This is a genomic window from Streptomyces sp. NPDC056222 (genome assembly GCF_042264065.1).
Lineage (GTDB): Bacteria > Actinomycetota > Actinomycetes > Streptomycetales > Streptomycetaceae > Streptomyces.
This window is the reverse complement of record NZ_JBHJTL010000006.1, coordinates 1-55,582: the sequence shown is the minus strand read 5'-3', so window position 1 is coordinate 55,582 and position 55,582 is coordinate 1. Positions and strand designations below refer to the sequence as shown.

The 55,582-nt window shown below is 71.0% G+C and carries 56 protein-coding genes; 37 read left to right on the top strand and 19 right to left on the bottom strand.

Annotation, left to right across the window (positions count from 1 at the left end; genetic code table 11):
* Positions 1 to 231: 231 nt before the first annotated feature.
* On the bottom strand, positions 232 to 1,146 hold the full coding sequence (locus tag ACFC0D_RS05025) for an NAD-dependent epimerase/dehydratase family protein (RefSeq protein WP_376431110.1): 915 nt from the start codon (positions 1,144 to 1,146) through the stop codon (positions 232 to 234).
* Between the two features lie 293 nt (positions 1,147 to 1,439).
* On the opposite strand from ACFC0D_RS05025, the gene ACFC0D_RS05020 reads away from it, so the two are divergent.
* Positions 1,440 to 1,652: a DUF397 domain-containing protein gene (locus ACFC0D_RS05020; RefSeq protein WP_329125573.1), complete on the top strand. Its 213-nt coding sequence runs from the start codon at positions 1,440 to 1,442 to the stop codon at positions 1,650 to 1,652.
* Between the two features lie 79 nt (positions 1,653 to 1,731).
* On the opposite strand, the gene ACFC0D_RS05015 is transcribed toward ACFC0D_RS05020, so the two are convergent.
* Positions 1,732 to 2,235: an ATP-binding protein gene (locus ACFC0D_RS05015; RefSeq protein ID WP_376431108.1), complete on the bottom strand. Its 504-nt coding sequence runs from the start codon at positions 2,233 to 2,235 to the stop codon at positions 1,732 to 1,734.
* Between the two features lie 290 nt (positions 2,236 to 2,525).
* Between ACFC0D_RS05015 and ACFC0D_RS05010 the strand changes: the two genes are divergently transcribed.
* The 6 genes from ACFC0D_RS05010 (at position 2,526) to ACFC0D_RS04985 (ending at position 8,955) form a co-directional block, all read left to right on the top strand.
* Positions 2,526 to 3,398, top strand: coding sequence for a helix-turn-helix domain-containing protein (locus ACFC0D_RS05010; protein ID WP_376431106.1), 873 nt, complete (start codon positions 2,526 to 2,528; stop codon positions 3,396 to 3,398).
* A 71-nt stretch (positions 3,399 to 3,469) separates the two neighbouring features.
* Positions 3,470 to 4,927: an aldehyde dehydrogenase family protein gene (locus ACFC0D_RS05005; protein ID WP_376431104.1), complete on the top strand. Its 1,458-nt coding sequence runs from the start codon at positions 3,470 to 3,472 to the stop codon at positions 4,925 to 4,927.
* Positions 4,928 to 5,161: 234 nt separating this feature from the next.
* Positions 5,162 to 5,803 carry a PadR family transcriptional regulator gene (locus tag ACFC0D_RS05000; protein WP_376431102.1) on the top strand — a complete coding sequence of 214 codons (642 nt, stop codon included), beginning with the start codon at positions 5,162 to 5,164 and terminating at the stop codon, positions 5,801 to 5,803.
* Between the two features lie 89 nt (positions 5,804 to 5,892).
* Positions 5,893 to 6,852: an ATP-binding cassette domain-containing protein gene (locus tag ACFC0D_RS04995; protein ID WP_376431100.1), complete on the top strand. Its 960-nt coding sequence runs from the start codon at positions 5,893 to 5,895 to the stop codon at positions 6,850 to 6,852.
* The gene (locus tag ACFC0D_RS04990) at positions 6,849 to 7,613 is read left to right on the top strand and encodes an ABC transporter permease (protein WP_376431098.1); all 765 of its coding nucleotides are present in this window, start codon (positions 6,849 to 6,851) and stop codon (positions 7,611 to 7,613) included. Before ACFC0D_RS04995 ends, ACFC0D_RS04990 begins: the two co-directional genes overlap by 4 nt.
* A 364-nt stretch (positions 7,614 to 7,977) precedes the next feature.
* Entirely contained in the window at positions 7,978 to 8,955 is a 978-nt protein-coding gene (locus ACFC0D_RS04985; protein ID WP_376431096.1) for a WD40/YVTN/BNR-like repeat-containing protein, read from the top strand.
* 16 nt (positions 8,956 to 8,971) lie between these two features.
* Here the strand turns inward: ACFC0D_RS04985 and ACFC0D_RS04980 are convergent, their stop codons facing one another.
* The 3 genes from ACFC0D_RS04980 to ACFC0D_RS04970 all read right to left on the bottom strand — a co-directional run bounded on the left by ACFC0D_RS04980 (position 8,972) and on the right by ACFC0D_RS04970 (position 12,152).
* Entirely contained in the window at positions 8,972 to 10,384 is a 1,413-nt protein-coding gene (locus ACFC0D_RS04980) for a glutamate decarboxylase (protein WP_376431094.1), read from the bottom strand.
* Positions 10,385 to 10,427: 43 nt separating this feature from the next.
* Positions 10,428 to 11,720, bottom strand: coding sequence for an ion channel protein (locus ACFC0D_RS04975; protein WP_376431092.1), 1,293 nt, complete (start codon positions 11,718 to 11,720; stop codon positions 10,428 to 10,430).
* A 63-nt stretch (positions 11,721 to 11,783) separates the two neighbouring features.
* The gene (locus ACFC0D_RS04970) at positions 11,784 to 12,152 is read right to left on the bottom strand and encodes a YbjQ family protein (RefSeq protein WP_376431090.1); all 369 of its coding nucleotides are present in this window, start codon (positions 12,150 to 12,152) and stop codon (positions 11,784 to 11,786) included.
* 158 nt (positions 12,153 to 12,310) lie between these two features.
* Between ACFC0D_RS04970 and ACFC0D_RS04965 the strand changes: the two genes are divergently transcribed.
* Positions 12,311 to 13,003, top strand: coding sequence for a DedA family protein (locus tag ACFC0D_RS04965; RefSeq protein WP_376431088.1), 693 nt, complete (start codon positions 12,311 to 12,313; stop codon positions 13,001 to 13,003).
* A gap of 42 nt (positions 13,004 to 13,045) precedes the next feature.
* On the opposite strand, the gene ACFC0D_RS04960 is transcribed toward ACFC0D_RS04965, so the two are convergent.
* Both ACFC0D_RS04960 and ACFC0D_RS04955 read right to left on the bottom strand, forming a co-directional pair.
* Positions 13,046 to 14,692 carry a threonine/serine exporter ThrE family protein gene (locus ACFC0D_RS04960; protein ID WP_376431280.1) on the bottom strand — a complete coding sequence of 549 codons (1,647 nt, stop codon included), beginning with the start codon at positions 14,690 to 14,692 and terminating at the stop codon, positions 13,046 to 13,048.
* A 123-nt stretch (positions 14,693 to 14,815) separates the two neighbouring features.
* Complete coding sequence (locus ACFC0D_RS04955) at positions 14,816 to 15,310, bottom strand: inorganic diphosphatase (protein WP_003968257.1); 495 nt, start codon at positions 15,308 to 15,310, stop codon at positions 14,816 to 14,818.
* A 102-nt stretch (positions 15,311 to 15,412) separates the two neighbouring features.
* On the opposite strand from ACFC0D_RS04955, the gene dacB reads away from it, so the two are divergent.
* The 8 genes from dacB (at position 15,413) to ACFC0D_RS04915 (ending at position 24,321) form a co-directional block, all read left to right on the top strand.
* Positions 15,413 to 16,834, top strand: a complete 1,422-nt coding sequence (gene dacB / locus ACFC0D_RS04950; protein WP_376431086.1) for a D-alanyl-D-alanine carboxypeptidase/D-alanyl-D-alanine-endopeptidase — start codon at positions 15,413 to 15,415, stop codon at positions 16,832 to 16,834.
* Positions 16,835 to 16,883: 49 nt separating this feature from the next.
* Positions 16,884 to 18,014 carry a zinc-dependent metalloprotease gene (locus tag ACFC0D_RS04945; protein WP_376431084.1) on the top strand — a complete coding sequence of 377 codons (1,131 nt, stop codon included), beginning with the start codon at positions 16,884 to 16,886 and terminating at the stop codon, positions 18,012 to 18,014.
* 196 nt (positions 18,015 to 18,210) lie between these two features.
* Entirely contained in the window at positions 18,211 to 19,227 is a 1,017-nt protein-coding gene (tilS, locus tag ACFC0D_RS04940; protein ID WP_376431081.1) for a tRNA lysidine(34) synthetase TilS, read from the top strand.
* Positions 19,228 to 19,268: 41 nt separating this feature from the next.
* Entirely contained in the window at positions 19,269 to 19,808 is a 540-nt protein-coding gene (hpt, locus tag ACFC0D_RS04935; protein WP_132917781.1) for a hypoxanthine phosphoribosyltransferase, read from the top strand.
* Between the two features lie 162 nt (positions 19,809 to 19,970).
* Positions 19,971 to 21,992: an ATP-dependent zinc metalloprotease FtsH gene (ftsH, locus tag ACFC0D_RS04930; protein ID WP_376431079.1), complete on the top strand. Its 2,022-nt coding sequence runs from the start codon at positions 19,971 to 19,973 to the stop codon at positions 21,990 to 21,992.
* 96 nt (positions 21,993 to 22,088) lie between these two features.
* A complete protein-coding gene (gene folE / locus ACFC0D_RS04925; protein ID WP_376431077.1) occupies positions 22,089 to 22,694 on the top strand; it encodes a GTP cyclohydrolase I FolE in 606 nt (201 codons plus the stop codon).
* Positions 22,695 to 22,765: 71 nt separating this feature from the next.
* A complete protein-coding gene (locus ACFC0D_RS04920; protein WP_376431075.1) occupies positions 22,766 to 23,758 on the top strand; it encodes a hypothetical protein in 993 nt (330 codons plus the stop codon).
* A gap of 35 nt (positions 23,759 to 23,793) precedes the next feature.
* A complete protein-coding gene (locus ACFC0D_RS04915) occupies positions 23,794 to 24,321 on the top strand; it encodes an SMI1/KNR4 family protein (RefSeq protein ID WP_376431073.1) in 528 nt (175 codons plus the stop codon).
* Here ACFC0D_RS04915 and ACFC0D_RS04910 read toward each other — a convergent pair.
* The 6 genes from ACFC0D_RS04910 to ACFC0D_RS04885 all read right to left on the bottom strand — a co-directional run bounded on the left by ACFC0D_RS04910 (position 24,318) and on the right by ACFC0D_RS04885 (position 29,240).
* Positions 24,318 to 24,806, bottom strand: a complete 489-nt coding sequence (locus ACFC0D_RS04910; protein ID WP_376431071.1) for a DUF3180 domain-containing protein — start codon at positions 24,804 to 24,806, stop codon at positions 24,318 to 24,320. The genes ACFC0D_RS04915 and ACFC0D_RS04910 overlap by 4 nt on opposite strands.
* Before the next feature lie 49 nt (positions 24,807 to 24,855).
* Positions 24,856 to 25,455: a 2-amino-4-hydroxy-6-hydroxymethyldihydropteridine diphosphokinase gene (folK, locus tag ACFC0D_RS04905; RefSeq protein ID WP_376431069.1), complete on the bottom strand. Its 600-nt coding sequence runs from the start codon at positions 25,453 to 25,455 to the stop codon at positions 24,856 to 24,858.
* Complete coding sequence (gene folB / locus ACFC0D_RS04900; protein ID WP_158988273.1) at positions 25,452 to 25,811, bottom strand: dihydroneopterin aldolase; 360 nt, start codon at positions 25,809 to 25,811, stop codon at positions 25,452 to 25,454. The genes folK and folB overlap by 4 nt, the downstream gene beginning before the upstream one ends.
* A gap of 203 nt (positions 25,812 to 26,014) precedes the next feature.
* Entirely contained in the window at positions 26,015 to 26,473 is a 459-nt protein-coding gene (locus tag ACFC0D_RS04895; RefSeq protein ID WP_376431066.1) for a nuclear transport factor 2 family protein, read from the bottom strand.
* A complete protein-coding gene (gene folP, locus ACFC0D_RS04890) occupies positions 26,470 to 27,267 on the bottom strand; it encodes a dihydropteroate synthase (protein WP_376431277.1) in 798 nt (265 codons plus the stop codon). The genes ACFC0D_RS04895 and folP overlap by 4 nt, the downstream gene beginning before the upstream one ends.
* Before the next feature lie 140 nt (positions 27,268 to 27,407).
* A complete protein-coding gene (locus tag ACFC0D_RS04885) occupies positions 27,408 to 29,240 on the bottom strand; it encodes a phosphatidylglycerol lysyltransferase domain-containing protein (RefSeq protein WP_376431064.1) in 1,833 nt (610 codons plus the stop codon).
* Positions 29,241 to 29,415: 175 nt separating this feature from the next.
* Between ACFC0D_RS04885 and ACFC0D_RS04880 the strand changes: the two genes are divergently transcribed.
* The gene (locus ACFC0D_RS04880; RefSeq protein ID WP_376431275.1) at positions 29,416 to 30,528 is read left to right on the top strand and encodes an alpha/beta hydrolase; all 1,113 of its coding nucleotides are present in this window, start codon (positions 29,416 to 29,418) and stop codon (positions 30,526 to 30,528) included.
* On the opposite strand, the gene ACFC0D_RS04875 is transcribed toward ACFC0D_RS04880, so the two are convergent.
* On the bottom strand, positions 30,515 to 31,612 hold the full coding sequence (locus ACFC0D_RS04875) for an ABC transporter ATP-binding protein (protein WP_376431062.1): 1,098 nt from the start codon (positions 31,610 to 31,612) through the stop codon (positions 30,515 to 30,517). The genes ACFC0D_RS04880 and ACFC0D_RS04875 overlap by 14 nt on opposite strands.
* A 142-nt stretch (positions 31,613 to 31,754) precedes the next feature.
* Between ACFC0D_RS04875 and ACFC0D_RS04870 the strand changes: the two genes are divergently transcribed.
* From ACFC0D_RS04870 to ACFC0D_RS04850, 5 genes are all read left to right on the top strand, one after another.
* Positions 31,755 to 32,441, top strand: a complete 687-nt coding sequence (locus ACFC0D_RS04870; RefSeq protein WP_376431059.1) for an ABC transporter permease — start codon at positions 31,755 to 31,757, stop codon at positions 32,439 to 32,441.
* A gap of 1 nt (position 32,442) precedes the next feature.
* Positions 32,443 to 33,105 carry an ABC transporter permease gene (locus tag ACFC0D_RS04865; RefSeq protein WP_376431057.1) on the top strand — a complete coding sequence of 221 codons (663 nt, stop codon included), beginning with the start codon at positions 32,443 to 32,445 and terminating at the stop codon, positions 33,103 to 33,105.
* A 26-nt stretch (positions 33,106 to 33,131) separates the two neighbouring features.
* Positions 33,132 to 34,115, top strand: coding sequence for an ABC transporter substrate-binding protein (locus ACFC0D_RS04860; RefSeq protein WP_376431055.1), 984 nt, complete (start codon positions 33,132 to 33,134; stop codon positions 34,113 to 34,115).
* 131 nt (positions 34,116 to 34,246) lie between these two features.
* Complete coding sequence (locus ACFC0D_RS04855; protein WP_376431053.1) at positions 34,247 to 35,248, top strand: hypothetical protein; 1,002 nt, start codon at positions 34,247 to 34,249, stop codon at positions 35,246 to 35,248.
* A complete protein-coding gene (locus ACFC0D_RS04850) occupies positions 35,245 to 35,727 on the top strand; it encodes a GNAT family N-acetyltransferase (RefSeq protein ID WP_376431051.1) in 483 nt (160 codons plus the stop codon). The genes ACFC0D_RS04855 and ACFC0D_RS04850 overlap by 4 nt, the downstream gene beginning before the upstream one ends.
* Positions 35,728 to 35,766: 39 nt before the next feature.
* On the opposite strand, the gene ACFC0D_RS04845 is transcribed toward ACFC0D_RS04850, so the two are convergent.
* A complete protein-coding gene (locus tag ACFC0D_RS04845) occupies positions 35,767 to 36,909 on the bottom strand; it encodes an NADH-quinone oxidoreductase subunit D (protein ID WP_376431049.1) in 1,143 nt (380 codons plus the stop codon).
* Between the two features lie 166 nt (positions 36,910 to 37,075).
* Positions 37,076 to 38,056 carry an SAM-dependent methyltransferase gene (locus ACFC0D_RS04840; RefSeq protein WP_376431047.1) on the bottom strand — a complete coding sequence of 327 codons (981 nt, stop codon included), beginning with the start codon at positions 38,054 to 38,056 and terminating at the stop codon, positions 37,076 to 37,078.
* Positions 38,057 to 38,153: 97 nt separating this feature from the next.
* On the opposite strand from ACFC0D_RS04840, the gene ACFC0D_RS04835 reads away from it, so the two are divergent.
* From ACFC0D_RS04835 to ACFC0D_RS04825, 3 genes are read left to right on the top strand one after another with little or no spacing between them, the layout of a single operon-like run.
* On the top strand, positions 38,154 to 39,359 hold the full coding sequence (locus ACFC0D_RS04835) for a sensor histidine kinase (RefSeq protein WP_376431045.1): 1,206 nt from the start codon (positions 38,154 to 38,156) through the stop codon (positions 39,357 to 39,359).
* Between the two features lie 20 nt (positions 39,360 to 39,379).
* The gene (locus tag ACFC0D_RS04830) at positions 39,380 to 40,054 is read left to right on the top strand and encodes a response regulator (protein WP_376431042.1); all 675 of its coding nucleotides are present in this window, start codon (positions 39,380 to 39,382) and stop codon (positions 40,052 to 40,054) included.
* A 3-nt stretch (positions 40,055 to 40,057) separates the two neighbouring features.
* Positions 40,058 to 40,672, top strand: a complete 615-nt coding sequence (locus ACFC0D_RS04825) for an AAA family ATPase (RefSeq protein WP_376431040.1) — start codon at positions 40,058 to 40,060, stop codon at positions 40,670 to 40,672.
* Between the two features lie 19 nt (positions 40,673 to 40,691).
* Here ACFC0D_RS04825 and ACFC0D_RS04820 read toward each other — a convergent pair whose 3' ends face one another.
* Positions 40,692 to 41,780, bottom strand: a complete 1,089-nt coding sequence (locus tag ACFC0D_RS04820) for a DUF5937 family protein (protein WP_376431038.1) — start codon at positions 41,778 to 41,780, stop codon at positions 40,692 to 40,694.
* Positions 41,781 to 41,879: 99 nt separating this feature from the next.
* Here ACFC0D_RS04820 and ACFC0D_RS04815 point away from each other — a divergent pair, with 99 nt between their 5' ends.
* Positions 41,880 to 42,086 (top strand): hypothetical protein, encoded by a 207-nt coding sequence (locus ACFC0D_RS04815; protein ID WP_376431036.1) that lies wholly within the window; start codon positions 41,880 to 41,882, stop codon positions 42,084 to 42,086.
* Between the two features lie 98 nt (positions 42,087 to 42,184).
* Here the strand turns inward: ACFC0D_RS04815 and ACFC0D_RS04810 are convergent, their stop codons facing one another.
* Positions 42,185 to 43,324, bottom strand: a complete 1,140-nt coding sequence (locus ACFC0D_RS04810) for a threonine aldolase family protein (RefSeq protein WP_376431034.1) — start codon at positions 43,322 to 43,324, stop codon at positions 42,185 to 42,187.
* Positions 43,325 to 43,448: 124 nt separating this feature from the next.
* Here ACFC0D_RS04810 and ACFC0D_RS04805 point away from each other — a divergent pair, with 124 nt between their 5' ends.
* The 10 genes from ACFC0D_RS04805 to ACFC0D_RS04760 all read left to right on the top strand — a co-directional run bounded on the left by ACFC0D_RS04805 (position 43,449) and on the right by ACFC0D_RS04760 (position 51,985).
* Complete coding sequence (locus tag ACFC0D_RS04805; RefSeq protein ID WP_376431032.1) at positions 43,449 to 44,360, top strand: Rossmann-like and DUF2520 domain-containing protein; 912 nt, start codon at positions 43,449 to 43,451, stop codon at positions 44,358 to 44,360.
* Positions 44,357 to 45,463 carry a pantoate--beta-alanine ligase gene (panC, locus tag ACFC0D_RS04800; protein ID WP_376431030.1) on the top strand — a complete coding sequence of 369 codons (1,107 nt, stop codon included), beginning with the start codon at positions 44,357 to 44,359 and terminating at the stop codon, positions 45,461 to 45,463. The genes ACFC0D_RS04805 and panC overlap by 4 nt, the downstream gene beginning before the upstream one ends.
* Positions 45,460 to 47,154, top strand: coding sequence for an L-aspartate oxidase (locus tag ACFC0D_RS04795; protein ID WP_376431029.1), 1,695 nt, complete (start codon positions 45,460 to 45,462; stop codon positions 47,152 to 47,154). Before panC ends, ACFC0D_RS04795 begins: the two co-directional genes overlap by 4 nt.
* Positions 47,151 to 48,179 (top strand): carboxylating nicotinate-nucleotide diphosphorylase, encoded by a 1,029-nt coding sequence (nadC, locus tag ACFC0D_RS04790; RefSeq protein WP_376431027.1) that lies wholly within the window; start codon positions 47,151 to 47,153, stop codon positions 48,177 to 48,179. Before ACFC0D_RS04795 ends, nadC begins: the two co-directional genes overlap by 4 nt.
* Positions 48,179 to 48,985, top strand: a complete 807-nt coding sequence (locus tag ACFC0D_RS04785) for a type III pantothenate kinase (RefSeq protein WP_376431025.1) — start codon at positions 48,179 to 48,181, stop codon at positions 48,983 to 48,985. The genes nadC and ACFC0D_RS04785 overlap by 1 nt, the downstream gene beginning before the upstream one ends.
* A gap of 661 nt (positions 48,986 to 49,646) precedes the next feature.
* On the top strand, positions 49,647 to 50,213 hold the full coding sequence (locus ACFC0D_RS04780; protein WP_376431273.1) for a hypothetical protein: 567 nt from the start codon (positions 49,647 to 49,649) through the stop codon (positions 50,211 to 50,213).
* A gap of 14 nt (positions 50,214 to 50,227) precedes the next feature.
* Entirely contained in the window at positions 50,228 to 50,407 is a 180-nt protein-coding gene (locus tag ACFC0D_RS04775) for a hypothetical protein (RefSeq protein WP_376431023.1), read from the top strand.
* Positions 50,408 to 50,517: 110 nt separating this feature from the next.
* Positions 50,518 to 50,967 (top strand): BlaI/MecI/CopY family transcriptional regulator, encoded by a 450-nt coding sequence (locus ACFC0D_RS04770; protein WP_376431021.1) that lies wholly within the window; start codon positions 50,518 to 50,520, stop codon positions 50,965 to 50,967.
* Positions 50,968 to 50,976: 9 nt separating this feature from the next.
* Positions 50,977 to 51,504 carry an amino-acid N-acetyltransferase gene (locus tag ACFC0D_RS04765; RefSeq protein WP_376431020.1) on the top strand — a complete coding sequence of 176 codons (528 nt, stop codon included), beginning with the start codon at positions 50,977 to 50,979 and terminating at the stop codon, positions 51,502 to 51,504.
* Positions 51,505 to 51,649: 145 nt separating this feature from the next.
* On the top strand, positions 51,650 to 51,985 hold the full coding sequence (locus ACFC0D_RS04760) for an Lsr2 family protein (RefSeq protein WP_376431019.1): 336 nt from the start codon (positions 51,650 to 51,652) through the stop codon (positions 51,983 to 51,985).
* Here ACFC0D_RS04760 and ACFC0D_RS04755 read toward each other — a convergent pair.
* The gene (locus ACFC0D_RS04755) at positions 51,964 to 52,554 is read right to left on the bottom strand and encodes an SCO3374 family protein (protein WP_376431018.1); all 591 of its coding nucleotides are present in this window, start codon (positions 52,552 to 52,554) and stop codon (positions 51,964 to 51,966) included. The genes ACFC0D_RS04760 and ACFC0D_RS04755 overlap by 22 nt on opposite strands.
* Positions 52,555 to 53,016: 462 nt before the next feature.
* On the opposite strand from ACFC0D_RS04755, the gene ACFC0D_RS04750 reads away from it, so the two are divergent.
* A complete protein-coding gene (locus ACFC0D_RS04750; RefSeq protein ID WP_376431017.1) occupies positions 53,017 to 55,542 on the top strand; it encodes an ATP-dependent Clp protease ATP-binding subunit in 2,526 nt (841 codons plus the stop codon).
* The last annotated feature ends 40 nt before the right edge of the window (positions 55,543 to 55,582 follow it).

Sequence of the window (55,582 nt, the reverse complement as noted above, 5' to 3'; positions counted from 1 at the left end):
ACTTCGGGCGGGTCGGCCGTGGCCGGGTCGACTTCGGGCCGGTCGGCCTGGGGCCGGCCGCTTCGGCCCGGTCGGCCGCGTGCCCATCGGACGCGGGCCGGTCCCCCGCGGGCCTCGGCCCGGTCGGCCCCCGTCCGGTCTGGCGGAGCGACTTCGCCTGCCCCCGTCCGGTCCGACTGAGCGGCTTCGCCCGCCTCCGTCCGGTCCGGCCCGGTACCTCGGGCCGGCCGCTCACCACTCGGTCAGCGCGGCGAGACCCGCCGCGCAGTCCCGGTACCGCGGTGTCCAGCCGAGCTCGGCCTCCGCCCTGGCGTTGGAGACCCGCAGGTTCGTGGTCGAGATCGTGTGCGCGTACGACATCGGCCGGGTCATCCAGGCCGGCACCGTCATCGGCCTCGGAGTGCCGAACACCGCGGCGACCGCGCGCACATGCGCGCCGAAGCCCATCGGGGCGTCGTCCACGATGTTGTACGCCTGCCCCGGCCGTCCGCCCTCGACCGCCAGCGCCACCGCGCGCGCCGCGTCCTGCAGGTGGACCCAGGGCAGCACCTTGCCCCGGTCGGCGACCGCCGGCAGCTTCCGCTTCCGCAGCAGATCCACGATGGTCTCGGTGCCCCCGGGGCCGTAGAACACGCCGAACCGCAGCGCGACGCCCTCGATCCCCTCGGTCCCGAGCATCAGCTCCTCCTTGGTCCGCATGGCGTCCACATGCCGCTGGGACGGCGCGTCCAGGCCGGTCGGACCGAAGACGTCGCCCTCCGTGATCACCCGCTCCCCGAAGTCCCGGTACCCGTACCCGAAGACCATCGACTCGGCGATCATCCGCCGCGCCCCCACCGCGCGCGCCGCCTCGACCAGATGGGTGGTCCCGGCGACCCGCAGCGCGTCGGTCGTGGCCATGTCCCGGTGCCTCAGCGGAGGCTCGCGCAGCGCGGTCGCCGCGTGCACGACGGTGTCCACCTCCAACCCGTCCACCGCCCGGAGCAGCGCGTCCCGGTCCATGAGGTCGGCGACGACGTCGTTCTCCGCCCCGCGGCCCAGCCCCAGCACGGTGTGTCCGGCCGCGGTGAGTTCCTCGGCGACGTGGCGGCCGAAGACCCCGCTCGCCCCTGCCAGCAGCACATTCCTGGTGTCAGTCATGCTCATGGGACGAGCATGGGCTCCCGGACGTGACATCCCCGGAAGCGACCCGGGGGGAGCGGGCGGGTGGAGGAAATCGGGCGAGATGTCGCAGGCCCTGCCGGAGGAGGGCGGGGACCGGCCATGACTCATACTCGTCGGTAGCACGCTGAGTGGCGTAGTCGATACGCCACCCCCCGTGCACGTGCATCTGCTCATGCATTGGCATATGAACACAGCTATGATCCGAGGAAGTTGACACCTGCATCAAGCATCTCGGGGAGCTACCAGTGCATCATGCGCATCATGCGTACAACGGCATGGCGGCCACGGAACTTGACGGTGTCGTATGGCAGAAGAGCCGGCACAGCAACTCCCAGGGATCCTGTGTGGAGTTCGCCAAGCTGCCCGGTGGCAACGTTGCCGTTCGCAACTCGCGCCACCCCGACGGACCCGCACTCGTCTACACGCCCGCCGAGATAGAGGCGCTGCTGCTCGGCGTCAAGGACGGGGAGTTCGACCACCTGGTGTGAGCGGCCGCGGCGGGCGGTCGCGACGAGAAGGGCCCCGGCTGGGGCGGGGGCCCTTCTCGTGTACGTCATGTACGGCCCGTCACTCCGGGCCGAGCCGGAACAGCGCCCAGACGACCTTGCCCTGGAGCGTCCCGGCCAGCGGGTGCCATCCCCAGCCGTCGCTGAAGGAGTCCACCAGGAACAGCCCCCGGCCGGATTCCGCCGCGAAGTCCTCGTCGGCCTCACGTGTCTCCGGGCTCCGGTGGCTCGGATCGCGTACGGCACACACCAGACGGCTCGTCCAGCGCATCAGGTGCAGGCGGACCGGGGGAGTGGGCCGGCCGCCCTCGTCCTGGGGCGCGTCCGACGGCAGCGCGTGCCGCAGGGCGTTGGTGACGAGTTCGGAGACGACCAGCGCGACATCGTCGAAACGCTCGGTCAACTCCCACTGCGCGAGCGTCGCCTGTGTGAACTTCCGTGCACCGCGCACCGCTTCGTAGCGGGGTGGCAGCGCGCAGGAGGCGGAGGTGGAGACGGCCGCGGGATCGATCGGCGGAAGCCCCTGCCGTAACGGCTCGAGCATGGTCGATCCATTCGTCCCCATGCGAGGCACTCCCGGGAATCGCGACTGTGGTGCGACAACACGAACGAGTACGCAGCTGCGCGGGGTCCATGGTTCCGAATGCGACCAAGGGATGCAAGGGCAGATGCACGTGCACGCGCCGGACCTGTCCATCCCCGTGCCGATTTTGTGCATATCTTCTGCCGACTGATTTCCTCCTGATCAGGAAGTCGCCCTGAACTTGCCGCCTTTCCGTAATCGAATGTGTACGGGCTGAAGCGTTTAGTGGCACAATCCGGGAGCCCGAGACCCGCGAAGGAGAGGCTGGAGCCGTGACCGCAGTCGAATCGAGCGGAGCGAGCGGGAGCGTGGTGCGGCGCATCCTGCTGGGTTCGCAACTGAGGCGGTTGCGCGAGTCGCGCGGCATCACCCGCGAGGCGGCCGGCTACTCGATCCGCGCGTCCGAATCCAAGATCAGCCGTATGGAGTTGGGCAGGGTGAGCTTCAAGGCCAGGGATGTCGAGGACCTGCTCACGCTCTACGGCGTCAGCGACGAGTCCGAGCGCGGCTCACTCCTCGGGCTGGCCCGCGAGGCCAATGTCGCCGGCTGGTGGCACAGCTTCGGCGACGTCCTGCCGGGCTGGTTCCAGACCTACATCGGCCTGGAAGGCGCCGCCTCCCTCATCCGCATCTACGAAGTCCAGTTCGTGCACGGCCTGTTGCAGACCGAGGCGTACGCACACGCCGTTGTCGCCCGCGGTATCCCCGACGCCCCGCGCGCCGAGATCGAGCGCCGCGTCGCGCTCCGCCTGGAGCGCCAGAAGGTCCTCGTCTCCGAGAGCGCCCCGCAGTTCCACGCCGTCCTGGACGAAGCGGCGCTGCGCCGCCCCTACGGCGACCGGGCCGTGATGCAGGGCCAGTTGAGGCATCTCATCGAGATCTCCGAGCACCCCAACGTCACGCTCCAGGTCATGCCGTTCAGCTACGGCGGGCACGCCGGCGAGAGCGGCGCGTTCACCATGCTGAGCTTCCCGGAGTCCGACCTCTCCGACGTCGTCTATCTGGAGCAGTTGACCAGCGCCCTCTACCTCGACAAGCGCGAGGAAGTCGCCCAGTACGCACGCGTGATGGAGCGGCTGCGCGAGGACAGTCCCGATCCGGCCGAAAGTCGCGACCTTCTCAGGGGACTCCTCCAACTCACGTAGCACGTAAGTACGATGACGTGACATCAGCGTTGCCACAGTGTCCGCCACCGCGGGTTAAGGGGTCTCCATACATGTCCTACTTCACCGACCTGGCCCACCAGTACATAGACGGCGAGTGGAAGCCCGGCAGCGGCTCGTGGGACATCATCGACTTCAACCCGTACACCGGTGAGAAGCTCGCCTCGATCACTGTCGCCACCGCCGACGAGGTCGACCACGCCTACCGCGCCGCCGAGCGCGCCCAGCGCGAGTGGGCCGAGACCAACCCGTACACCCGCAGGCTCGTCTTCGAGCGCGCTCTGCGGATCGTCGAGGACCGCGAGCAGGAGCTCGCCGGCACGATCATGGCCGAGCTCGGCGGCACGCGCCTGAAGGCGGCCTTCGAGCTGCACCTCGCCAAGGAGTTCCTGCGCGAGGCGATCCAGCTGGCGCTGCGCCCCGAGGGCCGGATCCTGCCCTCTCCGGTCGACGGCAAGGAAAACCGCGTCTACCGCCTCCCGGTCGGTGTCGTCGGCGTCATCTCTCCCTTCAACTTCCCCTTCCTCCTTTCGATCAAGTCGGTCGCCCCGGCGCTCGCCCTCGGCAACGCGGTCGTCCTCAAGCCGCACCAGAACACCCCGATCTGCGGCGGCATGCTCGTCGCCAAGGTCCTGGAGGACGCGGGTCTGCCGGCCGGACTGCTGAACGTGGTCGTGACCGACATCGCCGAGATCGGCGACGCGCTGCTGACCCACCCGGTCCCGAAGGTCATCTCCTTCACCGGCTCCGACAAGGTCGGCCGCCACGTCGCCACCGTCTGCGCGCAGAACTTCAAGCACGCCGTCCTCGAACTGGGTGGCAACAGCGCCCTGATCGTCCTCGAGGACGCCGACGTCGACTACGCGGTGGACGCGGCCGTCTTCAGCCGCTTCGTGCACCAGGGCCAGGTCTGCATGGCCGCCAACCGGATCCTGGTGGACCGCACCCTGGAGGCGGAGTTCACCGAGAAGTTCGTCGCCAAGGTGAAGACGCTGCGCGTCGGCGACCCCGCCGACCCCGCCACCCACATCGGGCCCCTCATCAACTCCCAGCAGGCGGAGTCGGTCTCGGCCGTGGTCGAGCAGGCGGTGGCGGGCGGCGCGACGGCCCTGCTGCACGGCTCGGCGGACGGCAACGTCGTCTCCCCGTCGGTCCTGACCGACCTCCCGGCCGACGCTCCCGTGCTGAGCCAGGAGATCTTCGGCCCGGTGGCGCTCATCCTGCCCTTCGACGGCGAGGAGGAGGCGATCCGCATCGCCAACGACACTCCGTACGGCCTGAGTGGTGCCGTCCACACCGGTGACATCGAGCGGGGCGTACGGGTCGCCCAGCGCATCCACACCGGAATGATCCACATCAACGACGGCACCGTGGCCGACGAGCCGATCGTGCCGTTCGGCGGCGAGAAGCACTCCGGCATCGGCCGGCTGAACGGCGACGCGATGATCGACGCCTTCACGACCCAGAAGTGGATCTCGATCCAGCACGGGCGGAGCCAGTTCCCCTTCTAGGACAGAAGCTGTCCTCAAGGGTTCGTAACGTGGTGGGTGTCGGGAGAGGAGAGCTCCCCGGCACCCACCATCTCTTTCGTGCCAGGAAGGACATCTCATGGTTGCCCTTGTTCCCGCGGAGGCCCCGGGTGACGAGCGCGGGAGCTGAACCCCGGCGGCGGACTGATGGCGTGGGGCTGACGGTGCCGGGCCTGTCACGCGTACCCTAGTCAAAATTGACTAGGAGGTGCGAAGGTGTCAGCGATCCGACTGCTCGTTCTCGGCGCGGTCCGCCAGCACGGGCGCGCCCACGGCTACCAGGTCCGCAACGACCTGGAGTTCTGGGGCGCGCACGAGTGGTCCAACGCCAAGCCCGGCTCGATCTACCACGCGCTCAAGCAGATGGCCAAGCAAGGTCTGCTGCATGCGTACGAGATCGCGCCGAGCACGGCGGGTGGCCCGCCGCGGACCGAGTACGAGGTGACGGAGAAGGGTACGGAGGAGTACTTCGCGCTGCTGCGCGAGGCGCTGACGACGTACGACCAGAAGATGGACGTCCTGTCCGCGGGGATCGGGTTCATCGTCGACCTCCCCCGGACGGAGGTCGTCGAGCTGCTGCGCGCGCGGGTGCGGGCGCTCGACGAGTGGCGCGCCGCCGTCACCGAGTACTACACGCCGGAGGGCGGCCCGCAGCAGCTCGGGCACATCGGCGAGATCATGCACCTCTGGGTCCACTCGGCGGACGCCGGCAAGGAGTGGACGCTCGGCCTGATCGAGCGGATCGAGGCGGGTGCGTACTCCTTCGCGGGTGAGGGCGGGGAGCCCTTCGTGGGGGTGCTCGCCGAGGGTGAGGAGAACCCGTACGCGACGGGTCGCCCGGACGGACATCAAGACTAATCAAGTTTGACTAATCGAGGGAGGGGGCATACCTTCTGGCGGTGGTCAAATTTGACTACTGAGCCGATCGGCTCGACTGGAGGAGACGGATGACTGACGCGATCGTCGTCGAAGGCGCGCGGAAGCGGTACGGGGACAAGCCGGCGCTCGACGGCCTCGACCTGGTCGTCGGCACCGGCACGGTGCACGGCCTGCTCGGCCCCAACGGCGCGGGCAAGACCACGACGGTACGGATCCTGGCCACGCTGCTGCGGCACGAGGAGGGCCTGGTGCGGGTGGCGGGCTTCGACGTCCGTACCCAGGCGGCCGAGGTGCGTCGCAGGATCGGGCTCCTCGGGCAGCACGCGGCCGTCGACGAGGAGCTGGGCGGCCGGCAGAACCTGGAGATGTTCGGGCGGCTGTACCACCTGGGCGCCCGACGGGCCGGCGCCCGGGCCGACGAGCTCCTGGAGCGGTTCGGGCTCGCGGACACCGGACGCAAGCCCGTCAAGCAGTTCAGCGGCGGCATGCGTCGCCGTCTGGACCTCGCGGCCTCGCTGATCACGGAGCCGGAGGTGCTCTTCCTGGACGAGCCCACGACCGGACTCGACCCGCGCGGCCGCGGCGAGGTGTGGGAGTCGGTGCGCTCCCTGGTGGGCGGGGGGACGACCGTCCTGCTCACCACGCAGTACCTGGAGGAGGCCGACCAGCTCGCCGACCGGATCTCGGTCGTCGACCACGGCCGGGTCGTCGCCGACGGCACGGCCGACGAGCTGAAGGCCAAGGTCGGCGGCGACCGCATCGACGTCGTCCTGCGGGACGGGCGGCGGCTCGCCGAGGCGGCGCGGCTGCTGCCCGCCCCCGGGGCCGAGGTGGTGGTGGACGCCGACCGGCGGCGGATCAGCGCGCCCGTCACGGACCGGATGGCGGCGTTGGCCGAGACCGTGCGGGCTCTGGAGGCGGCCGGGATCGAGGCGGAGGACATCGCCCTGCGGCGGCCGACCCTCGACGAGGTCTTCCTCCACCTGACCGGCGACGTGAAGGACGAGGAAGCGGAGGTGGCGGCATGAGCGCGGCGTATGTGATGAGCGACTGCTGGACGATGACCCGGCGGGAACTGGCCCACTGGGCGCGGCAGCCGGTCGTGATGGTGGTCGGCCTCGCCTTCCCGGTCATGATGCTGCTGATGTTCGGCTATCTCGTCGGCGGTGGCCGGGAGATCGAGGGCGCGTACGTCGACTACCTCGTGCCCGGCATGCTCACGCTGACGATGGTCTTCGGCCTCGAAGGCACGATGACCGCCGTCACCCAGGACCTGAACAAGGGCGTGATCGACCGCTTCCGCTCGATGCCCATGGTCGACGGCGCGGTGCTCGTGGGACGTTCGGTCGCCGACATGCTCCAGTCCGCGGCCGGCCTTGTGGTGATGGTCGGCGTCGGGTACGCGATCGGCTGGCGGGCGCACGGCGGCTTCGGCGCCTTCCTCGGGGCCATGGGCCTGCTGCTCCTGCTGCGCTTCGCGATGCTGTGGATCGGGATCTACCTCGCGATGGTGGCGGGGCGGCCGGAGCTGGTGATGGCCGTACAGATCCTGGTCTGGCCGATCGGCTTCCTCTCCAACGCGTTCGCCGCGCCGGGGTCCATGCCGGGGTGGCTCGGCACGGTCGTCGAGTGGAACCCGATGTCGGCGACGGCGACGGCGGTACGGGACCTCTTCGGCAACCCGGGCGGTGAGCCGGGGCACGTGATGGCGGCGGTGGTGTGGCCGCTGCTGCTGCTCGCGGTCTTCTTCCCGCTGGCGGTAAGGAAGTTCAGGCGGCTGAGCGTGTAGCGGGAACCCGAACCGGTCGAGCGGTGTAACTAGGGCAGACGGTTCACCGCGGACCGGGCGAAGGGACGGGGGACGTGCGATGCGCAGGCTCTTCGGAGTGGCCGGCGCCGTCGTGGCGCTGGTGTTGACGGCTTGTACGGGCTCGGGGGGCTCGGGGTCTTCGGGCTCTCCGGGCTCTCCGGGTCCGGGTTCTGCGGGGTCGGGCTCTCCCGGCTCTTCGCGTACGGATGGGACGGCGGGCGCCGGTTCGGGCGCATCGGCCGTCCCGCCGCCGCGGATACCGTCCGGGCGGCAGCTCCCCGGGTGGTCGCACTCCCTGGGATTCGCCTCCGACGGCAGCGGATTCGCCCTGCTCGCCGACTGCGTGACGGACGAGCGGCTGCCGGAGAACGGCTTCTGCAGGCAGCATGTGGCCGTCCTCGACCGGGGCGCGAAGAGCTGGGTGCTGCGGAGCTCCCCACTGCCCGAGACCCGGGGGACGGACGGCATCTCGTCCCAGCTGCTGGCGCTCGGGCCCGGGCGCGCCCTGATCGAGGAGGGCGGTGCCGAGCCCGAGAAGCGGCGGACCTGGTTCACCCGTGACGGCGGTCGCAGCTGGCGCGTCGGCGACCTGAGGACGGTCGGTACGACCCCGGTGATACCGGCCGGGGCCGTGCTCACCACCGACTGCGCGCAGCCCGCCGGGGCATGGGTGGACGACTGCGTCCGGCAGCGGCTGGTCGTGATCTCACCGGAGGACGGGCGGCGGCGCGCCCTCGCCGAGGGGCCGCTGCTCGGGGCGCGTCCGAGGCCGGCCGAGGTGGCGGAGCCCGACGGCTCGTGGTGGGCCTCGGGGACCGACCCGCTGTCGGGGCGGGCCGCCGTGGCCGTGTCGCGGGACCAGGGCCGCAGTTGGTCGGTGAGCCGGCTGCCGAGCCCGACCACCGAGCCCGGCCGGTACACGGCGGTCGCGGTCGGCCGGTCCGTCGTCTACGCGGCGGAGATGGGGGAGTTGAAGGGCGGTGACCCCGTCAAGAACCCCATGCGGGCGCTGCACCGTTCTCTGGACGGCGGCCGGACCTGGCAGCGCATGTGGACGACGGGGCCGATGATCGAGCCCCGTACGCTCCTGGGGATCCCCGTTCCGGGCCCCGGCGGCCGGGTGCTGATCGGAGCCGAGGACCGGGAGTACGTGAGCCTCGACGGCGGCAGCAGTTTCCGCCCCTCGGGCGAGGGCACGACCTTCACCCGCCGCACGCCCCTCGGGCTGCTCCGCCACAACACCAGCTGTCTGTACGACATATCCGTCGACGGCGAGCGCTGGGCGGAGTTCGGCCTGGGGTGCGAGGGCGAGAGCCCGTGAAGGGCGGCCGGTGTGCTCAGTGGTGGAAGGAGGTGGCGGCCGCCTTGCTGTCGGCCGAAGGGCCGGACTGACGTCGCAGGTCGGGCAGGATCCGTTTCACGTCCTCGATGAACAGCCCCGCGAGGTCGGCCGAGAAGCCGTTGCGGCAGACCACACGCAGCACGGACAGGTCCTCCCGGTTGGCGGGGAAGGTGTACGCCGGGACGAGCCAGCCGCGCTCCCGCAGTCGGCGCGAGACGTCGAAGACGTCGAAGCGGCCGACGTCGGGGGCGGTGGTGAACGCGAAGACCGGCAGTTGGTCGCCGCGGGTGAGGAGGCGGAACTCGCCGATCGCCTCGATCCGTTCGGAGATCGTGCGGGCGACGTCCCGGGTGGTCTGCTGGACGGCCCGGTAGCCCTCCCGGCCGAGCCGCAGGAACGTGTAGTACTGCGCGACGACCTGGGCGCCCGGCCGGGAGAAGTTGAGAGCGAAGGTGGGCATGTCGCCGCCGAGGTAGTTGACCCGGAAGACCAGCTCCTCGGGGAGCTCCTCCGGCGAGCGCCACAGAGCCCAGCCCACGCCCGGGTAGACGAGGCCGTACTTGTGACCGGAGGTGTTGATCGAGGCGACCCGGGGCAGCCGGAAGTCCCAGACCAGGTCCTCGTCCACGAACGGGGCGATCATCGCGCCCGACGCGCCGTCGACGTGGACGGGGATGTCGAGCCCGGTCCGTTCCTGGAGGGCGTCGAGCGCGGCGCAGATCTCCGCGACCGGCTCGTAGGAGCCGTCGAAGGTCGAGCCGAGCACGGCGACCACGCCGATGGTGTTCTCGTCGCAGAGGGCGGCGGCCGACTCCGCGTCCATGTGGAAGCGGTCGCCCTCCATGGGCACGAGCCGGGCCTCGACCTCCCAGAAGTTGCAGAACTTCTCCCAGCAGACCTGGACGTTGACACCCATCACCAGATTGGGCCGGGCGCTCGCCGGGTAGCGGTCGGGGTTCCGCTTGGCCCAGCGGCGCTTGAGGGCCATGCCGGCGAGCATGCACGCCTCGCTGGAGCCGGTGGTGGAGCAGCCGACGGCGGTCGAAGGGTCCGGGGCGTTCCAGAGGTTGGCGAGCATGGCCACGCAGCGCCGCTCCAGTTCGGCTGTGCGCGGGTACTCGTCCTTGTCGATCATGTTCTTGTCGCGGCACTCCGCCATCAGGACCCCGGCCTGGGGCTCCATCCAGGTGGTGACGAAAGTGGCCAGGTTGAGCCGGGAGTTGCCGTCAAGCATCAGCTCGTCGTGGACCACCTGATAGGCGCTCATGGGAGGCAGAGGGCCGTCGGGCAGCCGGTGGATGGGCGGCGCCTCGGTCATGCCGCCGACCGGGTTGGCCAGGCCGTAGAAGGGGTTGAGGGCGAGGTGCCGATCCGGCTCGGGTTCGGCGTGACCCTTGTGCAGTGCCATGGGGGCTCCTTCTGGGGGTGTATCGGTGCAGTCCGGGGGTGGTTCAACGAAGGGCGCGGCCCGACTCGTCCAGTTCGAGCAGGGGGCGGCCGGTGACGACCAGCCAGGCGGGCAGGGAGGCCAGACAGAGCACGGCGAACATCGAGGGCTGGGGGGCGAGGACGCCCGCGACGAAGAGGCTCACCCAGCCCTGCCGGGTGGTTGCGAGCAGCACGCCGAGCACACCGGCGGAGACGGCGACGGCCGGGGGGATCTCCGGCACGAGCGCCTGGGCGAACATGCCGAACGCGACACCGATGAACACGGCAGGGAAGATCCGGCCGCCGCGGAAGCCGCAGGAGGCGGCGATCACCAGGGCGACGAGCTTGACCACGGCCATCTTCGCCAGATCGCCCGAGGAATAGCCGCCGATGTTCGCGGAGAGCTCTTTGACCTGTTCCAGGCCCTTGAAGAGGGTCAGGGGCCCGCCGAGCGCGCCGAGGAGGCCGAGGACCAGGCCTCCGAGGGGCAGCATCAGCATGGGGTGGTTCAGTCTCTTGAAAGCCCGGTGGACATGAGGGAAGCCGTAGCAGGCGAGGAGGCCGAACAGGGCCGCGGCGGTGGCCACGACCATCGCGGCGAGCAGGTCGCCCCATCCGGGGTGGGGCACCTGAGGCAGCGACAGGTCGAAGGTGAAGTCCGTGAGCAGCGAGGTGGTCATCGCCCCGGCCCCGGCGGCGACCAGCGGGGCGAAGAGGCGGTCCCACAACGAGCCCCGGGCGCCGGGCTGGTGGGTGAGGGCCTCGGAGATGACCAGGGCCGCGGCCACCGGCGTGCCGAAGAGGGCACCGATGGTGGCGGAGGAGGCGAGCACGACCCACAGCGCGCCGGGGGCGGCAGGAGCCACCTTGCGGCCGAGCCAGTAGGCGAGCGCGATGTTGGCCGCGATGATCGGATTCTCCGGGCCGAGGCTGACCCCGCCGGCCAGCGCGAGTGTGCCCGCCAGCAGCAGCCCGGGGACGACCGAAGGGGCCACTGGGGGGCTTTCGAGCCCGGTGGAGGCCGGGTCGGGGCCCGCGTGCCCGGGAACCTTCCAGACGACGAGCCCGACCGCGATGCCCGTCGCGGTGAGCATGACGATCATCCAGAGCGAGGAGTAGCCGCCGATGCCCAGGGCGTCCGGAAGGGTGTCCCACAGGACGTGCTCGAACTCCTCGGAGATCCGCTCGATCGCGAGGAAGAGCAGACTCGCCAGCACACCCACGACGAGGGCGGGCAGGATCTGCGGTAGTAGGAGACGCAGGGGCGTCTCGGGGACGTGGGGCGGGGGCGCGGACGACGGGGTATCGGTGGCCACCGCCCCACCATAAGGGGACAAAAGGCGCACAACACCCCGAGAGTTGGGGGTGTCGCCGCCCGTTCAGGCGCGAGGAGCGATCACCGCTGCCGTGCCGTACGCGCAGACCTCCGTCCCCACGTCCGCCGCCTCCGTCACATCGAAGCGGAACATCAGCACGGCGTTGGCACCGCGCGCCTTCGCCTGCTCCACCAGCCGCTCCATCGCCTGGTTGCGGGTCTCCACCAGGGTCTTCGTCAGACCCTTCAGCTCCCCGCCGATCATCGACTTCAGCCCCGCGCCGATCTGGCTGCCCAGATGCCGCGAGCGCACGGTCAGACCGAAGACCTCGCCGATCACCTGACGCACCTCGTAGCCGGGAACGTCGTTGGTCGTGACGACCAGCACGTCGGGCTGCGGTCCCTGACCGCCTCCGTACTCCTCGATGCCCATCCGCATCCACCTCCTGGCCCCCAGCCTCGGCCCGGCCGTCCGCCCTCGCATCCCGGAGGGGCCCGGTGGGAGCCGGATGGAACCCGAGGTCGTAAGAAAGCGTTGATACTTTGGGGCAGCCGTCCCATGCCCCCATCAACCGCAGGAGCCCGGAACCCGTGAATACGCTTGCCCTCGGACCGAGCTGGCTGGACCCGGATTATCTGATTCAGACCTTCGGCCTGATCGGTGTCCTCGTCATCGTCTTCGCCGAGTCCGGCCTGCTCATCGGGTTCTTCCTGCCCGGCGACTCGCTGCTCTTCACCACCGGCCTGCTGGTGACCACCGGAAAGCTGGACACGCCGCTCTGGCTCGTCTGCACGCTCATCGTGGCCGCCGCCATCATCGGCGACCAGGTGGGCTACCTCTTCGGCCGCAAGGTCGGCCCGGCCCTCTTCAAGCGCCCCGACTCCAAGCTCTTCAAGCAGGAGAACGTGGAGAAGGCGCACGAGTTCTTCGAGAAGCACGGCCCGAAGTCGCTGATCCTGGCCCGCTTCGTCCCGATCGTGCGCACGTTCACGCCGATCATCGCCGGTGTGAGCCGGATGAACTACCGCTCGTTCATCACGTTCAACATCATCGGCGGCGTGCTGTGGGGCGCGGGCGTGACCCTGCTCGGCGCCTCCCTCGGCAAGATCGACTTCGTCCACGAGCACATCGAGGCGATCCTCATCCTGATCGTCGTGATCTCCGTGATCCCGATCGTGATCGAGTACCTGCGCGCCCGCTCGCAGTCCAAGAAGGCCCGCGCCCAGGGCGACCAGGACGACCAGGACACCCCCACCGAGCGCGGCCGCCACGCCAAGCGCTAGTCGGTGCCCCCGGGCCGGACGGTCGTCCGGCCCGGACCCCGCCTAGAAACCACGCGTCCGCTTCGCGGCGCGGCGGGCCGCCGCCGCGCCCGGAGCCTGCATGAAGAGGCGGGCCAGCTCGCCTCCCAGGTTCACCCCGATCGCGATCGCCAGGGCCAGGGCCGCCGCCTTCGCCAGGTTGGCGAAGCCCTGGTCCAGGTTGTTCTGCGCGATCGAGAGCACCCCGAAGTACGTCGCCGAACCCGGCAGCAGCGGCCCGATCGCCGCCGTCACGTACGGCAGGGACGACGTGTGCTCGTACCGGGCGATCAGCTGCCCGAAGAGACCCACCAGGCCGGCCGCCACCGCCGTCGCCATCACCGCAGAGCCGTCCGCCGTGACCGCGATCGACGCGTAGATGACCCACGCCACTCCGCCGTTCAACGTCGCGAACAGCACCGTCGCCCGCGACTGCTGCAACAGGATCGCGAACGTCGCGCACAGCACCATCGCCGCCAGGATCTGCACCACCGGCCGCTCGACCAGACCGAGCGCCCCCTCCGGGTTCAGCTCCGCGTCGAACTGCACGGCCACGTACAGCACCGACAGCACGCCCACCACGATCGCCACGAAGAAGTACCCGACCTCCAGGAGCCGGGCCGAGGCCGTGATGTAGAAGCCGGTCAGACCGTCCTGCACGGCCGCCACCAGGGCCCGCCCCGGGATCAGGGCGAACAGACCACCCGTGATGACCGCCGAGGGCCGCAGATCGGCGTGCAGCAGAGTCAGCAGCACCCCCATCGCGGCCGGCGGCATCGCCGCCACCAGGAACTGGTAGAACTCCGGCAGCCCGCGCCCCGCGCACAGCCACGCCAGCCGGTCCCCCAGCACCGCGCCCAGCGCCGCCACGAAGAAGACCGTGAGGTCACCGCCCAGCAGCACCGAGGCCGCGCCCGCCAGGACACCCGCCGCCATGGTCAGCACCCAGCCCGGGTACGGGTGCCGGTTCCGCCGGATCTCCGCGAGCCGCCGGTACGCCTCCTCCGGCGTGACGTCGTGCTCCTCCGCGTTGATGTCGGCCAGCAGCTGGTAGACCGCCGCCAGCCGGGTGTAGTCCGTGCCCCGGCGCCGAACCGTCCGGTTCGCCGTGATCGGATCGTCCACCAGCGACGGCTGGTACGTGATCGACAGCAGCGTGAACGTGACGGTCGGCTCGCAGCGGTCCAGACCGTAACTGCGGCAGATCGCGAACATCGCCGCCTCGACGTCCTCCGCGCCCTCCCCACCCGCGAGCAGCAGCTCACCGATACGCAGGGTCAGGTCCAGCACACGGCCCACCGAGGGCCCCGTCTCGTCCTCCACCTTGCGGGTCTCCGGCACCGGCCGGTCCCCGACCGGAAGCCGCAGCATGGTCCGCATGCGGTCCTGCCACGGAGCGTCCTTCGACAGCCGCACCAGCGGAATGCCATGGGCGGGCGTGAACGCCGGCGGTGCGTGCTTCGCGGAGTACGTGGACGGCGGAGCGAACGCCGAACCCTCGGGCTCGGCGGGCGGCTCCGGAGCCAGCCCCTCGGGAACGGCGAACTCGGAGGTCGGATGCTCCTCCTCCGGAACAGCCGGCTGCTCGACCCCCGCCGGCTGTGTGAAGGCGCTGCGCGCCTCGTCCGATTGCGGCTTCCGGTCCTCCGGGCCGTCCGCCTCCGCGACCACTCTCTTCGCCCTCACTCCCATTCGCGCTGTCTGCCCAGTATGGGCACGGGCATACGACAACACGCGAGACGGGCGGCGCACCCACGAGGTGCACCGCCCGTCACAGCTTCAGCAGAGGCCCACTCAGTGGGCGCCGCCCTGCGCCTCCAGGCGCTTGTAGGAGGCCTCGATCTCGGCCTCGGCCTCGGCGCGGCCGACCCAGTCGGCGCCCTCGACGGACTTGCCCGGCTCCAGGTCCTTGTAGACCTCGAAGAAGTGCTGGATCTCCAGACGGTCGAACTCCGACACGTGGTGGATGTCGCGCAGGTGCTCGACGCGCGGGTCCGACGCGGGGACGCACAGCAGCTTGTCGTCGCCGCCGGCCTCGTCCGTCATACGGAACATGCCGATGGCGCGGCACTTGATCAGGCAGCCGGGGAACGTCGGCTCGTCCAGGATGACCAGCGCGTCCAGCGGGTCGCCGTCCTCGCCGAGGGTGTTCTCGACGAAGCCGTAGTCGGCCGGGTAGCTGGTCGAGGTGAAGAGACGACGGTCCAGGCGGATGCGACCCGTCTCGTGGTCGACCTCGTACTTGTTCCGCGACCCCTTCGGGATCTCGATGGTGACGTCGAACTCCACGGGTGGCTCCTCCTGAATCAACACATGTGAATGCCTGCGACGACGCGCAGTGATTAAGTGTCCCTCACGCCTGTGTGTGATCGCGAAAGGGGCTGGTCAGCAATGCCGGAGCCGAGGACCTGGCAGCTCACGGCGTGCTCCGCCGTACTGGGTCTGGCCCTCGCCGCCGGAGCCGTGACCGCCGCCGGACCGTGGGACAACGGCCAGCGTAAGGCCGAGCGCGCCCGGGCGGCCGCCGCGACCCCGACAGGTGGCGCACATCACGCGGCCCCCAGGCCCCCCGCGGGCCCGCAGCGCCCCGCCCCCGCCCCCAGCGCCGCCGGAGTGCTCCGCTCCCTCGACGCCCCGGACACCAGCCTCCCGGGCGACCTCGCCACCACCCTCGTACCGCTCCTCGCCGACCCCGGCCTCGGCACGCTGCGCACCGCCTCCGTCGTCGACGTCGCCACCGGGAAGCAGCTCTACGGGGAGGGCGCCACCACCCCCATGACCCCGGCGTCCACGATCAAGATCGCCACGTCGGTCGCCGCCCTCTCCGCCCTCGGCCCCGACCACCGCATCCCCACCACCGTCGTCGCCTCCCCCGACGGCCGCACGGTCACCCTGGTCGGCGGCGGCGACCCCACCCTGGACCGCACCCGGCTGAAGGCCCTGGCCGACGGCACCGCCCGCGCCCTCGAGGACCGGGGCGTCACCGACGTACGCGTCGCCTACGACACGAGCCTCTACCAGGGCCCCGCCCGTCACCCCATAGGTCCCAACGACAACATCGCCCCCGTCGGCGCCCTCATGCTCGACGAGGGCCGCCTGGACGACTCCGACAGCGGACCCGCCCCGCGCACCGCCGACCCCGCCGGAGACACCGCCACCGCCTTCGCCGAGCTCCTCGGCGAGGCCGGTACGAACGTCCAGGGCAGCCCCACCCCCGCCCGCGCCCCCAAAAACGGCACGGACCCCAAGGCCGCCCCCCTGGCCCGTACCGAGTCGGCACCCCTCTCCGCCCTCGTCGAACGCACCCTCACCCACAGCGACAACGACCTCGCCGAAGCCCTCGCCCGGCAGACCGCCCTCGCCCACGAGCAGCCCGCGAGCTTCGCCGGCGCCGGCGAAGCCGTCCGGGCCGAACTCACCGCACTCGGCCTCCCCACCGCAGGCACCCACTTCGCCGACGGGAGCGGCCTCTCCCGCGACGACCGGCTCTCCGCCGCCCTGCTCACCGGCCTCCTCACCCGGGCGGCCGACCCCACCCGCCCCGCACTGCGCCCCGTCCTCACCGGCCTGCCCGTCGGCGGCTTCAGCGGCACCCTCGAAAGCCGCTTCGACACCGCACCCGCCACCAATGGAGCCGGCCTCGTCCGCGCCAAGACCGGCACCCTGACAGGCGTCAACACACTCGCCGGAACCGTCGTCACCGCCGACGGCCGACTCCTCGCCTTCGCCTTCCTCGCCGGACGGACCACCTCGCCCTACACGGCCCAACCCGCCCTCGACCGGCTCTCCGCCGCACTCGCCCCCCAGGGCTGAACAGGTCCGAAGCCTCACCGAACACGCGTCGAGAACGTACGGTTGACGCATGACGAGCATCGGTGGTGCCGAGATGGTCGACTGGAATCTCGCGGTCGCGACCGCGACCCGACTGCTGAGGCCCGGCCCGGAGGTGAGCCGGGACGAGGCCCGCGAGGTCGTCGCGGAGCTGCGCCGCCACGCCAAGGCCTCCGAGGAACACGTCAGGGCCTTCACCCGAATGATCCCCGAAGGCCACGAACCACGGGACACACCCGTCCTCGTCGTGGACCGAGCCGGCTGGGTCAGGGCCAACGTCGCCGGCTTCCGCGAACTGCTCTCCCCCCTCCTCGACAAGATGCAGGAACGCCGCTCCAACACCCCCGGCGGCACCGTCCTCGGCACCGTCGGCGGCAAGGTCACCGGCGTCGAACTCGGCATGCTCCTGTCCTTCCTCGCCTCCCGGATCCTCGGCCAGTACGAGACCTTCGCCCCCGCCACCCGCGAACTCCCCGCCGGGGACAACGGCGGCGGCCGACTCCTCCTCGTCGCCCCCAACATCGTCCACGTCGAACGCGAACTCGCCGTCGAACCCCACGACTTCAGGCTCTGGGTCTGCCTCCACGAGGAGACCCACCGCACCCAGTTCACAGCCGTGCCCTGGCTCCGCGACCACCTTCAGGGCGAGATCCAGTCCTTCCTCGGCGCGACCGAGGTCGACCCCTCCACCGTCGTCGAACGACTGCGCGAAGCCGCCCAGGCCCTCGCCGGCGGCCGCCCCGAAGGAGAGGAAGGCGAACCCGGCCCCTCCCTCGTCGAACTCGTACAGACCCCCGAGCAACGCGAGATCCTCGGCCGCCTCACCGCCGTCATGTCCCTCCTCGAAGGCCACGCCGACTACGTGATGGACGGCGTCGGCCCCCAGGTCGTGCCCTCCGTCGCCGAGATCCGCGAGAAGTTCCAGCAGCGCCGCGCCCGCGGCGCCTCCCGCCTCGACCTCGCCCTGCGCAAACTCCTCGGCCTCGACGCCAAACTGCGCCAGTACCGCGACGGGGAGCGCTTCGTCCGTGCCGTCGTCGATCAGGTCGGCATGGACGGCTTCAACCGCGTCTGGACCTCCCCGAACACACTCCCCACCAAGGCCGAGATCGCCAAACCGGCCGACTGGGTGGCGAGGGTGCACCGTAAGGCAGACTCGTGAGACGGGTGCGTCGTACGACGGAAGAACACACCACCAATCACCCATCCGAGGGACCCTAGGCAAAGGGTGGGGCGTGCAATGCTCGGGTAACGGCCAGGTTCTGTCACCATCGACGCACTCTGAGTGACCGAAACCCCTCTTCCGACCGTTAAGACTCCGACCGAGGCACCCCACCCCATCACGAAGGGCACCGGACATGGGTCCCCATCCTGCGGTCGCGGCGATACGCCTGGCGGTCCGCCGCGTACTCCACGACGTCATCACCGAGCACCGGACAGACCCCGCCGCGACACCCGACAAGCACCCCCTCGTGCTTGTCGCCTGCTCCGGCGGCGCCGACTCCATGGCGCTCGCCTCCGCACTCGCCTTCGAAGCCCGCAAACTCGCCGTCCGCGCCGGCGGCATCACCGTCGATCACGGCCTCCAGGACGGCTCCGACCAGCGAGCCACCGAGGTCGCCGGACGCATGGCCGCACTCGGCCTCGACCCCGTCGAAGCCGTCACCGTCACCGTCGGCCGCGAAGGAGGACCCGAAGCCGCCGCCCGCGACGCCCGCTACGCCGCCCTCGACGACGCCGCCGAACGCCACGGCGCCACCGCCGTCCTGCTCGGCCACACCCGCGACGACCAGGCCGAAACCGTCCTCCTCGGCCTCGCCCGCGGCTCAGGCATCCGCTCCCTCTCCGGCATGGCCGCCGTCTCCGGCGCCGCCGGACGCTACCGCCGCCCCTTCCTCGAGCTCGACCGGCAGACCGTCCGCAAGGCCTGCGTCGCCCAAGAACTCGCCGTCTGGGACGACCCCCACAACGCGGACCCCGCCTACACCCGCTCCCGCCTCCGCCACGAAGGCCTCCCCGCCCTCGAGAAGGCCCTCGGCAAAGGCGTCGTCGAAGCCCTCGCCCGCACGGCCCAGCTCTCCCGCGACGACGCCGACGCCCTCGACTCCTGGGCCGCCGACGCGGAGACCTCCGTACGCGACGAAGCCGGCCGGCTCGAATGCGCCAAGCTCTACGGACTCCCGCCCGCCGTCCGCCGCCGCATCCTGCGCCGCGCCATGATCGCCGAAGGCGCACCCGCCGGATCCCTCTTCGCCCGCCACATCGAAGAGGTCGACAGGCTCATCACCGGCTGGCGCGGCCAAGGAGCCATCAATCTGCCCGGCCGCGTCGAGGCACGGCGCCAGGGTGGCAGACTGGTCATTCGGCAAGGCTGACGCAAGCTGCAACGAAAGTGACCCGGGTGAACGAGAAGGACATGGGCACCGACCTCAAGTCGGTGCTCATCACCAAGGAAGAGATCGACGCGAAGCTGGCCGAGCTGGCCGCGAAGATCGACGCGGAGTACGCGGGCAAGGACCTGCTCATCGTCGGCGTCCTCAAGGGCGCCGTGATGGTGATGGCGGACCTGGCGCGCGCGCTGTCCACCCCCGTCACCATGGACTGGATGGCCGTCTCCTCCTACGGCGCCGGCACCCAGTCCTCCGGCGTCGTGCGGATCCTCAAGGACCTCGACACCGACATCAAGGGCAAGCACGTCCTGATCGTCGAGGACATCATCGACTCCGGCCTGACCCTGTCATGGCTGCTGTCGAACCTCGGCTCGCGCGAACCGGCCTCCCTCGAGGTCTGCACCCTCCTGCGCAAGCCGGACGCCGCCAAGGTCGCCATCGACGTGAAGTGGATCGGCTTCGACATCCCCAACGAGTTCGTCGTCGGCTACGGCCTCGACTACGCGGAGAAGTACCGCAACCTCCCCTTCGTCGGCACACTCGCGCCGCACGTCTACGGGGGCTGAAGCCACGGGAACCCGTACCGCCCTCCCGCCGTTGGAGCAAGGGAAGGCGGTCACGGGTCCCCGTGCTGAGGTACCTTCCGAAGAACAGCTTTTTCTCACAGCAGCTCTCACAGCAGCATTTACCTACGGGCAGGAGGGACGGAGCGTTCTCGCTCCGTATGGATGGACGTGAAGCGATACTTCCGTGGGCCGGTCATGTGGATCGTGCTGGCCGTCCTCGCCGTGGTCGTGCTGATGCAGGTCGTCGGCTCGTCCGAGGGCTACAAGACGGTGGACACCAGCAAGGTCGTCCAGGCGATCAATGACAAGCAGGCCGACCAGGTCAAGCTGACGACCGGCGACGAGCAGGTCATCAAGGTCGAGCTCAAGAAGGGCGCCGACAAGGACAAGTACGGCGGCAGCACCAAGATCCAGGCCAGCTACATCGGTGACCAGGGCGCCAACCTGACCACCACGCTCCAGGACCAGGCCGCCTCCGGCGCCCTGGACAAGGGCTACACCGTCTCCCCGGAGCGCCAGAGCCCGTTCCTGTCGGTGCTGCTCTCGCTGCTCCCCTTCGTTCTCATCGTGCTCGTCTTCCTGTTCCTGATGAACCAGATGCAGGGCGGCGGCTCCCGAGTCATGAACTTCGGGAAGTCCAAGGCCAAGCTCATCACCAAGGACACCCCGAAGACCACCTTCGCCGATGTGGCGGGATCCGACGAGGCCGTCGAGGAACTCCACGAGATCAAGGAATTCCTCCAGGAGCCGGCGAAATTCCAGGCCGTCGGCGCCAAGATCCCCAAGGGCGTGCTGCTCTACGGCCCGCCCGGAACCGGCAAGACCCTCCTCGCGCGCGCCGTCGCGGGCGAGGCCGGCGTCCCGTTCTACTCGATCTCCGGCTCCGACTTCGTCGAGATGTTCGTCGGTGTCGGTGCCTCCCGTGTCCGCGACCTCTTCGAGCAGGCCAAGGCGAACGCCCCGGCGATCGTCTTCGTCGACGAGATCGACGCCGTCGGCCGTCACCGCGGTGCCGGTCTCGGCGGTGGCCACGACGAGCGCGAGCAGACCCTCAACCAGCTCCTCGTCGAGATGGACGGCTTCGACGTGAAGGGCGGCGTCATCCTGATCGCCGCCACGAACCGGCCCGACATCCTCGACCCGGCGCTGCTGCGCCCCGGCCGATTCGACCGGCAGATCGCCGTCGACCGACCGGACATGCAGGGCCGCCTCGAGATCCTCAAGGTCCACCAGAAGGGCAAGCCGGTCGCCCCGGACGTCGACCTCGGCGCCGTCGCCCGACGCACCCCCGGCTTCACCGGTGCCGATCTCTCCAACGTCCTGAACGAAGCGGCGCTCCTCACCGCCCGCTCGGACAAGAAGCTGATCGACAACCACTCACTGGACGAGGCGATCGACCGTGTGGTCGCGGGCCCGCAGAAGCGGACCCGGATCATGTCGGACAAGGAGAAGAAGATCACCGCCTACCACGAGGGCGGCCACGCCCTCGTCGCAGCGGCCTCGCCGAACTCCGACCCCGTCCACAAGATCACCATCCTGTCCCGCGGCCGCGCCCTGGGCTACACGATGGTGCTCCCGGACGAGGACAAGTACTCGACCACCCGCAACGAGATGCTCGACCAGCTCGCGTACATGCTGGGCGGACGCGCGGCCGAAGAGCTCGTCTTCCACGACCCGACCACGGGCGCGGCGAACGACATCGAGAAGGCCACGGCCACCGCACGCGCGATGGTCACCCAGTACGGCATGACCGAGCGGCTCGGCGCCATCAAGTTCGGCGGCGACAACACCGAACCGTTCCTCGGCCGTGAGATGGCGCACCAGCGCGACTACTCGGAAGAGGTCGCCGCGCTGGTCGACGAAGAGGTCAAGAAGCTCATCGAGACCGCGCACAACGAGGCGTGGGAGATCCTCGTCGAGAACCGCGACGTTCTCGACAACCTGGTCCTGCAGCTCCTGGAGAGGGAGACGCTGGGCAAGGAGGAGATCGCCGAGATCTTCGCCCCCATCGTCAAGCGCCCGGCCCGCCCGGCCTGGACCGGCTCCTCCCGCCGCACGCCCTCGACCCGCCCGCCGGTGCTCTCCCCCAAGGAGCTCGCACTGACGAACGGCGCGAACGGCAGCGCGCCGGTGGAGACCACGAAGGCGATCGAGGTCGCCCCCGAGGAGGCCCCGGAGGCCTGACCTCCACCACCCCGGAATGGAAGCCGCGCCCCCACAGGTTCTAGCCTGTGGGGGCGCGGCCATTTCGCGCCAAGAGTCATATGGAACGAGGCACTGATGACCGACCCGGTGACGCTGGACGGCGAGGGCACGATCGGCGAGTTCGACGAGAAGCGCGCCGAGAACGCCGTGCGGGAGCTTCTCATCGCGGTCGGCGAGGACCCCGACCGTGAGGGTTTGCTGGAGACCCCTGCGCGCGTTGCGCGTGCATACAGGGAACTGCTGTCAGGGATGCGTCAGGAGCCTGAGGATGTTCTGACCACGACGTTTGACATCGGGCACGATGAAATGGTCCTCGTGAAGGACATCGAGCTGGTTTCCTTCTGTGAACATCACTTGCTCCCGTTCCACGGTGTGGCGCATGTGGGCTACATCCCGGCGGAAAGTGGAAAGATCACGGGGCTCTCGAAGCTGGCGCGCCTGGTCGACGTCTTCGCTCGGCGTCCACAGGTGCAGGAGCGTCTGACGACGCAGGTTGCCGATTCGCTGATGAAGATCCTTGACGCGCGTGGAGCGATCGTCGTGATCGAGGCCGAGCACATGTGCATGTCGCTGCGCGGCATCCGCAAGCCGGGCGCGAAGACGACGACCTCGGCGGTGCGTGGTCAGCTGCGTGACGCTACTACACGTGCCGAGGCCATGTCCCTGATATTGGCACGTTAAGGGCGCTCTTTCCGTACTGCCCCATACCGTCCTTGATCGGTGGAGTTGGTCACTGATCGGGGAGGATCGGTATGGGGTACGGGCTTTCCAGCAAGCAGCTGGTGAACCTGGTTGAAGGCTGCGTTCAGGCGAAGAACGTGGCTCCCGGCAGCGCGATGTGGACGCTGGACGGCGACCGGACGGTGCAGACCACGGTCGTAGAGGTAACGGCGGTGAAGGCGCGCACGGCTGTCGAGGTGGTCACGGACCACATGGCGTTCATCAGCAGCCCGGATCTACTGCTGGCCACGCCAGATGGGTGGACGCCTGCTGGGGATGCGGCTGGGACGACGATCGGCTGGACGCCGGCACGGAAGCTGTGCCGGGAGCGGCCGACGATCAGGTCGGGCTACGAATTCGGCTACTTCGTGGGTGCCACGTGTGCCGATGGCACAGTGGGCAAGAACTATGTGTCGCTGGTCGTGAACGAGGAAGACTTCGCGACCCGGTACGCGACCGCGCTCACAGCCTGCACGGGCCTTCCCGCACGTCTTGAGGCGGTGACTCGGCCGTCCGGCTATCTGAAGCGGGATCTGCCGGGCTTTCGTGTGCGGGTGGTCTCCTCGTACCTCACCGACGCGATGCGGCACTACGTGGGCGGGGACGCCCATCACATGCGGCAGCGCTTTCCGCGGGTGGTGCTGCGGGACATCGAAACGTTCAACGGGTTCCTCGACGGATACGTCGACGGTGACGGTTGCCGCATCAAGCGCTGGCCGGCACGCATGATCGTGAGTGCCAACGTCCCGTTCCTCGCGGAGCTGGCACGGATCATCGGCGCGCGGTTCACCCCTTCGAAGCGTGGACTGGCCTCGCGGCTTGTCGTGACCGATCGCTGGCGGAGCCGCGGCACCTTCGTCCCCGAGCACCACCCCATCGACCCTCCGGAATCCTCCTGGATCCAGGTCCACGAAATCCGCCCCCGCCCCGCTCTCGGCACGAAGCCCTTCACGTTCTACAGCTACCGGCTCGAACCCCACCCCACGTTCCTGGTGAACGGTCATCTCGTGCGTGAGCCCTGGTAGGCCGCTGTGTCAGCGGCGGCCGTTAGCCTGCGCGGATGATCGAGACGACCGGCGACGACCGCCGTTTTCCTCCCGCGCTGGCCGATGTCGCCCGGGCGGAGTTCGACTACGACGAGGGCGAGGGGGTCGACTTCGAGCCGTACGACGCCTTCGACTCCGCCGAGGAGACCACCGACTGGCTGCGGCACTGGACCGGTAACCACGAGCTCGACGGCGGTGCCTACCGGGTCTTCGGGCAGGACGGGACCGGCGGGCTCGCCGCCGTCTGGTGCGTGCGACCGGGGCGGTCGCTTGCCGAGCAGCCCGTGGTGTTCATGGGGTCGGAGGGGGAGCGCGGCGTGGTGGCCGGGAGCCTGTCCGACTTCCTGTGGGTGCTGGCCGACGGCTTCGGGCCCATGGAGGCCGCTCTGTACGTGGAGCGCGGGGCGCGGCCCGACGAGGCGCTGGCCGAGCTGGCGGGGCGGCATGCCACCACCCCGCGCCGGGGCGCCCGGGAGATCGTCGTCGAGGCCCGGGCCGAGTTCCCGAGCTTCTCCGACGACATCGACGAACTCTGCCGCTAGGCCACCGGCGCTGCGCCCTTGCCGTTGTGGTCCTCGTCCTCCGGGAGTTTGCAGACGCGCTCCAGGAAGAGGGCCGCCGCGATCACGGCGATGCCTGCCAGGACCGAGAAGCCGGCGTAGATCGCCTGGTCGCGTCGGGCCGGGATGTCCAGGGAGCCGAGGAGGAAGACGCCCGTGCCGCCGTACATGCCGGCGACCAGGGCGGCGACCAGGGCGCTCGCCTGGCCGAAGACGACCGCGCGGGCCGCCATGAGCGGCTCGACGCCCTTTGCGCCGGGGCGGCGCTCGCGCTGGGCCTTCAGGCGGGAGCGGATGGAGAGTGCCGTCGCGGTCAGGACGACCGCGATGGCCGCGAGGACGATCGGTGCGGCGAGCGGCACGCTGGGCAGGGTGCCCACCGCGTCCCAGAGGCGTGCTGCGCCCCAGGACAGGATTCCGGCCACGACGAACAGTCCGGCGAGAACCTTGAGCCGCAGTTGTTTCACCGGGTGTCCTTCGTGTCGTCGTGGGGGCGATGCTCCACGAGCGTAACGACTACTCGGGCAGACGGAGTTCCAGGTCGACGCGCGGCACGACGCCCTCGTTGCCGATCGCGGTGAGGAGGTCGGCGACGGGGCCGTGTCCGGGCAGCTTGGCCTCGGGGTCCACGTCGTGCCAGGGGGCGAGGACGAAGGCGCGCTGGTGGGCGCGGGGGTGCGGGAGCGTGAGGACGGGGTCGTCGGAGACCACGTCGGCGTAGGCCACGATGTCGACGTCGATGGTGCGTGCGCCCCAGCGCTCCTCGCGGACGCGGTGGAAGGCCTCCTCGACGGCGTGGGCGCGCTCCAGGAGGGAGCTGGGCGGCAGCGTCGTCTTCACGAGGGCGACCGCGTTGAGGTAGGAGGGCTGGGAGCCGGGCTCGACGCCCCAGGGCTCCGTCTCGTAGACGGGGGAGACGGCCTTGACCCGGAGGCCGGGGGTGTCTTCGAGGGCGTCGACGGCGCCCTGGAGGGTCTCCAGGCGGTTGCCGAGGTTGGCGCCGAGGGCGATGACGGCCCACTTGGGGTTGGAGAGCGTCACGTCGGCGGCGTCGACCGCTTCCACGACGGAGGCGGGTACGGGCTGCACGGTGGGGTCGCTGTGCGTGCTTTTCATACTCGGCTCCGGGTGATGGTGATGGTCACGTCGTCGAAGGGGACCGTGATCGGTGCGTCCGGCTTGTGGACGACGACTTCGACCTCCTGGACGCCCGCGTGCTTGAGGCACTGCTGGGCGATGCGTTCGGCGAGCGTCTCGATCAGGTCGACGGGCTCGCCCTGGACGACATCGACGACTTCCTCTGCGACGACGCCGTAGTGCACGGTCTTCGTCAGGTCGTCGTCGGCTGCCGCGGGTCGGGTGTCCAGGCCCAGGACGAGGTCCACGATGAAGGTCTGGCCTTCTTCGCGTTCCTTGGGGAACACGCCGTGGTGTCCTCGGGCCTTGAGGCCGCGCAGCGCGACACGATCCACGCGAATCACTCCTGCTGTCGTAGTTCTTGTGGCCACGCAGCCGGGTGCGGACGGCCGGGTGTCCAGCATCGAATCTACCTGCGAGCACCGACAGCGCTTGCCCACGGGGGGCTGCGGCGAGGGCCACAGGGGCTGGGTGCGGCCCCTACCCAGAGTGCTGGATTCCAATCCCCGGGGTCACCCGAAAGGACCGGGGAACCCTGTCAGGAGCCGGATTCCTCGTCCTCTTCGTCGTCCGTTTCGGTGAGGACGGGGGAGCCGTGGTGGGACCAGATCCGCCAGCCGTCGAATGTGCGGCGGAACACATTGGTGGCGACGACGAGCTGACCCACGAGGGGTCCGAGTTCGGCGCCGTCCTCGGCGGGTCCGCCGCTGAGGATGTTCTCGGTGCAGGTGACGACGGCCACGTCGCCGGCGAGGGAGACCTTGGTGTCGGTCAGGAAGAACTGGATGTATTCGGTGTTCGCCATGATCAGGGCGTACGAGCGGAGTACCTCGCCGCGGCCGGAGAGTACGGGCCAGCCGGGGTGGACACAGCTGATGGGGGTGGCGCCGTCGTCGAGCCAGAGCTCGGAGATCTCCTCGAAGTCGCCGCGTTCCATCGCTTCGTAGAAGGCGGTGTTGGCGGCTTCGACCGCTTCGGTGTCGGTCTGGTGGGTCACGCGGCTCCCTCGACGGCTCTGGCGACCCGGACGGCGTCGGCGGTGGCTCTGACCTCGTGGACGCGGACGGCCCAGGCGCCTTCGTGGGCGGCGATGGCGGAGACGGCGGCGGTGGCGGCGTCGCGTTCGCGGGCGGGGGGTGGGGTGGCGCCTTCGCGGGTGAGGACGTGGCCGAGGAAGCGCTTGCGGGAGGCGGCGACGAGCAGGGGCCTGCCGAGGGCGCGGAGTTCGGGGAGGTGGGCGACGAGGGCCAGGTCGTGGGGGGCGAGTTTGGCGAAGCCGAGGCCGGGGTCGATGACGATCCGTTCGGGGGTGACGCCGCCTTCGACGACGGCTTCCATGCGCTGTCGGAGTTCGGTGACGACTTCGTGGACGACGTCGTCGTAGACGGCGAGGCTGTTCATGTCCTGGCTGAAGCCGCGCCAGTGCATGACGACGAAGGGGACTTCGGCGGCGGCGACGGCGGGGACCATGTCGGGGTCGGCGAGGCCGCCGCTGACGTCGTTGACGAGGGCGGCGCCCGCGGCGACGGCCGCGTGGGCGACGGAGGCGCGCATGGTGTCGACGGAGACGGTGACGCCTTCGGCGGCGAGGCCGCGGACGACGGGGACGACCCGGCGGAGTTCTTCCTCCTCGTCGACGCGGCTGGCGCCGGGTCGGGTGGACTCGCCGCCGACGTCGACGAGGTCGGCGCCTTCGGCGACGAGGTGGAGCCCGTGTTTGACGGCGGCCGTGGTGTCGAACCAGCGGCCGCCGTCGGAGAAGGAGTCCGGGGTCACGTTCACGACGCCCATGACCGCGCAGCGGTCCCACTCCGGCAGGCCCAGGGCCGTGCCCCGACCGATCAACGTACTCATATGTCCAGACTAGGGGCTGCTCGCGTCGCCGGTGCCGGGTCGGGGGCGCGTCCCGGTCGGGGGCGTGCGGGCCGGGGTCAGGCCGCCCGGGCCTCGCGGTCGGGCTGGGGGGTGACGATGTGGGCGCAGGGGCGGGGTTCGGCGGCGGGGCGGCGGCGGGCGAAGGGGCGGGGCAGTGCGAGGTCCACGAAGCCTTCGGCCTGCATGGCGGCGAAGCCGATGCGGGGCAGGTCGCGGCTCTTGCGGTAGACGACGAAGCGGGGTTCCCAGCGGGGCTGGAACTTCGCGTTGAACTTGTACAGGGATTCGATCTGGAACCAGCGGGAGAGGAAGACGAGGAGTCCGCGCCAGAGCCTGAGGACGGGGCCCGCGCCGATCTTCTCGCCGCGGGCGAGTGCGGAGCGGAACATGGCGAAGTTGAGCGAGACGCGTTCGATGCCGAGGCGGGGGGAGTCCTGGAGGGCGGCGACGATGAGCAGTTCGTTCATGCCGGGGTCGGCGGAGCGGTCGCGGCGCATGAGTTCGAGGGACATGCCGTCGGTGCCCCAGGGCACGAAGTGGATGATCGCTTTGAGGTCGCCGTAGGCGGAGTCGGGGTCGTCCTTGTGGGCGGTGGCTATGACCGCGTCTCCGTCGCCGGGGTCGCCGATCCGGCCGAGTGCCATGGAGAAGCCGCGTTCGGTGTCGGTGCCGCGCCAGTCGGCGGCGGCGCGGCGGACGCGGGCGAGTTCGCCGTCGGACAGGTCACGGACTCGGCGGACCTTGGTGGTGTAGCCGTTGCGCTCGATCCGCTTCACCATCTGGCGCACGTTGCGCATGGCGCGCCCTGAGAGGGAGAAATCCGCGACGTCCACCACCGCCTCGTCGCCGAGTTCGAGGGCGTCGAGGCCGGTCTCGCGGGTCCAGACCTCGCCGCCGGTCTCGGAGCAGCCCATGACGGCGGGGGTCCAGGAGTGGGCCTTGGCCTCGTCCATGAAGCGGTCGATGGCGCCGGGCCAGGCTTCGACGTCGCCGATGGGGTCGCCGCTGGCGAGCATGACGCCGGAGACGACGCGGTAGCAGACGGCGGCCTTGCCGCTGGGCGAGAAGACGACGCCCTTGTCGCGGCGGAGGGCGAAGTGGCCGAGGGAGTCGCGGCGGCCGTGCTTGTCGAGGAGGGCGCGCAGCCTGGTCTCGTCGTCCTCGGTGAGCCGGGCGGCGGGGTGTTCGGGGCGGAAGGCCAGGTAGATGGTGGTGAGGGCGGTCAGCATGCCGAGGGCGCCCAGGGAGTAGCCGACGGTCCAGTCGACGTCGTTGGTGTAGCCGACGGGGCCTTCGAAGCCGAAGAGTCCGTACAGGACGTGCTCGAGGCGGTCGGTGAGGCCGGGGCTGCCGATGACGCGGCGCGGGTGGGCGCTGACGATGACGAGGCCGAGGGCGATGGAGCCGGCGCCCATGAGGACGAAGTTGGCGAGGGCCTTCCAGCGGCTGCGGGGGTCGGGCAGGGCGGCGAACTGGCTTCGGTGGCGCAGCAGCAGGGCGAGCAGCGCGAGGGAGAGCAGGGCGCCGAGGATCGAGTGGCGCCAGACGAATTGGGCGGTGGCGCCGAGCGGCAGCAGGACGACGGCGGCTCGCCAGGCGCGGCGCTTGTGGCGCTTGAGGCCGTGGGCGAGCAGGAGGAGCAGGACGCCGGCGCTGAGGGAGAGTGCCGCCGAGAGTGGTCCGAGGGTGCCGGGCAGGACCTCGGCGATGGCGTGCATCCGGCTGGCCCGGAAGCGCGGGAAGACGCCCGCGGCGATGTCGATCAGGCCGACGAGGGTGCAGGCCGTACCGACGAGGGCGGGGACCTTCTCGGGGCGCGGTCCGCGCAGAATCCGGCGCACCCGATCCGGAACCGATCCTGATTTGTCCCCATCTACCGTGACAGACATCGCTTCCCGTGCTTCCCGTGGCTCCGCGAAAGGTTGGATCCGGCGGCCGCGCGGTGGTCAGGGGCGGGCCGTGCCGGAGGTTTTGCGCCTTCTAGGACGGCATCGCGGGGGAGTGGGTTCATTCGGGCACAGGAAATTCTCAGTAAGCGTGATCAGGAAGAGGGCGCGGGCGCTCATGGGTCTCACCAGCAACAAGGTTCTGGCGCTGGCCGTCGTGGTGGCGGTGGTGCTGTTCGTGGCCACGATCTGGCTGTGGCCGCGGCTGTCGCGCGGCGGTTTCCGGTCGGTCCTCGGCCGGATCGGGCTGCTGCTCGCCACCCAGCTCGCGCTGTTCGCCTCGGTGGGGCTCGCGGCGAACAACTCGTTCCTGTTCTACGGCTCCTGGGCCGACCTGTTCGGTCAGGAGCAGGATCTGGGGGTGGTCGTCGACCACTCGGCCGGTTCCAAGGACATCAAGGTCGTCGGCACGCAGGCGGTGGATGTGCCGGGTGGCGGCCGCCCCGCGGTGGGCGGTCAGATCCAGAAGATCGTCGTCGCCGGCGAGAAGTCGAAGATCGACTCTCCGGCCTATGTGTATCTGCCGCCGGAGTACTTCCAGAAGGAGTACGCGAAGAGCACGTTCCCGGCCGCGGTGGTGCTGACGGGCTACCCGGGCACGGCCGAGAACCTTCTCAAGGGGCTGAAGTACCCGAAGACGGCCTTCCTCCAGGTCAAGGAGAAGAAGATGCGGCCGATGATCCTGGTGATGCTGCGGCCGACCGTGGCGCCGCCCCGGGACACCGAGTGCGTGAACATCCCCGGCGGGCCGCAGACCGAGACCTTCTTCGCCGAGGACCTGCCCAAGGCGGTCTCGGAGACGTACCGGGTGGGCACGAATGCGCGGAACTGGGGCTTCATGGGGAACTCGACCGGCGGGTACTGCGCCCTGAAGATCGCGCTGCACCATCCGGACCGGTTCGCGGCGGGCGCCGGTTTCTCGGCGTACTACAAGGCGGCGGAGGACGTGACGACCGGCGATCTCTTCCACGGCGACGGTGCGGCGCGCAAGCGGGCCGACCTGCTGTGGAGCCTGGACCACGCGCCGCAGGGGAAGTCGTCCTTCCTGGTGACCACGTCGAAGGAGGGCGAGGGGAACCGTCGGGCGACTCTCGACTTCGTCAAGAAGGTGAAGGCCCCGGCGCGGGTCTCCTCGATCACGCTCGACAGCGGTGGGCACAACTTCAACACCTGGAACCGGGAGATCCCGCCGGGTCTCGTCTGGATGAGCGGGCGGCTCAGCGCGAACTGACCGAGGTCTCCTCGGTGTCCTCGGCCGCTTCGGTCGCCGCGCGCAGTGCCCGGTGGACGCCCGCGGGGGTGAGGACGCCGGCGAACCGGCCGCCGTCGGCCGGGTCCGTGACGGGGAGCCAGCCGGTGTCGTGCTGGAGGAGCGCGGCCAGTGCCTCCCGGAGGGAGGCGCCGAGCGGGACCGGCTGCGGCGCGGGGCGGGTGCGGCCGGGCTCGTCCGCCGACACCCAGCCCTCCGGCCGGCCGTCGGCGTCGAGGACGACGGACCAGGGCGCGTCGGTCGGGGTCTCGCCCGTCCGCAGGACCGGAGCCTTCTCCAGGGCGGAGGGGTCGACGGGGGTGACGGAGAGCCGCTTGAGGCCGCGGTCGGCGCCGACGAATTCGGCGACGTACGGGGTGGCGGGGGCCCCGAGGACCCGGGCCGGGGTGTCGAACTGCTCGATCGTGCCCTGTCCGTAGACGGCGATCCGGTCGCCGAGGCGGACGGCCTCCTCCAGGTCGTGGGTGACCAGCAGGACGGTCTTGCGGACCTGCGACTGAAGTTTGAGGAACTCGCTCTGCAGGCGGTCGCGGACGACGGGGTCGACCGCGCCGAAGGGCTCGTCCATCAGGAGCACGGGCGGGTCGGCGGCGAGTGCGCGGGCCACGCCGACGCGCTGGCGCTGACCGCCGGAGAGCTGTTCCGGGTAGCGGTCGCCGTACTTCCTCGGGTCGAGGCCGACCAGGTCGAGGAGTTCGGCGGCGCGTGCGCGGGCCCGGGCGCGGGGGGCGCCGAGCAGGTGCGGGACGGTCGCGGTGTTGTCGAGGACCGTGCGGTGCGGGAAGAGCCCGACCTGCTGGATGACGTAGCCGATGCGGCGGCGCAGCCGGACCGGGTCGATCGCGGATATGTCCTCGCCGCCGAGGAGGATGCGCCCCTCGGTCGGTTCGATGAGCCGGTTCACCATCTTCATGGTCGTGGTCTTGCCGCAGCCGGACGGGCCGACGAGCGTGACCAGTTCCCCCTCGGCGACCTCGAAGGAGAGGCCGTCGACGGCCGTCGTGCCGTCCGCGTACCGCTTGGTCACCTGCTCGAACCGGATCATGGTTCCCCATTCTGACGTCTGGTGGACGGGTCTGTGTGAAGGGGGTGTTGCCGCCTTGTGGCGGTCCTCGGCGATTGTCGGTGGCGGGGGTTAGGGTCGCTGGACATACGTTCGGCAGGGCGGGCGACCGGGGGGAGGGCACATGAGCGCGTCGAATTGTCTGGTGACGAACGACTGGATCTGCGGGGAGTATCTGCGCACCCGCAGCGAGGAGTTGACGAGTGCGTTGCTCCAGCATGTGGGGATCACGGTCGTGTCCGTCCTGATCGGGCTCGCCGTCGCTTTTCCGCTGGCGCTGCTCGTGCGGGCCCGTCCGCGCCTCGCCGGGCCGGTCCTCGGGCTCACGACGCTGCTGTACACGATTCCTTCGCTGGCGATGTTCTCGCTGCTGCTCCCGTTCCTCGGGCTCTCCGCGGCCCTGGTGGTGACCGGACTCGTGCTGTATTCGCTGACGATTCTCGTTCGGAACATCCTGGCCGGCCTGGAGGCGGTGCCGGCCGAGACGCGAGAGGCCGCGCGCGGCATGGGGTACGGCTCGGGCCGGCTGCTGTGGGAGGTCGAACTGCCCCTCGCCCTCCCGGCCCTGATGGCCGGCGTGCGCATGGCGACGGTCTCCACGATCGCGCTGACGACGGTCGGTTCGATCGTCGGCCGTGGCGGGCTCGGCAATCTCATCGAGGACGCGCTGCCGACGTTCTTCAAGGCGCAGGTGCTCGCCGCATCCGTGTTGTGCGTGCTCCTCGCGGTGACCGCGGACCTGCTGCTCCTCGGCGTGCAGCGGCTGCTCACGCCGTGGACCCGCATACGCGCCACGGCGGGGGGTGCGTGACATGCAGGTCATGGCGGACGCCTGGAGCTGGCTGACCACGGGCGCCAACTGGGCCGGCGACGGCGGGGCGTGGCACCGGCTCGGTGAGCATGTGTACGTGAGCGGGCTCGCGCTCCTGCTGGCCTGCGCCGTCGCGCTGCCGCTGGGGCTCGGGCTCGGACACCTCGGCAAGGGTGGCGCGATCGCCGTCAACGTCTCCAACGCCGGCCGGGCGATCCCGGTCTTCGCGGTGCTCGCCCTGTTCATGGTGTCGCCGCTGCGCAACGCGGGGTACGTCCCGACGGTGATCGCGCTGGTGCTGTTCGCGGTGCCCCCGCTGCTCACCAACGCGTACGTGGGGATGCGAGAGGTGGACCGGGCGGTGGTCGAGGCGGCCCGGGGAATGGGCATGTCGGGCGGACAGCTCTTCCGGAAGGTCGAACTGCCCCTCGCCCGCCCGCTGGTCATGACCGGCCTGCGGTCGGCGGCCGTGCAGGTGGTCGCCACGGCGACCATCGCGGCGATGGTCGGCCAGGGCGGCCTGGGCCGGATCATCACCGCCGGCTTCAACACGTACAACACCCCGCAGGTGGTCGCGGGCGCGCTGCTCGTGGCGTTGCTCGCCCTCCTGGTGGAGGCCGTGCTGGTGGGGGCGGACCGGCTGCTCGGCCGCAGGACGCGGTGACGACGGAACGGTGAACAACGAATGGGATGGGTGATCTCGTGAGCAGGATCTCGCGCACCGCGGGTGCGGTACTGGGCGTGGCGGCACTGACCGCCGGGCTCGCCGCGTGCGGCGGCGACAGCCTGGAGAAGAGCAACGCGCCGACGACGGGTTCGGGCAAGGGCAAGGGCTCGCTCGTCGTGGGCGCCGCCGCTTTCACCGAGTCCAAGGTGCTCGCCGAGCTGTACGCACAGGTGCTGAACGACGCCGGATACTCCGCGAGCGTCACCACGGTGAAGAACCGTGAGCTGTACGAACCCTCGCTGGAGAAGGGTGAGATCGACGTCGTACCGGAATACGCGGCGACGATCGCGGAATTCCTCAATGCCAAGGTGAACGGTCCGAAGGCGCCCGAGGAGAAGCCGGTCGCTTCCGGGGACGCGGCGGCCACGGTGGAGGCGCTGAAGAAGCTCGCGGAGCCGCGCGGACTGAAGGTCCTCGCGTTCGGTGAGGCGGTCGACCAGAACGCCTTCGCGGTGTCCAAGGAATTCGCCGAGAAGAACAAGCTGACGACGCTTTCGGATCTCGGCGCGGCCAAGTTGAAGGTGAAGATCGCGGCCGGTGACGAATGCGAGATTCGGCCGTTCTGCGCACCGGGTCTGAAGACGACGTACGGGATCGACGTGACCGGGATCGACCCCAAGGGTGTGGGCACGCCGCAGTCCAAGCAGGCGGTCAAGGACGGCGTGGACCAGCTGGTGCTGACCACCACGACGGACGCGACGATCGACAGTTTCGGTCTGGTCTTCCTGACCGACGACAAGAAGCTCCAGAACGCCGACAACGTGCTGCCCGTCGTCAATGCCAAGGACGCCGGATCGCCGGAGATCGCCGCCGCCCTCGACAAGATCACAAAGGTCCTCACGACGGCCGATCTCGCCGAACTGAACCGCAAGGTGGACGCGGAGCGGGCCAAGCCCGGAGACGTCGCGAAGGCCTATCTGGAGTCGAAGGGGCTGGTCAAGAAGTAGGGGCCGGGTAAGGGGAGTCGGCCCGGTCCGGTGGGGGTGTGGGCCCGGCGGTGAGAACGACGGCGAGAAGTGGCCAAGAGATTGCCGGGCCGACACCCCATACAGCGCCTACGCACGGTAAATTTCAGGCCATGCCACGTGGACGCCACCGCCATTCACCTCCTCTGCACAAGCTCCTGCCGCCCTCGGCGGTCGCCGGAGCGTCGGTCGTCTGTGCCGCGGGCGCCTGGCTGCTCGCCGATCCCATGGCGCTGCGGCTGCTCGTGGCGGCGGCCGCGGCGGCCGCGGTCACTGGTGGCGTCATCATGCGCAGTTGGGACCGGAGCGCAGGTCGGCAGGTCGCCGAGCTGAACCGGGCCCGGACCGCCGACGAGTGGAAGACCGAGGAGCGGATAGCCGAGCTCGAGGCCGACCTCGACGAGTCCCGCGAGCTGCGCGCCAAGCTCGACGCGAAGCTGCGCGCCAAGCGGGTCGAGCTCGCCGGGCTGCGCGGTGAGCACGCGGCGCTGCTGCGCCGGTACGCCACCGCCGAGACCGAGCGTGCCAGCGCCCTGGAGGGCCGCCGGCAGCTCGCCCTGGAGTCGGCCGCCCCGGCCAAGGAGCTCCCGGCCTCCGGGTCCACGCCGACCCCGGCCGCATACCGCGAGGCCGCCGAGGCCCTGCGCAACCTGGCGCGCAACGCCGCCGCCCAGGAGGCCCGCCGCACGGCCGAGGCCGCCCGCAGCCGCGATCTCGCCGAGCGCGCCCGGGAGACGGAGGAGCCGCAGGGGAAGCACGCGGCGGCCGCCGGCACCGAGCAGCACGCTCGCCCGTCGACCGCCGTGGTGCCCGCGCCCTCCGCCCTGCCCGCCGTCCGGCCCGTCCCGGCCGCGTCCGCGATCGTCCCCTACGCGGCCCGCCGTGCCCCGCGCCCCGAGGGAGGCTTCGACTTCTTCGGCATGCAGAAGGCGGCGGCCGCCATCGAGGCCGTGCAGGACGCCGACCTCGCGGACGTGGTGGGCGAGGAGGTCCTGGCGACCGTCGCCCGGCGCACCCCCGAGCAGCGCGCGATCGGCCAGGTCATCGACCTGACCGCGCACGACGAGACCGAGCAGATCGACGTGGCGGAGCTGCGCGGAGCCGTCAACTCGTGACGCTCCGGGCGCTCGCCGCCGAGGAAGTGACCGCGCTGCGGGACGAGTTGATCGCCCTGTGCGCGCAGGCCTTCTGCGGACCGCCCTGGCACGAAGCGCCGCGCGGGGCGCTGCGGACGGTGGAGCGGCTGCTCGGCCGGGCGGCCGGACCGGAGCCCGGCTTCCGCTGCGTCGCCTCGTTCGACCCCGACGGCGCCCTGACCGGGTTCGCCGCCGGCTGGCTCGACAACGCCCTCTCCGGCGCGGACGAGACCTTCGAACTCGCCGAACTCGTCGTCGCCCCCGCCCACCAGGGCCACGGTCTGGGCCGCGCCCTGCACGACACCCTCCTCGCGGAGACCGCCGGCCCCCGTCTGCTGATGACGCTCGACGTCCCCGAACTGCGCGAACGCTACGAACGCTGGGGCTGGAGCGTGGTGGAGCGGCGGCGCCCGGAGAAGGAACCGAACGACTTCGTGGTCATGCGCGGCAACGACTGACCAGGCGGAGAGGACCGGCGCCCGGCGCCCGACTAGCGGCTACTTGTCGATGTCGCCGACGACGAAGAAGAGCGACCCCAGGATCGCCACCATGTCGGCGACCAGCGTGCCCGGCAGCAGCTCGGTGAGCGCCTGGATGTTGTTGAACGACGCCGAGCGCAGCTTGAGGCGGTACGGCGTCTTCTCGCCCTTGGAGACCAGGTAGTAGCCGTTGATGCCGAGCGGGTTCTCGGTCCAGGCGTACGTGTGGCCCTCCGGCGCCTTGAGCACCTTCGGCAGCCGCTGGTTGATCGGCCCCGGCGGGAGGTCGTCGATCCGGTCGAGGCAGGCGTCGGCGAGGTCCAGGGAGTTGTGGGTCTGCTCCAGGAGGCACTCGAAGCGGGCGAGGCAGTCGCCCTCCTTGCGGGTGACGACCTTCAGCGTGTCCTGAATCTCCCCGTAGGCCAGGTACGGCTCGTCGCGGCGCAGGTCGAAGTCGACGCCGGAGGCGCGGGCGATGGGCCCGGAGACGCCGTACGCGTGCGCAGTCTCCGGCGTCAGGACGCCGACGCCCCGGGTGCGGCCGCGGAAGATCTCGTTGCCGAGGACCAGCTTGTCGTACACGTCCATCCGCGACCGCACGTCGGCGACGGCCGCGCGGGCCCGGCCGAGCCATCCGGCCGGAAGGTCCTCCTTGAGGCCGCCGACCCGGTTGAACATGTAGTGCATCCGGCCGCCGGAGACCTCCTCCATCACGGCCTGGAGCTCCTCGCGCTCCCGGAACGCGTGGAAGACCGGGGTGATGCCGCCCAGTTCGAGGGGGTACGACCCCAGGAACATCAGGTGGTTGAGCACCCGGTTCAGCTCGGCGAGCAGGGTGCGGGTCCAGACGGCCCGCTCGGGGACCTCCATGCCGAGCATCCGCTCGACGGCCATGACGACACCGAGCTCGTTGGAGAACGCCGACAGCCAGTCGTGGCGGTTGGCGAGCATGATGATCTGCCGGTAGTCGCGCGCCTCGAAGAGCTTCTCGGCGCCGCGGTGCATGTACCCGATGACCGGCTCGGCGTGCTGGATGACCTCGCCGTCGAGTACGAGGCGGAGGCGGAGCACACCATGGGTCGAGGGATGCTGCGGCCCGATGTTCAGCACCATGTCGGTGCTCTCCGCCGCCCCGCCGATTCCGACCGTCGTCTCCGTCATGGGGCCAGTATCCCTGCCGGGCCACCCGCCGTGGGAACTCGTCCCACAGGCCGGTCCCCCTCCCACCGCGGTCCTCACGCCGCTGCGGGCATCCGTTCCGCCGGGCAGGGGTCCCGCCGGACATAGTCCGGGGAGCGTGGGCACAACCCACGGGGCCGGTGCCCTGTCAGGCCCGTCCGCCCGGAGCGCCCGGCACCCTCCGAGTGAGCCACAGGAAGTCGCCCAGCCCCCCGCGCGCGGTCAGCTCGGCCGCCTCCCCGGCGGAGGCCAGCGCCCGCACATACGCGCCCGGGTCGCTCGACGCCAGCGAGAGCGGCGGCCGCTCACCCCGGACACCGAGGCGCCGCAACGCCTCCCGTTGCGTGACCACCTCCCCGCCGGCCGAGGCGCACGCGTCCATCGCCACATGCGCCGTCACGTCACAGGACCCGTCGGGCACCGCCGTCACCTCCCGCCCCGCCCGGAACCCCGTCAGCGTTCCGAACGGCGGCCTGGACTCCCGTACATGCCCGTAGTCCACCGCCACCGCCGTCCCCGCCGCCAGCGCCCCGACCGCCGCCGCCCACGCCTCGTCCCGCGACCGCCCGATCTCCGCCCGCTCGCCGGGCTCCGCCAGCGGCCACCACCGCTCCAGCCACTCCGCGTCCGGGCCCTCGACCACCTTCCCCAGCCGCTCCGCCCCGTCCGCCGCCCGCACCTCGACGTACCGGACCGTCCCCGCCTCGTCGACGGCCGCGACCTCCACCGGCACGTTGTCGAGCCACTCGTTCGCGAAGAGCAGCCCGCGGACCCCCTCCGGCACCCGGTCCGTCCACTCCACCCGGGGATCGAGCCCCGTCGGCCGGTCCGCGCGCTCCACGCCGTACGCCCGTACCGAAAGCCCCGAAGGCACGGCGGCCAGCACGCCCGTCAGCAGCTCCCCCCGCCCCGCGCCGACGTCCACGAACGCGAGCTCGTCCGTCCCCAGCTCCTCGGCCACCTCCGCCAGCAGCCGGGCGACGGCCCCCGCGAAGAGCGGCGAGGCGTGCACGGAGGTGCGGAAGTGACCGGCCGGGCCCTCGGGGCGCCGAAAGAAGCCCTCCGGGCCGTACAGCGCCTGCTCCGTGGCCTCACGCCACCCCTGCCACTGACACGTCTCATCCGTCACGCGGTCCAGTCTCCACCTTGCGGAGTACGGTCTTCCCACCAAGGATCGACCCCACGGTTGACCCCTGCACCTATCTGCTTTCCCTACGCTGGGTCACGTGCAGCGCCTCTACGACTTCATCCGCAGACACCCGACGGGCGTCGACACCTTCTGGGCCGTCGTCCTCCTCGGGTTCTCCGTGCTGTGGGTGGGCACCTCCTACCCGGCGGTCGACAACGCCGCCGCGTACGGCGTGGTCGGCGCGCTGTTCTCCCTCGTCGTCGCGCTGCGCCGCCGCGCACCCGAGAAGATGCTGCTGCTCGCCGTCGCGCTGGGCCTCGTCCAGCTCGGCTTCGGGCTCCAGCCCTTCTTCGCGGACTTCGCCATGCTGGTGATCATCTACACGGTGGCCGCGCACGACGGACCGCGCTGGGCGTCCCGTCTCGCGCTCGTCGGCGGTCTCAGCGCCGCCACGCTCTCCATGCTGAGATGGCCGTCCGAGACCAGCCCCGGATCGACCCTCGCGCATGTCTTCTTCACGGTGATCATGACCGTGCCGTTCGCCCTCGCCTGGGTGCTCGGCGACTCCCTGCGGACCCGCCGTGCCTACTTCGCTCAGCTGGAGGAGCGCGCCTCCCGCCTGGAGCAGGAGCGCGAGGCGCAGGCCAAGGTCGCCGTCGCCGCCGAGCGTGCCCGGATCGCCCGCGAGCTGCACGACGTCGTCGCGCACAACGTCTCGGTGATGGTGGTCCAGGCCGACGGCGCCGCCTACGTCCTGGACTCCTCCCCGGAGACGGCCAAGCAGGCCCTGGAGACGATCTCCTCCACCGGCCGCCAGGCGCTCGCCGAGATGCGCCGGCTGCTCGGCATCCTGCGCACCGGCGAGCACAAGGAGGCGGGGGAGTATGTGCCCCAGCCCGACGTCGAGCAGATCGAGGACCTCGTCGAGCAGGTCCGCGGGGCCGGACTGACCGTCGACTTCCGGATCGAGGGGACGCCACGGCCGCTGCCCAGCGGCGTCGAGCTCACCGCGTACCGGATCGTGCAGGAGGCCCTCACCAACACGCGCAAGCACGGCGGCCCGGACGTGGGGGCCAGCGTCCGCCTGGTGTACTTCGACGACGGCCTCGGGCTGCTCGTCGAGGACGACGGGCGGGGCGCGACGCACGAGATGTACGAGGACGGGGGCGCCGACGGCCGGGGCCACGGCCTGATCGGTATGCGCGAGCGGGTCGGCATGGTCGGCGGCACCCTGGACGCGGGACCGCGTCCGGGTGGCGGCTTCCGTATCAGCGCCCTGCTCCCCCTGAAGCCCGCCCACTGACGACCCGAAGGAACCCCCACATGTCCATCCGCGTGATGCTCGTCGACGACCAGATGCTGCTGCGCACCGGCTTCCGCATGGTGCTCGCCGCCCAGCCGGACATGGATGTCGTCGCCGAGGCGGGCGACGGCGTGGAGGCGCTGGAGGTGCTGCGCTCCACGGCCGTCGACGTGGTCCTGATGGACGTACGGATGCCCAAGCTCGACGGGGTCGAGACGACCCGGCGGATCTGCTCGGAGCCCGACGCCCCCAAGGTGCTGATCCTGACCACGTTCGACCTCGACGAGTACGCCTTCTCCGGGCTGAAGGCGGGTGCGAGCGGTTTCATGCTGAAGGACGTGCCGCCGAGCGAGCTGCTCGGCGCGATCCGTTCCGTGCACAGCGGGGACGCGGTCGTGGCCCCGTCGACCACGCGCCGGCTGCTCGACCGCTTCTCCCCGATGCTTCCGTCGTCGGGGAAGGAGCCGCAGCACAAGGAGCTGGACCGGCTCACCGACCGGGAGCGCGAGGTGATGATGCTGGTGGCGCAGGGCCTGTCGAACGGCGAGATCGCCGCCCGGCTGGTGCTGTCGGAGGCGACGGTGAAGACGCACGTGGGCCGGATCCTGACCAAGCTGGACCTGCGCGACCGGGTGCAGGTGGTGGTCCTGGCGTACGAGACGGGTCTGGTGCGGGCGGGCGGCGGGGCGGTCTGAGCCGTGCCGCTGCTCTGGATCAACGGGCCCTTCGGGGGCGGGAAGACACAGACGGCGTACGAGCTCCGGCGCCGGCTGCCCGGCAGTGTGGTGTGCGATCCGGAGCATGTCGGCTTCGGGCTTCATCGCACCCTGCCGCCGGCCCTTCGAGGTGACTTCCAGGACCTGCCGGCCTGGCGGCGGGGCGTGTACGAGGTCCTCGACCTGGCGCTGCGGGAGCACACGGACGGCCCGGTGATCGTGCCGATGACGCTGGTGGAACCGGCGTACTTCGAGGAGGTCGTCGGCAGGCTGCGCGCGGCGCACGGCGCGGACCGGGTGCACCACGTCGCGCTGCTCGCACGGCGGGAGACGGTCCTGAAGCGGCTGACGGAGCGGGGTCTCGGCCGCGGCCTGAAGCGCGAGAGCTTCGCGGTGAGCAAGCTGGACGGATGCCTGGAGCGGCTGAACGGCCCCGAGTTCGCGCACCACATCCGTACGGACCCGCTGACGGTCCCGCAGGTCGCGGACGAGGTGGCGCGCATCGCCGGGCTGCGGCTCGCGCCGAACACGGACGGGCCGTTGCGGCACCGGCTGCGCCGGGTGCGGGTGGGTCTCGCCCACATCCGCTTCGACTGAGGGCCGGCCTCTCGAGCCGCTAGCGCAGGAGGGCCTCGAGGAAGTCGCTGCCCAGGCGGGCGACGACGGTCACGTCCAGCTGGTGCAGGACGTAGCGGCCGCGGCGCTGGGTGGTGAGCAGCCCGGCCTTCTTCAGGACGGCGAGGTGACGCGAGACCTCCGGGGCGGTGATGCCGTACGCGTCGGCCAGCTCGCTCGTCGTGTACGAGGCGCGGGCGAGGTTGCGGCACATCCGCATCCGCATCGGGTGGGCGACGGCCTCCAGGCGGAGTTTGACCGTCTCCACGGGGGCGGTGCCGGCGAGTTCGCGGGTGGAGACGGGGTACTGGATCACCGGCTGCCAGCCGCGTGCGTGCACCGCGATGAGATGCGGCCGCCCGAAGGCGGTCGGCAGGAAGGTGAGCGCCGAGCCCTGGGTGGTCGTGCGGCCGAGGACCAGCTTGTCGACGGCTATCCGGGAGCCGCGCTCGTCCTCCTCCAGGCTCATCGCCGGGGAGACGGCGGCGAGGGCATCGGCGAGACCCTTGTGCCGCAGCAGTTCGGTCTTGTGCCGGGCGTCGGCCGCGAGCTGGACCCGGACCCGGCGCCAGGTGTCGGCGAAGAACGCGTCGTCGCAGTCCTCCAGGAGTCGGCGGACCCACGCGCGCGTGCCGGTCGGATCGGCGAGCATGCGCTCCACGAACGCGGCCTGCCGCGGGCCGCGCGCGGCGGCCAGGTCGAGGGCGCGGCGGCGGGAGTGGGCATCGACGAGCGGGGAGGGCAGGCCGTCCGCGTACTGGGTGCTGCAGGAGATCTCCAGCGCCGCCCCCACGTAGGTCTCGTCGTCCATCAGGTCGAGGTCGTCGAGCTCCTCGGCGAGCGTCTCGCGCGGCTGGGCGGGCAGCAGGAAGTCGGAGCGCGTGGACCGCCACATGAAGTCGGCCTCGTGCATCCGGTCGGCGAGTGCGGGCTCGAGTCCGGCGGCGGTGGTCGTGGCCCAGCCGTGCAGCCCGGGGTGGTGCCCGGGCTCGGAAAGCACGTGCATCGCGGCGCCGAGTTCGGCAAGCGGCGAGGGGCAGAAGGAGATCCGCTGGTGCGGCAGTCCGGTGATGTCGATGGTCACGCTCACCCCCCTATGGTGCGGGTCGAGCCGGACTCCCCGGCGACCGTTTGACGGCGGCCGTCAAACGGCGCGACCGCGGACCCCGCCCGGCGCATCGTGAAGGGCATGAACGCACTGCACCAGTACCTCCTCGACAGCTACCGGGCCGAGCAGCGTGGGGAGCGGATGCCGCCGATGCCCGGGACCCACGACATCGCGACCCTCCGCGCGGTCTGCGACAGCCGTCGCTTCGACGCAGTCGTCGCCGGCCGCCCGGCCCGTGGGCGGCTGCGCACGGCGCTCAACCGCCTGCTGCATCCACGGGCGTGCTGAGAGGGCCTCCCGCTCCCACCACGGGCGTGCTGGGACGGGGAGTCGGGCGGGCCGAGACGGGCGGCCCGCCCGCTCCCGGGACGCGTCGTGCGGAGAGATCACGCCACGTGCGAGAGGAACTCCCGCACCGCCTCCCGCACGTCGTCCGCCGTCCATGCCAGCCCCGGCTCGGTCACCGTCACCTCGGTCACCGCCACCCCCGGCGGGCCGCCCGCGCCAGGTCCGCTCCAGCGGCGGAAGAGGACCGTGTCCCTCTCCTCCGCCAGCGCCACCGAGGCCGCGGTCAGGACCTCGGGGTCGTACGGCAGCCACACCTGGAACTGGTGGGTGTGCGGGGTCTCGGGGTGGATCCGGAACCACGGCACTCCCGCCTCCTCGAAACCGGTCCGCAGCCCGTCGGCCACCACGCGCGCGTGCGCCACGTACGAGGGCAGCCGCGGCAGCTCCCGCTCCAGGCCCCGCAGCGCCGACACCGCGGCCGGAAACTGCTGGAAGAGCAGCCCTCCGTACCGGTGCCGCCACACCCGCGCCTCCTCCATCACGTCCTCGGGGCCCGCAAGAGCCGCCCCCGAAAGGCCGCCCAGGGACTTGTAGAAGGACACGTACACGCTGTCCGCGAGCCCCGCGATCTCCCGCAGGTCGCGCCCGAAGTGAGGGGCGCACTCCCACAGCCGTGCGCCGTCGAAGTGCACCACTGCCTCACGTTCGCGCGCCGCCTCCACCACAGCCACGAGCTCCTCCCAGGACGGCAGCACGAACCCCGCGTCCCGCAGCGGCAACTCCAGCATCAGCGTCCCGAACGGCTCCGGGTGGTCCCGTACCTCCTCGGCCGTCGGCAGCCGTGGCTCGTCCGTCGGATGGACCGTGCGCAGCCCGCTCACCGCGCCCAGCGCACCGCCCTCGTGGACCTCCGGATGCGCGAGCGGATGCAGGGCGACGACCGGGCTGCCCGTCCGCCCCGACCAGCAGCGCAGCGCCACCTGCTGGGCCATCGTCCCGGTCGGGAAGAACACCGCGGCCGGGAGACCGAGCGCGTCGGCGACCCGCCGCTCGACCTCCTCGACGAGACCGTCGCCGTACACGTCGGGCCGGCCCCCGTCGTCCTCCGTTCCCGCGGGCCAGTCGGCCAGCTCCCGCAGGCGCTCCCCGACCGTGCCCTCCACCGGCGAGTGCCACAGCTTGCGCTGTGCACCGCCCCACGCCTTCGCCTGGATCAGCCGCGCTTCCGTTTCGTCCATGGGCCGATCATCACACCACCACCCACACCCTGTGGACAGCCACGGAGGAGCGCGAAACGCTGGCGTAGCATGACCAGAAATCGTCCGGTACCCCCCGCGGACTGGAACGGAAGGCCGTTGCCGCGTGAACCAACCAGCAGAACCCCGAGCGGAAGACCGACCCGCGCGACTCACCGTGGGAGTCGTCGGAGCCGGCCGGGTGGGACCCGCCCTCGCCGCCGCTCTCCAGCTCGCGGGACACCGCCCCGTCGCCGTCTCCGCGGTCTCCGACGCGTCCGTGCGCCGCGCCGCCACCCTGCTCCCCGACGTGCCGATCATGTCGCCCGCCCAGGTGCTCGCCCACGCCGATCTGGTGCTCCTGACCGTTCCCGACGACGCCCTGCCCGGCCTGGTCGAGGGTCTCGCGGAGACCGGGGCCGTACGGTCCGGGCAGCTGCTCGTGCACACCTCGGGGCGGTACGGAGTGCAGGTCCTGGACCCCGCGCGGCGGGCCGGCGCGCTGCCGCTCGCCCTGCACCCCGCCATGACCTTCACCGGGTCCTCCGTCGACGTCCAGCGGCTGGCCGGCTGCTCCTTCGGGGTGACCGCGCCCGTGGAGCTGCGGCTCGCCGCCGAGGCCCTGGTCATCGAGATGGGCGGCGAGCCCGAGTGGATCGAGGAGGAGGCCCGCCCGCTCTACCACGCGGCCCTCGCCCTCGGCGCGAACCATCTGGTCACCCTGGTCGCCCAGTCGATGGAGCTGCTCCGAACGGCCGGGGTCGCCGCCCCGGACCGGATGCTCGGCCCCCTCCTGGGCGCCGCCCTGGACAACGCCCTGCGCTCGGGTGACGCCGCGCTCACCGGCCCCGTCGCGCGCGGTGACGCCGGCACGGTCGCCGCCCACGTCGCCGAGCTGCGCAAGCACGCGCCCGGCACCGTCGCCGGCTATCTGGCGATGGCCCGTACGACCGCGGACCGGGCGCTCGCGCACGGCCTGCTCAAGCCCGAGCTGGCCGAGGATCTGCTGGGCGTGCTCGCAGAGGGGGAGACCCGATGAGGTCCACGTCGTCCACGTCGTCCACATCGTCGACGACGTCGTTCGCACTGGTCCGCACGGCGGACGAACTGCACACGCTGGTGGCGAGCCGGGCCTCCGCCGCCCGGGCCGCCGCGTCCTCCGCCGCACGCCCTCACGCGGCCGAAAACAGCCGTACCGCCGTCGTCATGACGATGGGCGCCCTCCATGAGGGCCACGCCACCCTCGTGCGCACCGCCCGCGAGTACGTGGGACCCGACGGGTTCGTCGTCGTCACGGTCTTCGTCAACCCGCTCCAGTTCGGTGCGGGAGAGGACCTCGACCGCTACCCCCGCACGCTGGACGCCGACCTCACGACCGCCGAGGCGGCCGGCGCCGACACGGTCTTCGCACCAGCCGTCGACGAGGTCTACCCCGGCGGGGAGCCCCAGGTCCGGATCAGCGCGGGACCCATGGGTGAGCGCCTCGAAGGCGCCTCCCGGCCCGGCCACTTCGACGGGATGCTCACCGTCGTCGCCAAGCTGCTCCACCTCACCCGCCCGGACCTGGCGCTGTTCGGCCAGAAGGACGCGCAGCAGCTGGCCCTGATCCGCCGGATGGCCCGCGACCTGAACTTCCCGGTGGAGATCGTCGGCGTGCCGACGGTCCGCGAGGGCGACGGGCTCGCCCTGTCCAGCCGTAACCGCTACCTCTCCGCCGGCGAGCGCCGCACCGCCCTCGCCCTCTCCGGGGCCCTGTTCGCCGCCGGCGACCGGCTCGCCGCCCAGCACGCGCTGCGCGCGCGTGCCGACTCGCTGCCCGGCGCGCAGAACCGGGCCGAGACCCGCGCCGAGGCGCTCTCCCGGCTCGGGGAGGCCCGCGCCGCGGCCGACGCCCACGCGGTGGCCCAGGCGACCGAGGGCAACGGAGCCGAAGCCGTACGGGCCGCGGCCCGCGCCGTCCTCGACGAGGCGGCGAAGGCCGAGCCGCCGCTCACCCTCGACTACCTGGCCCTGGTCGACCCGGCCGACTTCACCGAGGTCGCCGACGACCACGAGGGCGAGGCGATCCTCGCCGTCGCCGCGCGCGTGGGCAGGACGCGGCTGATCGACAACATCCCGCTGACGTTCGGAGCCACCAAGTGACCGGAATACGGCTGCAGGCGCCCGCGCCGGGCTGGTCCATCGACGCCGATGTCGTCGTGGTCGGCTCCGGCGTCGCGGGGCTGACCGCGGCCCTGCGCTGCACCGCCGCCGGACTGCGCACGGTCGTCGTCACCAAGGCCCGCCTGGACGACGGCTCCACCCGCTGGGCGCAGGGCGGCATCGCCGCCGCGCTCGGCGACGGCGACACCCCCGAGCAGCACCTCGACGACACCCTGGTGGCAGGCGCCGGGCTCTGCGACGCCGAGGCCGTACGGCTCCTCGTCACCGAGGGCCCGGACGCCGTCCGCCGGCTGATCGCCACCGGCGCCGACTTCGACAAGACCGCCGACGGCAAGATCGCGCTGACCCGTGAGGGCGGCCACCACCGCCGCCGGATCGCGCACGCCGGCGGCGACGCCACCGGCCTGGAGATCTCCCGCGCCCTCGTCGAGGCGATACGGGACCGGGGTCTGCGCACCATCGAGCACGCCCTCGTCCTGGACCTCCTCACCGACGACGAGGGCCGCACGGCGGGCGTCACCCTGCACGTCATGGGCGAGGGCCAGCACGACGGCGTCGGCGCCGTCCACGCCCCCGCCGTCGTCCTCGCCACCGGCGGCATGGGCCAGGTCTTCTCGGCCACCACCAACCCGGCCGTCTCCACAGGCGACGGCGTCGCGCTCGCCCTGCGCGCCGGGGCCGAGGTGTCCGACCTCGAGTTCGTCCAGTTCCACCCCACCGTGCTCTTCCTCGGCGCCGGCTCCGAGGGCCAGCAGCCGCTGGTCTCCGAGGCGGTACGGGGCGAGGGCGCCCATCTCGTCGACGCCGACGGGGTCCGGTTCATGCTCGGGCAGCACGAGCTGGCCGAACTCGCCCCCCGCGACATCGTCGCCAAGGCGATCATGCGCCGGATGCAGGAGCAGGGCGCCGAGCACATGTACCTGGACGCCCGCCACTTCGGCGCCGAGATGTGGGAGAACCGGTTCCCCACCATCCTGGCCGCCTGCCGGGCCCACGGCATCGACCCGGTCACCGAGCCGATCCCGGTCGCCCCGGCGGCCCACTACGCCTCCGGCGGCGTCCGCACCGACCTGACGGGCCGGACCACCGTCCCGGGCCTCTACGCGTGCGGTGAGGTGGCCTGCACGGGCGTCCACGGCGCCAACCGGCTCGCCTCGAACTCGCTCCTGGAGGGCTTGGTCTTCGCCGAGCGCATCGCCGAGGACATCGCCACGCTCGGCCCGCACCGCGAGGGCCTGCCGGTCGTGTCCACCACCTCGTCCGTGCTGCCGCTGCTCGCCCCCGAGACCCGGACCCGCGTCCAGCGGACCATGAGCGCGAACGCCGGAGTGCTGCGGTCCGCCGAGAGCCTCGCGGCCGCCGCCGAGGCCCTGGAGGCGCTGAGCCTCACGGCGGCCGACGACCACCCGGGCAAGGCGGCCGAGCCGGGCGTCGACTCCTGGGAGACGACGAACCTCCTGTGCGTCGCCCGCGTGCTGGTCGCCGCCGCCCGGGAGCGCGAGGAGACCCGCGGCTGCCACTGGCGCGAGGACCACCCCGAGCGCGCCGAGGACTGGCAGCGCCATCTGATCGTGCGCCTCACCTCGGACCGGCGGCTCGTGGTCCGCCGTACCGCCACCGCAGACTTTCCCTCCGTCACCCCCGAAGCCCCCAGGGAGCCGCAACCGTGAGCACGCCAGAGGAACACCGTCCCGAGCCCGTGGACGTACCCCTGATCCAGATCAGCGCCCCCGCCGAGAGCGCGGGCGGCTGCGGTGACGGCTGCGGCTGCGCCGAGGGCGACGAGGTGTACGAGTGCGGCCTCGACCCCGCGCTCGCCCAGCTGCTCGCCGACGCCGGGCTCGACCCGGTCCAGGTCGAGGACATCGCCCACCTGGCGATCGAGGAGGACCTCGACGGCGGTGTGGACGTGACGACCGTCGCGACCGTCCCCGAGGACGCGATCGCCACCGCCGACTTCACCGCCCGCGAGACGGGCGTCGTGGCCGGTCTGCGGGTCGCCGAGGCGGTGCTGTCCATCGTCTGCACGGAGACCTTCGAGGTCGAGCGGCACGTCGAGGACGGCGAGCGCGTCGAGGCCGGCCAGAAGCTGCTCTCGGTCACCACCCGCACCCGCGACCTGCTCACCGGCGAGCGCAGCGCGCTGAACATCCTGTGCCGCCTCTCGGGCATCGCCACCGCCACGCGCGCGTGGGCCGACGTCCTGGAGGGCACCGAGGCCCGGGTCCGCGACACCCGCAAGACCACGCCGGGCCTGCGCGCGCTGGAGAAGTACGCGGTGCGCTGCGGCGGCGGCGTCAACCACCGGATGTCGCTCTCGGACGCGGCGCTGGTGAAGGACAACCACGTGGTCGCCGCCGGCGGCGTGGCGCAGGCCTTCAAGGCCGTACGGGAGCAGTTCCCGGAGGTGCCGATCGAGGTCGAGGTCGACACGCTGCACCAGGTCCGCGAGGTCCTGGACGCGGGCGCCGACCTGATCCTGCTCGACAACTTCACCCCCCTGGAGACCGAGGAGGCCGTCGCCCTGGTCGCCGGCCGCGCCGTCCTGGAGTCCTCCGGCCGTCTCACGCTCGAGAACGCGGCGGCGTACGCGGCGACCGGCGTGGACTACCTCGCGGTCGGCGGGCTCACCCACTCGTCCCCGATCCTCGACATCGGCCTCGACCTGCGCGACGCCTCCGAGGCGGCGGTCTGATGCTCCTCACCATCGACGTCGGCAACACGCAGACGGTCCTCGGCCTCTTCGACGGCGAGGAGATCGTCGAGCACTGGCGCATCTCCACGGACCCGCGCCGCACCGCCGACGAGCTGGCGGTCCTGCTCCAGGGCCTGATGGGCATGCACCCGCTGCTGGGGGTGGAGCTCGGTGACGGCATCGGCGGCATCGCGATCTGCTCGACCGTCCCGTCGGTGCTGCACGAGCTGCGCGAGGTGACGCGGCGGTACTACGGCGACGTCCCGGCGGTCCTGGTGGAGCCCGGGATCAAGACGGGCGTCCCGGTCCTGACGGACAACCCCAAGGAGGTCGGCGCGGACCGCATCGTCAACTCGGCGGCGGCGGTCGAGCTCTACGGGGGCCCGGCGATCGTGGTCGACTTCGGCACGGCGACGACGTACGACGCGGTCACGGCGCGCGGCGAGTACGCGGGCGGGGCGATCGCGCCGGGCATCGAGATCTCGGTGGACGCGCTGGGCGTCAAGGGCGCGATGCTCCGCAAGATCGAGCTGGCCCGTCCGCGCAGCGTGATCGGCAAGAACACGGTCGAGGCGATGCAGTCGGGCATCGTCTACGGGTACGCGGGCCAGGTCGACGGCGTGGTGTCCCGGATGAAGCGCGAACTGGTCGGCGCGGACGGCGACCCGTCCGACGTCACGGTGATCGCGACGGGCGGCCTGGCCCCGATGGTGCTCGCCGACTCCAAGGAGATCGACGAGCACGAGCCCTGGCTGACCCTGATCGGCCTCCGCCTGGTCTACGAACGCAACATCTCCCGCATGTAGCCGCCCCCCGGCCGGGGCCCGAGCGCCCCGGCCCGCGGCGTCTGCCCACGGCCGACGAGGCCGGCCCGGGCGCACCGGGCGCACTCGCCCACGGAAGCCGTAACAGCCGGGCCCACCGGGCCCGCCGTCCCACCCACCGGTTCGCACACGTGCGACGAGCCTTCGCCGCCCCGCCCCGGTCTGCCGCACCGACGAGCCCGCGCCGCCCAAGGGCCAGCCGTCCCACCCACCGGCCCGCACCCGTGCGACGACCCCCGCTGCCCCGCCCCGGTCCGCCGCCCGCCCAACGGCAACGCGCCGCCCCACCCACCGGCCCGCACCGCCCAAGGGCCAGCCGCCCCACCCACCGGCCCGCACCCGTGCGACGACCCTCGCTGCCCCGCCCCGGTCCGCCGCCCGCCCAACGGCAACGCGCCGCCCCACCCACCGGCCCGCACCCGTGCGACGGCCCCCGCTGCCCCGCCCACCGTCCCGCACCCGCGAGACGGACCCGCGCCGCCCCGCCCACCGGCCCGCACTCGTGCGACGGCCCCCCGCCGCCCCCCGCCCCGGTCCGCCGCCCGCCCAAGGGCAACGCGCCGGGGGATGATCGGTAAACGAAATTTGTCCGATTAGCGCGTATCGTCACCGCATGCCCACGCCATACGGATCCCGCGGCGGCATGGCGTTCAGCGCGGACGAGCTGCGTGTGCTCCGACGCGCCCTTGCCACCGCCCTCAACCCTGCCCCCCTTCAGGACGAGGACGTCCAGGACTGCCTGCGCCTCGCCGAATCCGTGGACGACGCCGTCCGCGAGGCCGGCCGGCTGCGCGCCTTCCTCCTCGCCGACCTGACCCGCTACCGCGAGGCCCTGCCCGGCTCGCTCCCGGGCTATCTGGAGCTCCTCCAGGACGCCCTCGCCGCCGGCTACGACCCCGCCGCCGACGACCTCTCCGCCCTGCGCACCCTCCGGTCCCATCCCCGGGCCGCCGGCCTCCTGGAGCGCTGCCAGGTCCTCGCCGAACGTTCCGTGCGCGCCCGCCTCGCCCGCGTCTCCCAGGCCGTGGCCACCGCGCCCCGCACCCGACTGCTCGCCCTCCCCGGCGGTCGCGCCGCAGACGAGCCCAAGCCGTCCACCCCGAAGCCGCCCGCCCCGATCAAGCGCCCGGCCCCCAAGCCCTCCGAGGTGTTCCCGCCGCGCCGACGCCCCGTACCCCCGCCCCCGCCCGAGGAACGCGTCGCCGGATAGCTACCCTGGTCGGCATGGACTACGTATCCGCGCTCCTGCCCCCCATCGTGATGGCCACGTTCTTCATCTGCCTCGTCGTCACGATCGTGAAGAGCCAGGGCGGTCCCAACAAGGCCAAGGAGGACGCGGCCGTGGACGCCGCCTACGCCCGCGCCGAGGCCGCCCGTCAGGCGGACGGCAGCAGCGCCTCCTAGTCCCACCCGCATCGAGGACGTACGACAGTTTTCCTGTCGTACGTCCTTTTTGTTGCGTTTCCTCCGCCAATAACCAGCCATTCCCGGTTCGCTTGACTAAGGTGGCAGTTGTGCCCCGCCAATTGGGAGAGCTCGAAGACGCCGTCATGACACGCGTCTGGCAATGGAACCGCCCGGTGACCGTCCGGGAAGTCCTGGAGGATCTCCAGCAGGAACGGTCCATCGCCTACACCACCGTCATGACGGTAATGGACAATCTCCATCAGAAGGGCTGGGTGCGCAGGGAAGTCGACGGCCGTGCCTATCGATATACCGCGGTCTCCACCCGCGCTGCCTACTCGGCCGCACTGATGAACGAAGCCTGGTCCCAGAGCGACAACCCCGCCTCCGCGCTCGTCGCGTTCTTCGGCATGATGTCGAGCGAGCAGCGGGAGGCCCTCAGCGACGCGATCCGCATCGTCGGGCACAACGTCCCCGAGGCCCCCGCCCCACCGGCGGAGAGTGCCGGGGAGCGGACCACCGGCGAGGGCGACGGCGGTACGGCCGACGAGGGGCGATAACGTCCCCCCATGTCGTCGTCCTCCACCGCTTCAAAAGCCGTCACCGTTCGCCGTGCCCGCACCAGTGATGTCGCCGCGGTCCGCCGCCTTGTCGACCCGTACGTCGGCCGCGGCATCCTGCTCGACAAAGCGACGGTGACGCTTTACGAGGACATCCAGGAGTTCTGGGTGGCCGAACGCGACGAGGACGCCGAGGTGGTCGGCTGCGGCGCACTCCACGTGATGTGGGAAGACCTCGCGGAAGTACGTACTCTCGCGGTCGATCCGGAGTTCAAGGGCGCGGGCGTCGGACATCACGTGCTCGACAAGTTGCTGCACACCGCCCGATGGCTCGGTGTGCGCCGGGTATTCTGCCTGACCTTCGAAGTCGACTTCTTCGCGAAGCACGGCTTCGTCGAGATCGGTGAGACTCCGGTCGACGGAGATGTCTACAGCGAGCTCCTGCGTTCCTATGACGAGGGCGTCGCCGAGTTCCTCGGTCTCGAACGAGTGAAGCCGAACACCTTGGGCAACAGTCGGATGCTTCTGCATCTGTGATCGTGCCGAGCGCACGGGAGCCCTATGTCCGAATCGCGCACGTTTCCCGCGTTGCCGGGCTTCTGAACCTCTGCCAGGGGTTTGTGTTTTTCCGGGAAAAGCGGTTTCCTTTCCGCGTACTGCATTTTCGATGAAAGGAAATCCGGTGGCACAGAAGGTTCAGGTCCTTCTTGTCGATGACCTCGACGGTGTCGAGGCGGACGAGACCGTGACGTTCGCGCTGGACGGCAAGACCTACGAGATCGACCTCACCACCGCCAACGCGGACAAGCTCCGCGGCCTGCTCGAGCCGTACACCAAGAGCGGCCGTCGCACCGGTGGCCGCAGCGCCGGTACGCGTGGCAAGGGTCGCGTCGCCGCCGGTGGCAGCCCGGACACCGCGAAGATCCGCGCGTGGGCCAAGGAGAACGGATACAGCGTGAACGACCGCGGCCGTGTCCCCGCGGAGATCAAGGCGGCCTACGAGGACGCGAACCGCTGAGGCGTCAGCTGCTGAGGCGCCGATCCGTGAGGGCGCGCACTCAGCAGCCGCACCCGATGGCACTCCGCGGCCGCGGTGGCCACGAGCCGTGCGAGACAGGGGGCGCCCGCATCGCCCCGCGTGGCGGCCCGCAGCGCGGGCAGCGAGCCGTCCCCGGCCCGGCCGGGCTCGGGAGCCCGCAGCCACACCGCGGCGCCCGGCGCGCCGGAACCGCTCCGTCCTGGGGGAATGGGAGCGGTCATCCGGCCGCCCGCGCCCAGGGCGACGAGATCCAGTGAGATCCCGCCCCATTCGAGCCAGTCGAGCAGCCCCGGCAGCTCCTCCGCGCTCCCCGCGGCCGTCAGCAGCCGCATTCTGCGCCCCATGAGGGCCACCGGTCCGGTCGCGGGGCCCATCCTGCGCAGCACCGCCCGGCCGGCCGCGACGGGCAGCTCCAGGACGTCGAAGCGCACCCCTGTGACCAGCTGCACCGGCGGGCCTTCCACGGCCGCCCAGCCGAGTTCGCGTTCGTACCACCGCACCAGGCCGCCGTCGATCGGCGAGCGGGGCAGCGGGACGGTGAGGGCCATGTCCGGGGAACTCCCGCGAGCGCCGGTTGGTTACGCCCGTGATGACTCAGCGTCCTTGATCCAGTGCGCAGAGTGTCCATGATGGGGGCGTACGGGTGCATTCGAGAGCGCAAGGATGTTCGCCCGTAGCGGAGGGAACGGGGGTGTGCTGCATGGAGTGTCAGTGCTTACGGGTAAGACATTCCTAGTGAGGAGGGACGACTTGCGGGCTTTGGCGTCTCACGTTCGCCATCGGCGTACAGATGGCGGGGGTAACTGCTTGGCCTGCGGGAACATCGTCTCGCACCATCGGGTTGGAGCATTTGTCGGCTGTTCGGCAGCAGGTCTCCCCGCTTGAGAGGGGGTGATCCGGACGGATGTCGGCAGTTGGAATGAGCGGTCCCCGCTTGCGGGACTAAGCTGCGGAAGGACAGGGAGGGGATCGACCCCTAACTGACTGACCGCTCTGAGGAGCGATTAACGATGTTCGAGAGGTTCACCGACCGCGCGCGGCGGGTTGTCGTCCTGGCTCAGGAAGAAGCCCGGATGCTCAACCACAACTACATCGGCACCGAGCACATCCTCCTGGGCCTTATCCACGAGGGTGAGGGTGTCGCCGCTAAGGCCCTGGAGAGCCTCGGGATTTCGCTCGAGGCGGTCCGCCAGCAGGTTGAGGAGATCATCGGGCAGGGGCAGCAGGCCCCGTCCGGCCACATCCCCTTCACCCCGCGTGCCAAGAAGGTCCTGGAGCTGTCGCTCCGCGAGGCCCTCCAGCTCGGCCACAACTACATCGGCACCGAGCACATCCTGCTCGGCCTGATCCGCGAGGGTGAGGGTGTCGCCGCCCAGGTCCTCGTGAAGCTGGGCGCCGATCTCAACCGGGTGCGGCAGCAGGTCATCCAGCTGCTCTCCGGCTACCAGGGCAAGGAAGCCGCCACGGCCGGCGGTCCTGCCGAGGGCACCCCCTCGACGTCCCTGGTCCTCGACCAGTTCGGCCGCAACCTCACCCAGGCGGCCCGCGAATCCAAGCTCGACCCGGTCATCGGGCGCGAGAAGGAGATCGAGCGGGTCATGCAGGTGCTGTCCCGCCGTACGAAGAACAACCCGGTCCTCATCGGCGAGCCCGGCGTCGGCAAGACCGCCGTCGTCGAGGGCCTGGCGCAGGCCATCGTCAAGGGCGAGGTGCCCGAGACCCTCAAGGACAAGCACCTCTACACCCTGGACCTCGGCGCGCTGGTCGCCGGCTCCCGCTACCGCGGTGACTTCGAGGAGCGCCTGAAGAAGGTCCTCAAGGAGATCCGCACCCGCGGCGACATCATCCTGTTCATCGACGAGCTCCACACCCTGGTGGGTGCGGGTGCCGCCGAGGGCGCGATCGACGCCGCCAGCATCCTCAAGCCGATGCTGGCCCGTGGTGAGCTCCAGACCATCGGTGCGACCACGCTGGACGAGTACCGCAAGTACCTGGAGAAGGACGCGGCCCTCGAGCGCCGCTTCCAGCCCATCCAGGTCGCGGAGCCGTCGCTGCCGCACACGATCGAGATCCTCAAGGGTCTGCGCGACCGGTACGAGGCCCACCACCGGGTCTCCATCACGGACGAGGCCCTCGTCCAGGCCGCGACCCTGGCCGACCGGTACATCTCGGACCGCTTCCTGCCGGACAAGGCGATCGACCTGATCGACGAGGCCGGCTCCCGGATGCGTATCCGCCGGATGACCGCGCCGCCGGACCTCCGCGAGTTCGACGAGAAGATCGCCGGCGTCCGCCGCGACAAGGAGTCCGCGATCGACTCCCAGGACTTCGAGAAGGCGGCGTCTCTCCGTGACAAGGAGAAGCAGCTGCTGGCGGCGAAGACCAAGCGGGAGAAGGAGTGGAAGGCCGGCGACATGGACGTCGTCGCCGAGGTCGACGGCGAGCTGATCGCCGAGGTCCTCGCGACCGCCACCGGCATCCCGGTCTTCAAGCTGACCGAGGAGGAGTCCTCGCGTCTGCTCCGCATGGAGGACGAGCTCCACAAGCGCGTCATCGGTCAGAAGGACGCCGTCATCGGCCTCTCGCGGGCGATCCGTCGTACGCGAGCCGGTCTGAAGGACCCGAAGCGTCCCGGTGGCTCGTTCATCTTCGCCGGCCCGTCCGGTGTCGGTAAGACCGAGCTGTCCAAGGCTCTCGCCGAATTCCTCTTCGGCGACGAGGACGCGATGATCTCCCTCGACATGTCGGAGTTCAGCGAGAAGCACACGGTTTCGCGTCTCTTCGGTTCTCCCCCCGGATACGTGGGCTACGAAGAGGGCGGCCAGCTCACCGAGAAGGTGCGCCGTAAGCCGTTCTCCGTCGTCCTCTTCGACGAGGTCGAGAAGGCCCACCCCGATATCTTCAATTCCCTTCTCCAGATCCTGGAGGACGGTCGACTGACCGACTCCCAGGGCCGGGTCGTGGACTTCAAGAACACGGTCATCATCATGACGACCAACCTCGGGACCCGGGACATCTCGAAGGGCTTCAACCTGGGCTTCGCGGCCCAGGGCGACACGAAGTCCAACTACGAGCGGATGAAGGCGAAGGTCAGCGACGAGCTGAAGCAGCACTTCCGCCCGGAGTTCCTGAACCGTGTGGACGACATCATCGTCTTCCCGCAGCTCACCGAGGCCGACATCCTGCAGATCGTCGACCTGATGATCAGCCGGGTGGACGAGCGCCTGAAGGACCGGGACATGGGCATCGAGCTCTCCCAGTCCGCGAAGGAGCTGCTCGCCAAGAAGGGTTACGACCCGGTCATGGGCGCCCGGCCGCTGCGCCGGACGATCCAGCGCGAGGTCGAGGACTCGCTCTCCGAGAAGATCCTCTTCGGCGAGCTGCGCCCCGGTCACATCGTGGTCGTGGACACCGAGGGCGAGGGTGAGGAGAAGAAGTTCACCTTCCGCGGCGAGGAGAAGTCGGCCCTGCCGGACGTCCCGCCGATCGAGCAGGCGACGGGCGGAGCGGGCCCGAACCTCTCGAAGGACGCGTAAGCGTTCGATCGCGTGACAGGGGCGGCCCCGGACTCGGAAG

Excerpts from the sequence above, each read along its gene's own strand:
- ACFC0D_RS05025 (WP_376431110.1), bottom strand. The coding sequence starts at position 1,146 with ATGAGCATGACTGACACCAGGAATGTGCTGCTGGCAGGGGCGAGCGGG.
- ACFC0D_RS05020 (WP_329125573.1), top strand. The coding sequence starts at position 1,440 with ATGGCGGCCACGGAACTTGACGGTGTCGTATGGCAGAAGAGCCGGCAC.
- ACFC0D_RS05015 (WP_376431108.1), bottom strand. The coding sequence starts at position 2,235 with ATGGGGACGAATGGATCGACCATGCTCGAGCCGTTACGGCAGGGGCTT.
- ACFC0D_RS05005 (WP_376431104.1), top strand. The coding sequence starts at position 3,470 with ATGTCCTACTTCACCGACCTGGCCCACCAGTACATAGACGGCGAGTGG.
- ACFC0D_RS04995 (WP_376431100.1), top strand. The coding sequence starts at position 5,893 with ATGACTGACGCGATCGTCGTCGAAGGCGCGCGGAAGCGGTACGGGGAC.
- ACFC0D_RS04990 (WP_376431098.1), top strand. The coding sequence starts at position 6,849 with ATGAGCGCGGCGTATGTGATGAGCGACTGCTGGACGATGACCCGGCGG.
- ACFC0D_RS04980 (WP_376431094.1), bottom strand. The coding sequence starts at position 10,384 with ATGGCACTGCACAAGGGTCACGCCGAACCCGAGCCGGATCGGCACCTC.
- ACFC0D_RS04970 (WP_376431090.1), bottom strand. The coding sequence starts at position 12,152 with ATGGGCATCGAGGAGTACGGAGGCGGTCAGGGACCGCAGCCCGACGTG.
- dacB (WP_376431086.1), top strand. The coding sequence starts at position 15,413 with ATGCCGGAGCCGAGGACCTGGCAGCTCACGGCGTGCTCCGCCGTACTG.
- ACFC0D_RS04945 (WP_376431084.1), top strand. The coding sequence starts at position 16,884 with ATGACGAGCATCGGTGGTGCCGAGATGGTCGACTGGAATCTCGCGGTC.
- tilS (WP_376431081.1), top strand. The coding sequence starts at position 18,211 with ATGGGTCCCCATCCTGCGGTCGCGGCGATACGCCTGGCGGTCCGCCGC.
- hpt (WP_132917781.1), top strand. The coding sequence starts at position 19,269 with ATGGGCACCGACCTCAAGTCGGTGCTCATCACCAAGGAAGAGATCGAC.
- ftsH (WP_376431079.1), top strand. The coding sequence starts at position 19,971 with ATGGACGTGAAGCGATACTTCCGTGGGCCGGTCATGTGGATCGTGCTG.
- folE (WP_376431077.1), top strand. The coding sequence starts at position 22,089 with ATGACCGACCCGGTGACGCTGGACGGCGAGGGCACGATCGGCGAGTTC.
- ACFC0D_RS04920 (WP_376431075.1), top strand. The coding sequence starts at position 22,766 with ATGGGGTACGGGCTTTCCAGCAAGCAGCTGGTGAACCTGGTTGAAGGC.
- ACFC0D_RS04915 (WP_376431073.1), top strand. The coding sequence starts at position 23,794 with ATGATCGAGACGACCGGCGACGACCGCCGTTTTCCTCCCGCGCTGGCC.
- folK (WP_376431069.1), bottom strand. The coding sequence starts at position 25,455 with ATGAAAAGCACGCACAGCGACCCCACCGTGCAGCCCGTACCCGCCTCC.
- folP (WP_376431277.1), bottom strand. The coding sequence starts at position 27,267 with ATGGGCGTCGTGAACGTGACCCCGGACTCCTTCTCCGACGGCGGCCGC.
- ACFC0D_RS04885 (WP_376431064.1), bottom strand. The coding sequence starts at position 29,240 with ATGTCTGTCACGGTAGATGGGGACAAATCAGGATCGGTTCCGGATCGG.
- ACFC0D_RS04880 (WP_376431275.1), top strand. The coding sequence starts at position 29,416 with ATGGGTCTCACCAGCAACAAGGTTCTGGCGCTGGCCGTCGTGGTGGCG.
- ACFC0D_RS04875 (WP_376431062.1), bottom strand. The coding sequence starts at position 31,612 with ATGATCCGGTTCGAGCAGGTGACCAAGCGGTACGCGGACGGCACGACG.
- ACFC0D_RS04870 (WP_376431059.1), top strand. The coding sequence starts at position 31,755 with ATGAGCGCGTCGAATTGTCTGGTGACGAACGACTGGATCTGCGGGGAG.
- ACFC0D_RS04865 (WP_376431057.1), top strand. The coding sequence starts at position 32,443 with ATGCAGGTCATGGCGGACGCCTGGAGCTGGCTGACCACGGGCGCCAAC.
- ACFC0D_RS04860 (WP_376431055.1), top strand. The coding sequence starts at position 33,132 with ATGGGTGATCTCGTGAGCAGGATCTCGCGCACCGCGGGTGCGGTACTG.
- ACFC0D_RS04855 (WP_376431053.1), top strand. The coding sequence starts at position 34,247 with ATGCCACGTGGACGCCACCGCCATTCACCTCCTCTGCACAAGCTCCTG.
- ACFC0D_RS04845 (WP_376431049.1), bottom strand. The coding sequence starts at position 36,909 with ATGACGGAGACGACGGTCGGAATCGGCGGGGCGGCGGAGAGCACCGAC.
- ACFC0D_RS04830 (WP_376431042.1), top strand. The coding sequence starts at position 39,380 with ATGTCCATCCGCGTGATGCTCGTCGACGACCAGATGCTGCTGCGCACC.
- ACFC0D_RS04815 (WP_376431036.1), top strand. The coding sequence starts at position 41,880 with ATGAACGCACTGCACCAGTACCTCCTCGACAGCTACCGGGCCGAGCAG.
- ACFC0D_RS04810 (WP_376431034.1), bottom strand. The coding sequence starts at position 43,324 with ATGGACGAAACGGAAGCGCGGCTGATCCAGGCGAAGGCGTGGGGCGGT.
- panC (WP_376431030.1), top strand. The coding sequence starts at position 44,357 with ATGAGGTCCACGTCGTCCACGTCGTCCACATCGTCGACGACGTCGTTC.
- ACFC0D_RS04785 (WP_376431025.1), top strand. The coding sequence starts at position 48,179 with ATGCTCCTCACCATCGACGTCGGCAACACGCAGACGGTCCTCGGCCTC.
- ACFC0D_RS04780 (WP_376431273.1), top strand. The coding sequence starts at position 49,647 with ATGGCGTTCAGCGCGGACGAGCTGCGTGTGCTCCGACGCGCCCTTGCC.
- ACFC0D_RS04775 (WP_376431023.1), top strand. The coding sequence starts at position 50,228 with ATGGACTACGTATCCGCGCTCCTGCCCCCCATCGTGATGGCCACGTTC.
- ACFC0D_RS04765 (WP_376431020.1), top strand. The coding sequence starts at position 50,977 with ATGTCGTCGTCCTCCACCGCTTCAAAAGCCGTCACCGTTCGCCGTGCC.
- ACFC0D_RS04755 (WP_376431018.1), bottom strand. The coding sequence starts at position 52,554 with ATGGCCCTCACCGTCCCGCTGCCCCGCTCGCCGATCGACGGCGGCCTG.
- ACFC0D_RS04750 (WP_376431017.1), top strand. The coding sequence starts at position 53,017 with ATGTTCGAGAGGTTCACCGACCGCGCGCGGCGGGTTGTCGTCCTGGCT.